41 protein-coding genes and 7 pseudogenes (1 of these 48 running past the window's edge) are annotated in these 57,671 nt (G+C 32.0%); 18 read left to right on the top strand and 30 right to left on the bottom strand.

Features of this window, described 5'->3' with window-relative positions:
- Positions 1–578, top strand: partial view of a hypothetical protein gene (locus AC0NJG_RS26215; protein WP_097864866.1) — the 3' portion only. 97 nt of this gene lie to the left of the window's left edge; the window shows 578 of its 675 coding nt (coding positions 98–675); the start codon falls outside the window, past its left edge; it ends in the stop codon at positions 576–578.
- 220 nt (positions 579–798) lie between these two features.
- Here AC0NJG_RS26215 and AC0NJG_RS26210 read toward each other — a convergent pair.
- From AC0NJG_RS26210 to AC0NJG_RS26170, 9 genes and pseudogenes are all read right to left on the bottom strand, one after another.
- A pseudogene (locus AC0NJG_RS26210) lies at positions 799–987 on the bottom strand (hypothetical protein); the annotation flags it as partial.
- 67 nt (positions 988–1,054) lie between these two features.
- Positions 1,055–1,477: an SMI1/KNR4 family protein gene (locus AC0NJG_RS26205; protein ID WP_474063626.1), complete on the bottom strand. Its 423-nt coding sequence runs from the start codon at positions 1,475–1,477 to the stop codon at positions 1,055–1,057.
- 14 nt (positions 1,478–1,491) lie between these two features.
- The gene (locus tag AC0NJG_RS26200) at positions 1,492–2,058 is read right to left on the bottom strand and encodes an HNH endonuclease (protein ID WP_097952613.1); all 567 of its coding nucleotides are present in this window, start codon (positions 2,056–2,058) and stop codon (positions 1,492–1,494) included.
- A complete protein-coding gene (locus AC0NJG_RS26195) occupies positions 2,058–5,141 on the bottom strand; it encodes an ATP-binding protein (RefSeq protein ID WP_474063625.1) in 3,084 nt (1,027 codons plus the stop codon). Before AC0NJG_RS26195 ends, AC0NJG_RS26200 begins: the two co-directional genes overlap by 1 nt.
- 19 nt (positions 5,142–5,160) lie before the next feature.
- A complete protein-coding gene (locus AC0NJG_RS26190) occupies positions 5,161–5,454 on the bottom strand; it encodes a hypothetical protein (RefSeq protein WP_474063624.1) in 294 nt (97 codons plus the stop codon).
- 71 nt (positions 5,455–5,525) lie between these two features.
- The gene (locus tag AC0NJG_RS26185) at positions 5,526–5,999 is read right to left on the bottom strand and encodes a hypothetical protein (RefSeq protein WP_474063623.1); all 474 of its coding nucleotides are present in this window, start codon (positions 5,997–5,999) and stop codon (positions 5,526–5,528) included.
- Entirely contained in the window at positions 5,996–8,248 is a 2,253-nt protein-coding gene (locus AC0NJG_RS26180; RefSeq protein WP_474063622.1) for a dynamin family protein, read from the bottom strand. The genes AC0NJG_RS26185 and AC0NJG_RS26180 overlap by 4 nt, the downstream gene beginning before the upstream one ends.
- Positions 8,249–8,256: 8 nt before the next feature.
- The gene (locus AC0NJG_RS26175) at positions 8,257–9,135 is read right to left on the bottom strand and encodes a dynamin family protein (RefSeq protein WP_474063621.1); all 879 of its coding nucleotides are present in this window, start codon (positions 9,133–9,135) and stop codon (positions 8,257–8,259) included.
- Between the two features lie 166 nt (positions 9,136–9,301).
- Positions 9,302–10,297, bottom strand: a complete 996-nt coding sequence (locus AC0NJG_RS26170; RefSeq protein WP_474063620.1) for a helix-turn-helix transcriptional regulator — start codon at positions 10,295–10,297, stop codon at positions 9,302–9,304.
- A gap of 981 nt (positions 10,298–11,278) precedes the next feature.
- Here AC0NJG_RS26170 and AC0NJG_RS26165 point away from each other — a divergent pair.
- Positions 11,279–11,905: a hypothetical protein gene (locus AC0NJG_RS26165; RefSeq protein WP_474063619.1), complete on the top strand. Its 627-nt coding sequence runs from the start codon at positions 11,279–11,281 to the stop codon at positions 11,903–11,905.
- A gap of 257 nt (positions 11,906–12,162) precedes the next feature.
- On the opposite strand, the pseudogene AC0NJG_RS26160 reads toward AC0NJG_RS26165, so the two are convergent.
- Positions 12,163–13,072 (bottom strand): annotated as a pseudogene (locus tag AC0NJG_RS26160) (SDR family oxidoreductase); the annotation flags it as partial.
- A gap of 108 nt (positions 13,073–13,180) precedes the next feature.
- On the opposite strand from AC0NJG_RS26160, the gene AC0NJG_RS26155 reads away from it, so the two are divergent.
- Positions 13,181–14,107: an aldo/keto reductase gene (locus AC0NJG_RS26155; protein WP_474063618.1), complete on the top strand. Its 927-nt coding sequence runs from the start codon at positions 13,181–13,183 to the stop codon at positions 14,105–14,107.
- A 489-nt stretch (positions 14,108–14,596) separates the two neighbouring features.
- Here AC0NJG_RS26155 and AC0NJG_RS26150 read toward each other — a convergent pair whose 3' ends face one another.
- Entirely contained in the window at positions 14,597–15,007 is a 411-nt protein-coding gene (locus AC0NJG_RS26150) for a hypothetical protein (RefSeq protein WP_474063617.1), read from the bottom strand.
- A 116-nt stretch (positions 15,008–15,123) separates the two neighbouring features.
- Entirely contained in the window at positions 15,124–15,312 is a 189-nt protein-coding gene (locus AC0NJG_RS26145) for a helix-turn-helix transcriptional regulator (RefSeq protein WP_474063616.1), read from the bottom strand.
- 160 nt (positions 15,313–15,472) lie between these two features.
- Between AC0NJG_RS26145 and AC0NJG_RS26140 the strand changes: the two genes are divergently transcribed.
- Positions 15,473–15,796 (top strand): helix-turn-helix domain-containing protein, encoded by a 324-nt coding sequence (locus AC0NJG_RS26140; protein WP_474063615.1) that lies wholly within the window; start codon positions 15,473–15,475, stop codon positions 15,794–15,796.
- 502 nt (positions 15,797–16,298) lie between these two features.
- Here AC0NJG_RS26140 and AC0NJG_RS26135 read toward each other — a convergent pair.
- The 7 genes and pseudogenes from AC0NJG_RS26135 to AC0NJG_RS26105 form a co-directional block, all read right to left on the bottom strand.
- Positions 16,299–17,591: an MBL fold metallo-hydrolase gene (locus tag AC0NJG_RS26135; RefSeq protein WP_474063614.1), complete on the bottom strand. Its 1,293-nt coding sequence runs from the start codon at positions 17,589–17,591 to the stop codon at positions 16,299–16,301.
- A gap of 263 nt (positions 17,592–17,854) precedes the next feature.
- Positions 17,855–18,335 (bottom strand): annotated as a pseudogene (locus AC0NJG_RS26130) (tyrosine-type recombinase/integrase); the annotation flags it as partial.
- A gap of 183 nt (positions 18,336–18,518) precedes the next feature.
- Positions 18,519–19,025 (bottom strand): DUF4145 domain-containing protein, encoded by a 507-nt coding sequence (locus tag AC0NJG_RS26125; protein WP_474063613.1) that lies wholly within the window; start codon positions 19,023–19,025, stop codon positions 18,519–18,521.
- A gap of 984 nt (positions 19,026–20,009) precedes the next feature.
- Positions 20,010–21,908, bottom strand: a complete 1,899-nt coding sequence (gene drmB, locus AC0NJG_RS26120) for a DrmB family protein (protein WP_474063612.1) — start codon at positions 21,906–21,908, stop codon at positions 20,010–20,012.
- Positions 21,905–25,420: a helicase-related protein gene (locus tag AC0NJG_RS26115; protein WP_474063611.1), complete on the bottom strand. Its 3,516-nt coding sequence runs from the start codon at positions 25,418–25,420 to the stop codon at positions 21,905–21,907. The genes drmB and AC0NJG_RS26115 overlap by 4 nt, the downstream gene beginning before the upstream one ends.
- Positions 25,421–25,439: 19 nt before the next feature.
- A complete protein-coding gene (locus AC0NJG_RS26110) occupies positions 25,440–26,963 on the bottom strand; it encodes a DISARM anti-phage system protein DrmE domain-containing protein (protein ID WP_166689405.1) in 1,524 nt (507 codons plus the stop codon).
- A 5-nt stretch (positions 26,964–26,968) separates the two neighbouring features.
- Entirely contained in the window at positions 26,969–27,949 is a 981-nt protein-coding gene (locus AC0NJG_RS26105) for a hypothetical protein (RefSeq protein WP_474063610.1), read from the bottom strand.
- A 218-nt stretch (positions 27,950–28,167) separates the two neighbouring features.
- Here AC0NJG_RS26105 and AC0NJG_RS26100 point away from each other — a divergent pair.
- From AC0NJG_RS26100 to AC0NJG_RS26090, 3 genes and pseudogenes are all read left to right on the top strand, one after another.
- A pseudogene (locus AC0NJG_RS26100) lies at positions 28,168–28,676 on the top strand (IS6 family transposase); the annotation flags it as partial.
- A 226-nt stretch (positions 28,677–28,902) separates the two neighbouring features.
- Positions 28,903–31,998 carry a UvrD-helicase domain-containing protein gene (locus tag AC0NJG_RS26095; RefSeq protein ID WP_474063609.1) on the top strand — a complete coding sequence of 1,032 codons (3,096 nt, stop codon included), beginning with the start codon at positions 28,903–28,905 and terminating at the stop codon, positions 31,996–31,998.
- Between the two features lie 11 nt (positions 31,999–32,009).
- Positions 32,010–34,676 carry a hypothetical protein gene (locus AC0NJG_RS26090; RefSeq protein WP_474063608.1) on the top strand — a complete coding sequence of 889 codons (2,667 nt, stop codon included), beginning with the start codon at positions 32,010–32,012 and terminating at the stop codon, positions 34,674–34,676.
- Positions 34,677–35,462: 786 nt separating this feature from the next.
- Here AC0NJG_RS26090 and AC0NJG_RS26085 read toward each other — a convergent pair.
- Positions 35,463–36,620, bottom strand: coding sequence for an NgoFVII family restriction endonuclease (locus AC0NJG_RS26085; protein WP_474063607.1), 1,158 nt, complete (start codon positions 36,618–36,620; stop codon positions 35,463–35,465).
- A gap of 19 nt (positions 36,621–36,639) precedes the next feature.
- Positions 36,640–36,855, bottom strand: coding sequence for a helix-turn-helix domain-containing protein (locus AC0NJG_RS26080; RefSeq protein WP_144488483.1), 216 nt, complete (start codon positions 36,853–36,855; stop codon positions 36,640–36,642).
- A 201-nt stretch (positions 36,856–37,056) separates the two neighbouring features.
- Here AC0NJG_RS26080 and AC0NJG_RS26075 point away from each other — a divergent pair, with 201 nt between their 5' ends.
- Both AC0NJG_RS26075 and AC0NJG_RS26070 read left to right on the top strand, forming a co-directional pair.
- Positions 37,057–38,034 (top strand): DNA cytosine methyltransferase, encoded by a 978-nt coding sequence (locus AC0NJG_RS26075; protein ID WP_474063606.1) that lies wholly within the window; start codon positions 37,057–37,059, stop codon positions 38,032–38,034.
- Positions 38,035–38,532: 498 nt separating this feature from the next.
- The gene (locus AC0NJG_RS26070; protein WP_085450962.1) at positions 38,533–38,742 is read left to right on the top strand and encodes a helix-turn-helix domain-containing protein; all 210 of its coding nucleotides are present in this window, start codon (positions 38,533–38,535) and stop codon (positions 38,740–38,742) included.
- Between the two features lie 142 nt (positions 38,743–38,884).
- Here the strand turns inward: AC0NJG_RS26070 and AC0NJG_RS26065 are convergent, their stop codons facing one another.
- Complete coding sequence (locus tag AC0NJG_RS26065) at positions 38,885–39,223, bottom strand: hypothetical protein (protein ID WP_474063605.1); 339 nt, start codon at positions 39,221–39,223, stop codon at positions 38,885–38,887.
- A 489-nt stretch (positions 39,224–39,712) separates the two neighbouring features.
- Here AC0NJG_RS26065 and AC0NJG_RS26060 point away from each other — a divergent pair, with 489 nt between their 5' ends.
- Positions 39,713–39,919: a hypothetical protein gene (locus AC0NJG_RS26060; RefSeq protein WP_474063604.1), complete on the top strand. Its 207-nt coding sequence runs from the start codon at positions 39,713–39,715 to the stop codon at positions 39,917–39,919.
- A gap of 314 nt (positions 39,920–40,233) precedes the next feature.
- Complete coding sequence (locus tag AC0NJG_RS26055; RefSeq protein WP_474063603.1) at positions 40,234–40,830, top strand: hypothetical protein; 597 nt, start codon at positions 40,234–40,236, stop codon at positions 40,828–40,830.
- 120 nt (positions 40,831–40,950) lie between these two features.
- Here AC0NJG_RS26055 and AC0NJG_RS26050 read toward each other — a convergent pair whose 3' ends face one another.
- Positions 40,951–41,583 carry a hypothetical protein gene (locus tag AC0NJG_RS26050; RefSeq protein WP_088058156.1) on the bottom strand — a complete coding sequence of 211 codons (633 nt, stop codon included), beginning with the start codon at positions 41,581–41,583 and terminating at the stop codon, positions 40,951–40,953.
- Positions 41,584–41,787: 204 nt separating this feature from the next.
- On the opposite strand from AC0NJG_RS26050, the pseudogene AC0NJG_RS26045 reads away from it, so the two are divergent.
- A pseudogene (locus AC0NJG_RS26045) lies at positions 41,788–42,288 on the top strand (right-handed parallel beta-helix repeat-containing protein); the annotation flags it as partial.
- Between the two features lie 540 nt (positions 42,289–42,828).
- Here the strand turns inward: AC0NJG_RS26045 and AC0NJG_RS26040 are convergent.
- Positions 42,829–43,248: a hypothetical protein gene (locus AC0NJG_RS26040; RefSeq protein ID WP_474063602.1), complete on the bottom strand. Its 420-nt coding sequence runs from the start codon at positions 43,246–43,248 to the stop codon at positions 42,829–42,831.
- Between the two features lie 19 nt (positions 43,249–43,267).
- The gene (locus tag AC0NJG_RS26035; protein ID WP_474063601.1) at positions 43,268–44,578 is read right to left on the bottom strand and encodes a hypothetical protein; all 1,311 of its coding nucleotides are present in this window, start codon (positions 44,576–44,578) and stop codon (positions 43,268–43,270) included.
- Between the two features lie 105 nt (positions 44,579–44,683).
- Here AC0NJG_RS26035 and AC0NJG_RS26030 point away from each other — a divergent pair, with 105 nt between their 5' ends.
- The gene (locus tag AC0NJG_RS26030; protein ID WP_474063630.1) at positions 44,684–44,884 is read left to right on the top strand and encodes a YolD-like family protein; all 201 of its coding nucleotides are present in this window, start codon (positions 44,684–44,686) and stop codon (positions 44,882–44,884) included.
- Positions 44,885–46,244: 1,360 nt separating this feature from the next.
- Here AC0NJG_RS26030 and AC0NJG_RS26025 read toward each other — a convergent pair.
- Both AC0NJG_RS26025 and AC0NJG_RS26020 read right to left on the bottom strand, forming a co-directional pair.
- Positions 46,245–46,370, bottom strand: a complete 126-nt coding sequence (locus AC0NJG_RS26025; protein WP_072180202.1) for an aspartate phosphatase — start codon at positions 46,368–46,370, stop codon at positions 46,245–46,247.
- A pseudogene (locus AC0NJG_RS26020) lies at positions 46,367–46,594 on the bottom strand (hypothetical protein); the annotation flags it as partial. The pseudogene AC0NJG_RS26020 and the gene AC0NJG_RS26025, both read right to left, overlap by 4 nt.
- Before the next feature lie 252 nt (positions 46,595–46,846).
- Between AC0NJG_RS26020 and AC0NJG_RS26015 the strand changes: the two are divergent.
- From AC0NJG_RS26015 to AC0NJG_RS26000, 4 genes and pseudogenes are all read left to right on the top strand, one after another.
- A complete protein-coding gene (locus AC0NJG_RS26015; RefSeq protein WP_474063600.1) occupies positions 46,847–48,265 on the top strand; it encodes a right-handed parallel beta-helix repeat-containing protein in 1,419 nt (472 codons plus the stop codon).
- 254 nt (positions 48,266–48,519) lie between these two features.
- A complete protein-coding gene (locus AC0NJG_RS26010) occupies positions 48,520–49,767 on the top strand; it encodes a WXG100 family type VII secretion target (RefSeq protein WP_087951346.1) in 1,248 nt (415 codons plus the stop codon).
- Positions 49,768–49,804: 37 nt separating this feature from the next.
- Entirely contained in the window at positions 49,805–50,146 is a 342-nt protein-coding gene (locus AC0NJG_RS26005) for a hypothetical protein (RefSeq protein WP_087951345.1), read from the top strand.
- Positions 50,147–50,209: 63 nt separating this feature from the next.
- A pseudogene (locus AC0NJG_RS26000) lies at positions 50,210–51,457 on the top strand (DNA/RNA helicase domain-containing protein); the annotation flags it as partial.
- Positions 51,458–51,692: 235 nt separating this feature from the next.
- On the opposite strand, the gene AC0NJG_RS25995 reads toward AC0NJG_RS26000, so the two are convergent.
- Genes AC0NJG_RS25995 through AC0NJG_RS25985 form a run of 3 tightly spaced genes read right to left on the bottom strand, consistent with a single transcriptional unit; the run spans position 51,693 to position 54,935 of the window.
- The gene (locus tag AC0NJG_RS25995) at positions 51,693–52,739 is read right to left on the bottom strand and encodes a zinc-dependent alcohol dehydrogenase (RefSeq protein WP_087953781.1); all 1,047 of its coding nucleotides are present in this window, start codon (positions 52,737–52,739) and stop codon (positions 51,693–51,695) included.
- A complete protein-coding gene (locus AC0NJG_RS25990) occupies positions 52,717–53,664 on the bottom strand; it encodes an inositol monophosphatase family protein (protein ID WP_474063599.1) in 948 nt (315 codons plus the stop codon). The genes AC0NJG_RS25995 and AC0NJG_RS25990 overlap by 23 nt, the downstream gene beginning before the upstream one ends.
- Positions 53,661–54,935 (bottom strand): aspartate aminotransferase family protein, encoded by a 1,275-nt coding sequence (locus AC0NJG_RS25985; RefSeq protein WP_087953779.1) that lies wholly within the window; start codon positions 54,933–54,935, stop codon positions 53,661–53,663. Before AC0NJG_RS25985 ends, AC0NJG_RS25990 begins: the two co-directional genes overlap by 4 nt.
- Positions 54,936–55,315: 380 nt before the next feature.
- Between AC0NJG_RS25985 and AC0NJG_RS25980 the strand changes: the two genes are divergently transcribed.
- Positions 55,316–56,524 carry an MFS transporter gene (locus tag AC0NJG_RS25980; protein WP_087953778.1) on the top strand — a complete coding sequence of 403 codons (1,209 nt, stop codon included), beginning with the start codon at positions 55,316–55,318 and terminating at the stop codon, positions 56,522–56,524.
- The last annotated feature ends 1,147 nt before the right edge of the window (positions 56,525–57,671 follow it).

Genomic DNA, 57,671 nt, shown 5'->3' with positions numbered 1-57,671 from the left:
CTACAGAAGGTGCTGTAAAAAGTGTTACAAATAGTACCTATACTGGGATTGCAGCTGATATAAATCTACCAAAATCAGTTGTTGTTAAAGATGGATATGTGAATTGGTATTTAGGTATTGGAGCATCTAAAGTTGAGGGTGGTATTTCCAAAACACCAAGTGGATATAAAGTATTTCTAAATTCAGGATATAATGAATCAGGTCAAAACAGTAAGTATTGGAACACACAGTTTGATGCGTCAATTAAAGATGGTGATCGAGTGAACCTTAAAATTGTTAATAACGGAAATGGTACGGTTACTATGTATGTAAATGGAAATCCTAGATATGCAAATCAGCCTGTATATGGCTCATTTTCTCAATATGAACCAGTAAAAATGGTTCAAGGAGTCGAAGATACTGGACGTAACTCCTTTAGCCAAGCTAGCTTTTCAAATGTACTTCTAAGAGCAGATACATCTGGGTCTACCTACAAAAGTTGGAACAGTTCAATTTCTTCCTCATTTTCAAGGCACGGTACTTATGGTAACAATTTCACAGTTTATTCTCAAGTACCATTAAGCGCAAGTTTACGCTAAAGGTGTTATTTGAATCATAATGTTTTTGTGAAAAAGTAGTTGCACTTGCAGCTACTTTTTATATAAATTACATTGTAATAGATATTCCAGCCAACATAAATAACTTCTTTCAACTTTTTCAAAAAATAAGCTGTTTTTTTAATGTTATGTACAAAAAAACGTAGAAATATTTAATTCCTACGTTTTTTTATAGGTTAATCAATTCATTCATTTACTATTACTATTCTTCAAATTCAGCAATTTCTGCTTTACGCTTTAAAAATAGTTCCATATCTTTATTCTCTCTTTTTATTAAACCAAGAGCATGTCTATGGTTTAATGATAATTCTTTATAACCCCACATGTATTCTATTGTTGTCGCTTTACTGAGTTTATAATCCGCAAAATACCATCCCAAAGGTAGTAAAGGAAAATTTTAAAAAATTTGCTTACAGAGACGCTTTTTTAGAACTTAATAGTTAAGTGTTTCATTCCCCTTAACTATTCAATTCATAAAATAACTTTAAAAACGCTTCAAAAGTTTCAGCTACTTTTTCAACTTTTTGCTTTTCTAATTCAAAATAGATAATTGTAGGTTCCTCAAATAGTGGATCGAAATAAAAACATATATAGTTCCCAAATTGGTCTACCATAAAAGGATAAACATCTGCAGGTAATTGTTTTTTTATTGCACTATATGTTTCCCAGATATTTTCACGATGTTTTTTATCAAAAGACAATAAAACTTTTGCGATTCGCTCTTTTGTTTCTTCTGTATCAAATACATTTGGTCTCGGTCGACCATAATTATTTTCTTCTATAACAGAAATATAACTAGTTGGAAATTGAATTTCATATTTCACTTCAAATTCATTTAATGACTGAATATTTTTCAATGGTTTTGTCAAAACCCAATTCATAGATATCCCCTCCGTTAACGATTTTCATTTCCGCCACCCCAAATACTACGTCCACCTGTATGACCCGTCTGTGCATGAACCGTAGTATCAACCAATTGAAGTGTTCCTGGATTTTCTGAATGATGCCAAACATAGCCTTCTGGCGTATCCCCAGCCTCGATTTGTTCTAATTGTTCTTCTGTAAATTGGCCTCGAATATCTGGATTATTTTCAACCGCATCTTTCAATTGACTATTTGCTTCTTTAAATTGTCTCGCATCAGAATCTTCATATCGTGATTCATCTAATTGAGCATCAAAAAGAGATTCAAATTTTGGAAAAACACCCTCTACTTTTGAACCATCTGGTATCTCTACTACTGCTTTTTCAAATTCAACTCCCGTTATTGGGTGTCGATCGCCTTCAAGTGACTCATTTCTACATATTATATATCTATCGTTTTCTGAATCTTTCTTAGAAAGTTCAATATCAGATTGATAAGTAGTCGGCATATCGTTTTGTTTTTCTAATGGGGAGGTTTCCTTTACCTCATCAATTTTCCCTCCCCTTACTTCTGATACAAGACTAGCGATTAAAGACATTAAACAATCACACCTTTCTGTTTATATTCAAACCATTGTAAATAATACTCTTTAAAAGATGGATCTAACTTGCAATAATATATCATCAATAATTCTTGTATTATCTCTAAATATTCGTTATGTTCAACATACATCGCTAATGCTTTTTTGAACTTGTAATCGTAATCTTCAAATGTATATCCTGTGCGTGCAAATGCTATAATTTCACTGATAGAAACATAGCTATCAATTACCTCGCCTAATAAAGCCTCATTCCCTTTTAATAAAATTGTTAAGGGCTTATTTTCTATTAATTCCTCTATAATTTGTATCTTAATCATTACATTTAAATTCATATTTTTCTTAAATGCTTCAATTAAAGATTTCGCATCATAGTTATTAGAAAGTAATTCTTTCAAAACAAATGACGCTTGCTCCCTGCGTTCTCTTAATTGGGCTTTCAAATCAAACACATAGTTATAAGCTTTAGGTTTATCAAAAGCTTGTACCTTACATAAAACAGGCTCTAGCCAATCATTTTGATATACAACAGATACACCTGTTTCTAATTTAGAAATTTCATTAAGCTGTTGTTCATTAAGAGCTGCTGCTCCTCCTACCAATAAGCGATCTGATGCGTCTGGAAGACGTAATATAATTTTCGTATTTGTATTACGAATAGCAGACGGGTCTAATAAATTTGGTGACTGGTCTACTATAATAAACCCTTCTCCATAGGTACGCATTTCTGCAATACTATTCGTTATCATTTCCACCGATTTTCCTTGTAGATTTGCACCTTCATCTGATTGAACACCTGATGTTCTACGTAATAAATGGTGCGCTTCTTCTAATACTGTCACATGCTTCAACGGTGTATTCGCCGTTTGTGTAAACCTCATTCGATGTTCTTGTAATCTCATAAATAATATTCCCATTACAAGTGATTTTGTTTCTGCGGACCCAATCAAACTCAAGTCGATAATACAGTTTTGATCAAATAAAATAGTATTGTCAATTTCATCTTCAACAAAAACATTACTCAGTAAACCAGTTGTTAAAGATTTTACACGTGTTACCAATGCGCCTACATAATTACTTTTAACTTCCTCTGAGTATCCAGACTTTTCAATGACCTTAGGCAAAACATCAACTAGTTGTTTCATAGTTGGATAATATGCAATTTTATTGAAATTTAAAGATGTCTCTAGTTGCCAACCACAACTCCTATATACTTCTTCTACAGCTTCTCTCAAAACTGCAGGCATAGCAGCATACATTGGCCAACATGCATTAAAAATCTCAATCAATCTTTCAATATGCTCTAATACATGTATTCCATTTGGGAAATAAAATGGGTTAATTTTTAACAACCTTGTGTGATTTTGATTAGTCCCAAATACATTTACATTACTGTAACCACCAAAAACCTGTTTATATTCTCCTTTTGCTGGTTCAATAACAAGGAAACGAATATTTTCTTTTAATAGCTCATCTATCATTTGATAAATCGTATTTGATTTACCTGATCCTGTTGAGCCTGTAACAAACGTATGCATAGCCAAACTGTTAATATCCAGTTTTACAGCCGTTTTCTCTATATCACCCATGTAATAAATTTCACCCAAATCAATCGACCTTTGTTGTTCTTTATTAGAAGGCGACGAAATATTACGACCAAACTCAGCCATTTCTATAACTGGTAATCCGTTAACCGATTTTCTAGGTAAACCACACGCTATTGAAAGCTCTCTCGTGTTTACAAGCGTACTACCTGTGACAATATCTAAACCTGCTTGATTTACTTGGAATTTTGGATGTTGTAATTTTTTTAACGACTCACGCATTGGCAAATTATATGGATGCTCAGCATTCCATATATTAATAGCAGAACCTTCTATCGCTGATTCAGTCCCTCTAATAATAGCTTGATAATTCGTAGCAGCTACCGTTGCAGTTTGCTCATCGTCCGCTAAAAAGTATGCGGCATAATGCCATAAGCCTAAATCGGCTGCACTATTTAAACGTTCCAAATGCAAATCTATTTTTTTTAGAAGCTCCGTAATTCGCTTGTCTTCCATATGAACCTGTAGCGTTTGCGTAGAACCTTCTGTTGTTGTAGATCCACTTGTAACATTTTTAGCAGTAGCTCTTGAGCTTCCTGTCGTCGTTGTAGATCCACTCGTATCAGAAAATGTTTCAGAGTGATTCGTACCTGTAGTTTTACTACTATTTTTACTAGCATTAGCCCCCAGGCCTATAGGCGATATGGAAATGCCGTTTGATTTTCCATCAGTATGTGATTCATTCTTTCCATCTGTTTTCGAATTTGTATAGCTTTGTGTTAAACCAATACTTTCATTGACAGATTCCGTAATTCCTTCACTAATACCTTCTGCTAATGCCAAACTTTCATTTTTTCCAGCGCTATACTCGACTTTTTGAAATTTAGATAAGGTCGAGTACATGTTTTCATAACCTTGCTTAATACTGAATAATTGTTCTGAAGAAACAGTATCTGCTAATAAAATCGCTGAAAACTTTTCACCATACATTGCATTTATTAATTTTTCGAGTCCTTGAACATACGAAGTTTTTTCAGTATCTTTCATAGCTGGAATTCCTGTAACACTAGCCACAGTTCTTCTCAAACGCTCTTTATTCCCAGTAACAACAGTATTTATTAAGCTTGCGTAATCACTATTTTTTACTTTACTTAATTTTGTGCCTGGAAAGTTTCCTTTCATGCCCTTTATTAAACTTTCTTGAGCTGTTGAAACTTGCTCTGAACGAGTTCCTATGAAAAAGTTTACTTCATACCCATCACTATCAATAATTAAAACTAAAGAATTATTTAAATTACCTAAGGTATTGTATACATTTACGAGTTTTTCTGTAATGTCTTCGTTTTTATCATATACAATTTTTTCTATTTGAAATAAACGAATTTGACGATCTGTGCTATTTTCATTTTGAACTAGAGTTTGTCCAATACTAACAATTTTATAATTACCTAACTGATGTAAATAAGCTTTTTCCATTAATTTTGTAGCATTATTTAAAGCTGGTTCTACTTGTTGCTGAAGTGCCACTAAATCATTCATTATGATTTTTCCTCCGATACTAATCGAACTCTACTATTCCACCGATAGTTTTTTTCTCTCTTTTAACAGTATTGTTTTCAAATTTATTTTTTATTTCCTTATAAGAATTGTTCAATGCTGTTGGATCTATTAGTTTACTTTCTGACGCTGTTTTTAAAATAGTTATTTCTTTTTGAAGTGCATTATTTTTTGCACGTTTTCGATCTAATTCATTTTGCAGTTCATTAGATAAAATTCTTTCCTGTTCGATTTCTCGCAATTGTTCATTTGAAATAAATTCTCCATCTGCTAATTTACAAAGTAAACCTATCATCTTTTGGGAAGGTTTTTTCCCTCTCTCCATAAGTTCATCAATATAATAAAATACTTTTCGAACAGCAGAATTTAACTGTTCGTTTTTATCATTTTGATAAGAACTATTCCTAGAATAAACGCCCCCAGTGCTGCGATCCCCCACACTAGGGCTTTGGACTTTTTTTTATTATCCACCTTCATATATTGTTGGTTCGATGTTGAAGTGCGCACTGTTTGTGTTGGAAGAGTTGGTGAAGCAACTACAGAAACTCCATAAACCTTTTTTCCTACTTCTAACATGTGCAAATAACGCTCTTTTGAAAAATTCATACGTAAATCTACTTGTAAATCCACAAAGTAATCTTCACTCCATGTATTTGAAGACATATTTAATTCCTTTCCATCATGTGGTTGCCATACATCAATTCCATTTGCATAGATTTTCTGAAGACTATTTTTTATAGTCGCATCTGAATCTGCTGGGTCACCTGTTATATACGCTTTTAGTAAATTGCGTAAACCTACTATATTTTTTTCTGTAATTGCTTGATTTAATTTATTCATTGCTTTATACCTTCCTTTACTTTAAGTTCTAAGATACTGTCTAAGTCTGCCATGAAGTTGTTTAACCATTGTTGTTTTTCTAGTTTTTCCTCAAGCTGTTCTTCAAGCTGCCCGCTTTGCTCCGCTAAAGAGCTAATCTCAGCGACACGTTCTTTTAATATTTCTTCCAAACGGTCAATTTCAGTAATAAAGAAATTTTGTAATCGCCCTAATTCTTTGTGAGTAAAATCAATTGCATTTTGAATATTAGCTGTGACTTGTTCTTCAATAGGTAGTAAAAATTCTTCAGATAATTTATTCATGCTTATGTACTCAACATCTTCATAAATATTACGTTCAATATATTTCGGTCTCCAGAATGTGTACCATTTACGATCTGGATTAGATACTGTTTTTGTACCGACTACAACTGCTTCTGAATAACTAAAACGTCCCATTAAATCATCTAAATCAACACTATCTGCAGTTAAAGCTTTGTCCCAACTATTTAACTTAATTGTATTTAATTCAAAATTTGTAATACCTTTGATATACTGACGATATTCATTTACATATCCTTCAGCCGTTGAGCGAAGTACATTACTAATATTTACTTCTAAATCTGTAACTAAATCATCTTGTAGTAATAACACATCTTTTTGAGCTTTACTTAGAATACGTTCCGATTCATGCCTTTTAATTTTTTCATGACTACGTATTTTCTTATTTATATCATTTAATAATTTAAATACTTTTTTATTCGTTGGGGCAAAGAAATCGCCAGAATCTAAGTCCATACTTTCAATTTTCTTTTTAAAGTCTTTCGCCTTATTACCACTACTCAATTCTTTTTGGATTGACTTCATTACACGAGCAATTTCCTCACGTTGTTCAGAATCTCCTAATATTTCTTGCTCTAATTTATTTTTCATATCCGCTTGTTCCACAATGCGTTGGAACGTATTAACGGCATTAGTGACTTTCGATGTTACAGCATATTTTTCTAGATATTCATTAATAGCTGCTTCAATACTTGTGATACCAGAATAATGAATCACTTTCTCATCTTCTGATGAATTTGAAATTTGATTATTAATCTGCTGCTTTAAAGAATTACTCAATGGTGCATATTGATTTAATTGCATAGAAGGCTCTTCAATAAATAAATCATTTCGAAAATAATCTGCCTTTTCTGAGCGAGTTAAATTTAAACCATTATTTTTTTTACGATTTACTTTAGCAATTTGCGCAGAAACAGGATAAATATTTGGATTTTCAATACCTTCTTCTTCTAGGTACTCTTTAACTCCCTCAATCGCCCCAGCAATACTTTCGCCTTTTTCCGGATCAAATTCATCTGATTTATTCATAGCAAAAATAAATCGGTCCTTTGATTGTTTTCCGCCTACAGACATTGCTTCAGCAACAGTATGTAACAATGACTTATCATCATCTGTACGTAGCTGTGTTGCATTTAATACATATAAAACCATTGGTTTGTCATCGCTTTTAATTACTGAAAATGTATGTTGACGATGTGTCCCATCCATAGAGTTATTTGGTCCTGGTGTATCAACAAGCACTAAATTCATTTGCCCTACATTAATGGAAGGAATATTACCTTCGATTTCAATTAGGTGAATCGCAGGATCACTATTAAATAATGTAAAATCTTCAGCTGTTGCGTTTGTAATCGTTTTTATCATTTCACCTTGACTGTCATATGCTACAGCTGAATAATTCTCTATGTTGGGATTATTTTTTATGCGTGTAACCTTTGCTGTACATGCTTCATTCTTTGAAGGCATTAGTTCTTGACCTAAAATTGCATTTATTAAAGTTGATTTTCCTGAACTCATTGTTGCGATTACAGCAATTTCAAACTCGCTATTTAAAGCTTTTTGGAAGTTTTTTTCAATTTTTTCATCTTTTAATTGTTCAAATGGTCCATCTTTCATCATTTGAACAAGCTTTTCAAGTTGTGTAAATTTATCCTCAACTTCTTCGACTGGAATATGTGTTAAATTAACAAATGGATATAAAGATTTTGCTTCTTCTATATCTTCAAAATCTGGTAAAGTACCGATAAACTCAAGATTAAATGCATCTTCATTTAACTCTTCGACTAACATTGGAAAAAGTTTTTCTACCCAAACTTGTAGTCGGTCATGTTTAAATGCCCCAAATTTAGTTGTTTCCATTAAATTTTCACTATCAATCCAAAGCTGTGTTTCTACTTTATATGGATTGTATTTCATTGAAATATTCATTTCACACCTCATAGTTTATTTAAGATTTCTGAAATACCTGAATTTACCCATAAAGGGTCATTACTATTTATAACATTAGATTTTTCAGATGATTCATTACTTATATTTAAGTTATAATCGGAAAGTTTCCGATCAAGTAACATTTGCAAACGTCGATAATCACTAGATTCTTTTCTAGTTAACTCAATTTTGTTTTTCACCTTCATCGCTAGTAAACCAGCAAGAGATGAAACAAAGAAAACCTTAGGCTTTTTAAAGCCATTTTTCATTAAATAATTCTGAACATTATTCGAAAAGTTCGTTAAACTTTCAGCTTCTGTATCATCAATAACATCAGATTTATTTACAACAAAATGAATATTTTCATTACTACAATTTTCTTTAATAAAATGTAATAAATTTTGATCGTCTTCAGTTCCTAATTGACTAGCATTAAGTAAATACAATATGTTGCTATACTTAAATTTATTGATAGCCTTTTTCATAACTTCTTTATGCTCTTTATCCATAGAATTATTAGGACCAGGCGTATCTATAATTCCAAAACAGTTTCCAAAACTATTTTTTAGTGGCCCTTCGATTTTTATTTCCCGTATTTTGTCATCTTTATTCCATTTTTCAAGTTGGACTGCATCTAGACTCTTTCTGAAGTATGGTCTCTTTGAATTATTTTTTAAATACAAGAACTTCTCAATCGCTGGGTTAGCATAATAGGATATAACTTTTGCAGTACAAGCTTCGTTCTTCGAAGGAAACATTTCAAATCCAATTAAACTATTCAAGAATGTAGACTTACCTGCGCTCATCGTACCTACGACTAAATAGTTATTAACACTTAATTTATTTAGGATAATAGACTCAGTTTCTAATGACATTTGTTTAAGCAAGTTATCACACCTTTATTTCACAGGAAAATTACACCTTTTTTATTCAAAAGCTTTTCCTTATATTTTTATTCATGTATTACTTTATGATAGTATTTTTGTTTTAGCCTTTCGGTTTTCTGTTTAGATAACTTATCCTACACGTAAAATATACAAGTTCAACAAAATATTATGATTTCTCTTCATTCTCTCCATTCTCTCCATAAAGACTCAGCATCTCCCTCAAGCTTTTCATAACTTCGTTACGAAACTCCAACGGCTCTAGCACTTCAATATGTTCACCTTGACTTAAGATCCACATTTTTATCCCTTGTCCAAAAACCTCTGCTTCAAAAAGAATACCACTTTCATCTTTTGAAATAATTGTCGCAGTAGGCAGTCGATCTAATACAGCTTGTTGGGATGGGCCTTTGAATTTAAATTTCACTTTTATTAGCTCACCCGTATACATAAACTGCACTCGTTTACGAAATTCTCCTTCTTGAAATCGATCGCTATAGGGAATTGAAAAATGTTGCTCTTTAATATAGAGTTCATTCATCCTATCAATACGATAAATTGTTGGGAAATCAAATTCATATTTCGTTTGATAAGCTACTAAGTAAAAATAATACTCCGAAAAAATAACACCAACTGGCTTTACAATCCGTTCATCAGGAAATTGGTCAAACTCCCGTTGATATTGAAAATGAATAACTTTTTTAAACTGAATCGCCTGTGCGAGTTGCCATAATAGACCTGACACATCTTTTTGATGTTGTAGCTCTCCATATAAAATTTTTTCGTTTGCCGTCATTTTCTTAATTATGCCTTGGCTTTCCGTTTGAGCTAAGCCTGTTAAGCTATCAATTATTTGGTACATTTCATTTTTAGGAAAAGCTCTTGACTCTAGTAGAACCTTTAGGATGGCAAAGATTTTTTCGTTAGTTAGTGAGTTTTTATTTTCACTGTTCAAATTGTAGGCGTTAGTCTTACGGTCGTATTCGACATATCCGTTTACCATATTTGTTTCAATATATCCACGTAAATGATCAATATCCCGTTGAATGGTTTTTTCGCTTACATGAAAGTTAACTGCTTCAATCTGTTTATTAATGCTTTTTTCATTTCTTAGCCGATCGTACATCGATAATATACGATACATTTGCCCTTGCTTATCACTCATTTATTTATCTCCCATTTGAATACTTATACCATTTATTTTACAAGTTCACATGGACAGATAATGCCCATGTGAATGATATAAATTATTTTCATCATAAAAAATTAAATTATTTCATTATACTAATAAGGAAGTATTAAACATTCAATAATCGTATTATATCATTTTCGATACGTTTTTTTACCAAAAATATTACAAATTAATAGAGTTAGTATAATCCTATGAACACAACTTAATTAAGTCCTTTCAACAGATTTCAAGGAGGACGTGTCCGTATGTCAAATAAGAAAATTAATAAAGAATTTAATAAATGGTGCTTTAATTACATCGTCTAGGGCAAGCAGTCAAACAATTAAGCAGCGAGTTTAGCATATCAGAAGTAACCGTTTATCATTTTAGCCTAGAAGACTTCTTCCTCAAGGAACGCGAAGTAAGTAGATGGGAGATAAATGAGCTGACCTAACAAAAGTGCTTGTTAATGGTTAAGTGTCGTAAAATTTATTTATAATAGAATTATCAGTACGAACATTCGAATAAGCTTCTACTTTGTGTATAAATCTCATAAAAACAAAAAACCACCCAATTGGATGGCCTCTAAATTTACTAGTCTTAATATTTTTCTGCTACTAAAATATAATCAAAGTTATTATCTTCATTCCCTCTTACCGATGAACTTACTTCAATTATTTAATTAGGAAATTCATATGTTGACCATTTACGCCTATGATTTTTCTTTCCACATTTCGCACGACGGTTCCTTTTTGCTCTACGGTAACAATTTCATACATACACATCTTCCTTTCCATTTGAATGATAAATTATTAAATCAAGATTTATTATTATGCAAAATTACATTCCGATTGTAGTTGATAATCATTCTTATTGTAACTATAATGATTACATGTTAGGCGATATACGAAAGTTATTTACGAATTAAGCCTAACTGCGCATTTAACTACAACCGGAATGGAGATGTTATAAGGTATGAAAAAAATCATTTTAGCTGGTGCATTAGGAATTGCAGTTCTTGCAGGCACAGATCTACCAGGATTAGAAGTTACAAAAGCAAGTGCAGCTTCTATCGAGTCAAATTTATCAACAATTGAAGGACGTGTAGTTGAGGTTACTGATAATGTTATCACTGTCGAATCAACAAAGTATTCAGAGCCTATCAGTATTTATTTAAACTCTACACCAAATGTAAAAGTTGGTGATCAAATAAAAGCTACTGGTGCAATGATGCGTAATTTTACGGACTATATGATTGCAGAGTCAATTGAAAAGGTTCAAGGTACTGATATATTACACCAGGGAAGTTATTTAAAACATGTTTTTGCATACGAATATGAAATAGGACATGTTACAAAAGTAGATAAGTTTAAATCTGGAATAGAAGAATATAATTATGTAATTGTTCAATATACTGGAAATGATGGAAGTAAACGTAATGTTACAGTTTATTTGACACACGGGCAGAAATTTAATGTAGGTGAAAAGGTGAAAGTTCATATGGCGAACGCTGAAAGAAGTAATGAGTGGTCGATAACAGATGAGATTGAAAAAGTTAATGATTCTCAAACATTAACTGATGATCGATGGATTTGGTCTTAATATAAAATAGGATTTTTTCTCTTATTGAAAAGAAGTATTTGTCTTGGTTAGTTTCTTCTGTTAGTAATATGAAGAATTGAAATATTATCCAACCAACTAAATGTATAAACCTTTTAATTGAAAAGAACTTGTAGATAAATATACAAGTTCTTTTCAATTTTCCAAATAATATGCGAAAGCAAACAAATATTCAAAACTTCATATTTGTAAACCAATCTGTTCAAAATCATTAGTATATTCTATAGCAATATTGGTTCTTAAATGGCTGGTAAAAACTCGATACTCATAGCGTAATGTAAAAACAAATTGATATATCCTTGATTTGGTTCTAAACAATGTACATTCTTCAGATATCCTTGCGTATACGAACAAGATGGTATAGCTACTGATAGTTCTTCTACAGATTCTAATAAAGGTATTATGAGCTCTAAAGCTTTCTGTTCATGAGTAGTTAGATTAGTATTAAAAATCTTCTCTATATACTTTTCTTGTTTCATTAACAGGATATCGTATCCAAAAGCTTGTAAACTATGAATAAATTGGTCCCATTTTAGCTGAGTTGGATTACAAATATGCATAGTTTTATTTACTGTATTAGACTTATAAGCTATTTCGGTAATAGCTAAACTTCCATAGTCCACAAGCATTAAATCTACAAACGTATTGATTTCAGATGCTATGCTAAAAAGGCATATCGCTTTTAATAATCTCTAAAATACGTTTTCATTAATATTATATTGAAATTTACCCGTTTTAGAGTTAACCACTAAATTCCCCACACGGTATATCGTGGCACGAACCCTTTTTTCCATTGCTTCTCTGACCATTTTCTCACCTTGAAATTTACTTTCTAAGTACAAATGATCTGAATTTTATCCTCTGTCAAAATTAGATTCAAAGAATATACATTCTTTTGGACTGCTTTCAACCTGCCCTACCACACTTAAAGACGATATTTAATGAAGACGTGCATTTGCATTCTTAGCTAATTCTAATAAGAATTTTATAGACTGAACATTTCCCTTTTGAAAATGCTCACGTTTCTCCGTAGTGTCTAACTTCTCCACCACAATGTATGATTGACTCTCCGTTATTCTTTAAATAATTCACTTTCTTTGAATCCAGACCTACATTTATCAAAGATAAAACTCCCTCAATTATATATATTAAAATGTATACTCTAATTTATATCCTGAAAACAAATTCAAGAATATTCCAAATGGTCACTATATATATTTCTAATAACATAATCTGAATAGGAGGAGTTCGTACATAATGGAATATAGATTATTAGGTAACACAGGATTAATAGTTTCTGAGATAGGATTCGGCTCTTGGGCAATTGGTGGTGATGAATGGGGCACAGTAAAAGATAATGAATCCATTGATGCAATCAATAAAGCGATTGACCTAGGGATTAATTTTATTGACACTGCTGACGTTTATGGATTAGGTCATAGTGAAACACTCGTTGCAAAAGCTATACATAAACGTAGGCAGGATATCATTCTTTCTACAAAAGGTGGATTAATTGGTCATCATTATGACCCAAATCAACCAGCGGTTTATGGAGACCCTCAAAAGATCATTGATGCGTTTGATGCTAGTTTACTACGGCTTAAAACGGATTATATAGATGTGTACTTTTGTCATATTTGGTGGGATAAACCTGAAGAAACAGAAGCCTTTCTACAAGCTTTCCAAACATTAAAAAAATCTGGGAAAGTGAGAGCAGTTGGGGTTTCTACTAATGATTTAGATTATATTAAACATTTTAATCAAAATCACGATTTAGATGTTGTACAACTCGATTATAGTATTCTGAATAAAGAACCTGAAAAAGACATCCTTCCTTATATTGAACAACATAATTTAGGTGCTGTGATAAGAGGTCCACTTAAGATGGGAATTTTAACTGGGAAATTTAATCATGAAACTCAATTTCCAGACGATGATTTAAGAAAAGATTGGCCCCAAGAAAAGTGGTTTAAAGAAAACTTAAATAAGGTAGAGAAATTAGATTCACTTGTACGATCAAATCGAAGTCTAGCGCAAATTGCCTTACGTTATGTTTTAAGCCACCCAGCCGTTTCAGTTGCGATTCCTGGTGCAAAAAATTCTACTCAGGTTGAAGAAAATTCTTCACACTTAACTCGTCCATTATTATTAGATAATGAAATTGAATTCATTAAAAAACTTTAACTATACTATTATTCTTCCATAAAAATCATACTAATTTAACTGCTAATTCATCCTCTATTCCATATGTCTATCTACTCTTCATCAAAGAATCTAATTTAAAATTTATAATAAAAGTAAATAACCATTTCATATGAAGATTACTTAGGGAAAGGATTTTAATTTACTGGATTCTCCTTTCTTCTCATTATCTTTAAGGAATTTTTAAAGTCTATTTCTACTACATTCCTACTTGATAAGACATCCACTAACCATTAACAATTTGTATAACTGTATATAGACTCTACCAAATTACTAAAGGAATCTCCTTTCCCCTATCGAATTATTTGTAGAGGAAAGGAGAGGAATACATGGAAATTCTAGGATTAGACCCTCGCGCATTAGCGACTTTAGGTGCACTTGAATACACCAACCGTCGCAATAAATTAATCGAAGACTCGGAGAATAACATATACGAGTGTAAAGAAATTAAAGAAATACTTCAATCACTCCCTAAAGAGAAGCAGATTGAGGTTCTTGAGAATCAAGCTTACTTTGAAGCTGTGGCAAAGATGATTGAACAAAACAATTTAATTCTTTTAGAACAGATGAAAGCTCTACAGCTAATTCAGAAATAACAAACTTATGATTAATTAATTCTACATATGCTTCCATAAATAATGTATCTTTATTTATACCATCAGCCTCTGTTTGTACAGGGGCTTTTGTTATGCGTTGATTCATATTTTGAATTTGAATGGTTTCTTTCACATGTATGAATAAATCTTCTAATAAACCTGGTGTAGACTCTAATTCCTGCTTTTCAATTTCCTCTGTTACAGCACTTATAAACTCCCATAGTACTTTTGCGCCCAACAGTTCCGCTAAGCGTTTTTCACGCATTTCAAATGTTTTCATGTTCATATTTAAAACACTTCCCTTATCTAATATTTTCTCAAAAATAATTAATAAATTATTTCGTTTTAGGAAAACAATATAGAAATGATATTCCCACTCTCTAAATTACACGTATCGTGACATTAATCTTCAAAAAAAAGAGTCCATTCAAAATTTAGTACCTTTGCTATATTCTTTGCGACAGGAACACTTGGATTTCTTTCACCACTTTCAATCATTGCATACATACTTCTAGATATTCTTGCCTTATATGCAACATAATCTTGTGTTTTCTCTTTATTTTTACGTTTTTCCAATAACCAAAACCTCATTATTCTCCCTCTTTCTTCGTCACAAAATGTGTAACTAATGATTATATTACATAATAATAAGTATGAAATCAATGTTTTTTACACATTTCGTGTACTTTGTTAAATGTTACAAATTGTGACGTTATAATTGATATAGAAAACACCTAAAAGGAGGTAGCATATGTTTGGCACTAGACTACACACTCTTCGAAAAGAACGCAAACTGCGTCAAGAAGACATGGCAAAGCAACTAGGGATTGCTCGTACTACATATGCAATGTATGAACAAGGAAATCGAGAACCTGATTATAATACATTGATAAAATTAGCCACTTTCTTTGAAGTATCAATTGATTACCTCCTCGGTACAACTGAAATAAGACGAGTTACAGACATACAAGATCCTGAGCTTTATCAATGGTTTAAAGATATAAAAAATGCAACTCCTCAAAAACGTGAGGAGTTAAAAAAATTTTGGGAATTTATAATACAAAGAGAAGACTAGATTATTAAAAAAACCTCCACCTTGACAGGGTGGAGGTCGATGTTTCAAGGCCAGTCGGGATCATAGTTGTAGAAACCGTGTCAAATTAACGTTTGATGCGGTTTTTATTTGTCTACTTTATATTCTATAAAGTCAGGGGTAACAGAATTGGTCACATTACCTACAAAATCTCTTCTATGTACATTATGAAGAGGGGGTTTCATTATTTTTTTGATTGTGAGATTTAGCTTTTTCATCTATAGCTATATTAGCCTTAGTTTCATTAATATCTACCTAAGGCTCCTCTTTATTGCTTGGTTTCTCCCAAATATCCTTTCAATAAATTCCACAAAAATTCTTTACAAAAGATAATATATTTCGTGCTACCTTCATTTTTTCAACTAACATGCTATGACCAAAAATATTTATAAATTCTTCATCTGTATACTCTTTTCCCTCAATCTTTGCTCAAACAGCAGGAAATCAAGTAATTGTGGCATTGTTAAATACACAGGCATACTTATTATACTTTATCTAAAAAACCAAACTGACAAATACAATTTTCTTTATTAATTACCCAGGTTCTTTTATATACAGCTTGAATATATTGATTATCAGATGTTATTTTCATCCGTCTTTTTCGATCGCTATCCCATTGATAGCAGTTCACACAATACCTATTATCTAATAAAATTTTTGGGAAATCATCCCCCATGGAAATATGGGCACTATCCGTCCTGATCCAAATCCCCTGTATGCCACAGCTACTTAAGTATTTTTTTATTTTTTGATATGCCGTTGCATTATTACGAGATCCATGATGTGGAGATGTAATTAACATTTCATTACCCTTTACAAACTTAGGTATGTACTTACAAGCTTCCAAATCAGAATCTGAAGAAAATAAAATTCTGTCATTCTTGTCAAGTAAGACTATACTTTCTTTATTAACCTTACTCAATGTATATTGATACAATTTTGAATAATTCTTTATAACTCCTTTTAATTCCTTATGACATAAAGGCGTAAGTATTTCATTACAATTATTAATTTTAGACTTCATAATTTCATTATTCTCTACATACTCCCACCATCTTATTCTCTTAACTCCTCTAAGTATAGCGTAAAGTACAATCGTTACGATTTTACTATAATACTTAATTATATTACCTGTTAACTCAGAATATTTCCATAACAATGGTTTATCATAAAAATTAAATACATCATTAAAATCAAAAAAACTCAATAGCCTTCCAACATTTTCATATTCTCCAAAAGTATAATAACTTGGATAACGCAAAATCTTATTATAATTAAAAAAACTTAGTAATTTTTCCTTGTCACTACGAAACTCATCAATAATTTCTTCTAAATCTATTATATTTCTTATATTCCCTTTTTCATTTGCTATGTTGACTTCTTCTCTAATCTTCTCCTTTGTTTGCTCCGTGTATTTCCTTAAGCTAAAATCATCCTTTTTTATCGCCTCTTTAAGCTCTAGAGCTAATTCTTGAAGAAATTTATTATCACCGTTTAGAATTTCAGTAAGGTTAGCAGTCCATAATGCAGGTAACCAAATCTCCTCACATGTAAAACCCTTCTTAAAAAAACTTATAATACCATTTACATGATCGGCATCAGTATGTGTACAAACTACTAAATTTATACTCTTTCCTTTCAATTCTTTATAATATTGCTCTGCAAATTGTTCGTCTTGCCCTCCATCCACCAGTATATAATTATTTGACTTTCCCTTGACTTCCTTCTCTAAAAGAAATGCGTCACCTTGTACATTAAAAGCGATTAAACTTACCAATATTTCTCCCCCTTTTACAGTTTATGAACTTAAAGTATATACAATAATCTTATAAAAAATAAACTAAGAAATACTCTATTTTCTACTCTTTCCAACTACAATAAAATTAAAATACATTATACTTATGCACCATACCAATCTTTCAACCGACATAGAGCTCATAAGTTCAAGCCCCCTTAGGTTCATAAATAAAAAAACCTCGTCAAATTAACGATTCGTTTTGTATTTGCATACCCACATCTCTAAAAGAGTGAGTAATCCCCCTACAAAATCCCTTTTATTTTGTTGACTGCATCTTCTTTCACGTTGACAATATATATGAATTTAATGTTACTATGCCCGAACCTATTAGGAATCATCTTTACATTCAAGCCCTTAGCCAATAACATATTGCATATGCATAACACAAATCTTCAAAGTAAATCTCCAAAACAGCCATTTTCTGGATCAAAACGTTTAAATTTCGTCTAATATTAGCAGGATTAATTGATGTTTCGGAAGGAGTACTACACATTACTAAGTCCTTATCTTGGTATTTCTCACCATGACTCAACTTCTCTTTTAATACTACTGCTCTATGTTTCTTTAGCCTTTCTACAGTCGATGCAGGTAATAATATCTTTCTTAAACTTGACTTCTTCTTTCCTCCAAGCAAGAACGTCTTCCCATCATGACTTAACGTTTGGCTAATGTTCAAATGCCCCTTTCTAAATCAACATCTTTCCACCGTAACCCTAATTTTTCCTTTTCTAATCTTTTACGACCAAAAGTTTTAATAGTACACAGAGGTCTCGAAAAAGGAAATTTTTTGGAATCAAGTTAATTTTGAGTAAGGTAAATAACTGTTCCACGGATACTTTCCTAGTCCTTTTGCTTTTTTTTCGTTCCTCACAAGACGAAGATAAAATACAGAGTCTTGTTAAAACATTAATTATGCTTCGAAAACATTTTAACTGAAAATAATATTTTCAAAATAAATATAAATATATTAATTAATTTTTCCTTCCTTCCCTTAATATCTTTAAACATATTTTTAACCTCTTTTTGATTGCTAGAAGATAACTTTTTATAAATACTGTTTATATCATCGGTGCTTATATCACGGTCGAATTCATGTGCCAAACTGTTTCTTACTTTTTTTATTTCAAATAGAACATTAATGATATCTGTAGGTAGTTTTTCCAATTTTTTTAGAGCTTTTAATTTATTATGAAAATCCATCTTTTTTTTATATTTATCAAATTTGTTTAATATACCACTAATCATCTGCTCTATATACATTTGACCTTTTAAAAATATTACAAAAAGGTTATCATTCGCTAAATATTCCTGTAATTTCCGTTCTAATTTATATGTTTCTTTTGTAATTCCATGTTTTTCTTCCCTTTTATTATCATCAAATAAACTTAAATATTTAACTTCTACTTTTCTCATATACTATCCCCCACATCAACATCACAACGAAATAAATTATCACTTTATACGAATTTATGATAGTTTACAACACAGCTAAAATAAACTTTATTCAAATTATATTTTATATAGTTAGCTAGAATACTCTTTTCTTTTCTTTTCTTATTTTATCCGAAAATCTAATCTATTTTAGTAGATTTAATGTAACATACAGCATAGTAAATAAAATAATTACTCATACACAAACAATCCCCACTATTAGGAGATGGAGAATAAATGCAAAATGGTATAATCGTTCAACAATCTATTTCAACCACACCAAAGATAATAATTTTATTTTCATAGTTCCACTCTGCATTAGTTCAAACTATTATTCATCATGTTTCGACAATTCTAATTTAATGAGGATATCAGCATATACTTCTTTACATGTATAACAACATCAATAAATTTTCAATTTATCTTCCCCAAGAACTCAAATTTATATTAAAACTAAATTCCTTTTCCATATATACATCATTTAGGGAGAAAGAGCCACCTACTGAATTCCCCTTTCTTCCCACCCTTTTTATGAAGTTCTTTTAAGACTAATTCTATTACATTCCTGCTAAATAACATGTCCACTAATCATAAACAATCTGTATAACTGTATAAAGATTCTACCAAATTCCTAAAGGAACCCCCTTTCCACATACAGAATTGATACTAAGCAGATTGATGAATAAATAATAATGTTGATTTGAAATAAAGTTTAATCAAAAAAGCTCCACAAACCCATAATATATGGTAAATAAGAAGACTCCATTTTGAAAAAAGTTTAATCAAAATGGAGTCTTTTGTTAAAAATCCGCATTTAGTTTTATAAAAGATTTTGTTCAAAACTCATTTAGGAGTACCGTTAGAAACATAGAAATTTAGCAAACTCTTCTTCTCGCATAATGGATTCCCCTTTTCAATAAAATATGAGCCAGCATATATTTCTGGCCCAATATTTAGATACAAAAGTTAATTATTGAAGAACCCTAATTTCGGATCAATGAGTAATGTTCTATCTAAAAAGAAATTTCCTAATTCACATGAGGTTTCAGGCAGATACGAACAACTATGGCATGCAGCACCATTAAGATTATTAACACCTTGACCTGAAGATTTTCCTATTTCCGAACAAACAGGGTCAGAACTGCACCAGCGTGCTTTATCAATTGCTTTATAGACCACCGGGAAGAAATTCTCTTGTCTCCCCATTCTTACAAGACCTCCAAACGTACCATCTATATCACCCGAAGACGTATAGATTAATATCCCGCATTGCTCTTTATTTAGATATAGCCGTTCACGAATAGAAGCGGAATTATAGCCACATGTTAGAGCCAACTCATCAATAATAATGTGTGACAGTGTATGAAGAAGAACATTTCTTGGCTTTAAAATATCCTCATCAATATTTGTTCCTCTTTTCTCAGCACGAGTAAGCAACTTATTGAAATATTGTTGGACATCGCCTCTTTGTTCCCATAACTGCAATTTTTCAAAATTAATAGTAAAGAAAATACCTTCTCCATATACCTTATAAGCCGGTAACCAATTATTTTCCGGTAAACTTGGGTCTTTAAATAATAAATGTTTACCTTTATTAATTTGGTTCTTTGCAGCCTCTTCATCATTGGTTGATAGTCTATTAAATCCGGTTAGAGCAATTGTCTCTTTTAATTTAGTTACTCTATTTATCATGCTAAAGAAAGTAGTGGTATCTTCTTCATCTACTTCATCGCAAATCCATTCTTTTCTTACCTTTAGGTTTTCTGTAACAATTTCTTGTGTTAGTGTTTCAAATTCCTTTTTCCTTAATTCCTTTTCTGCATTCCTAGTACTCACTCTTTCAGGAGTTTGCTCTTCCTCTATCCCTCCTTCGATGTACAAAATAGCAAGTTCAATATTTGATTGATTATATTCTTGTATTTCAGGCGGGCATAATTTTTTCACTGTCTTAATTTTCCCATCCATATTATCAGCCATTTCTAGCCAAGATGAGGTAACCCCATTTTTTTCAAACATATCTATAAGTTTTTCTACTTCAGGATTTTCCCCCGGTAAATGAATTGCACTTATCGTATTAGGATAATACACATTTATAGAATTTTTTAATACTGCTATTGGATAAGAAGAGCAACTTTCCTTATCATTTTCAGAACCATACCATGGTTTATGACCATGACATTGGTATAACTTTTTTTCATTTTTATTTAGCATTTTACTTAATTCACTTACTCGATCCTCATCCGAATTGGAAGTAGTTTTTCTGGACATTATTCCTCTAAGTGGTCTTTCTTTATTACAAGTACACTTAACTTTGAGAGAATCGAGAGTTGCCCCTCCTGTTGAAAGAAGTTTCATTTTCCCGTCACAAGCGGTATTTTCGTCACCATGAACCCATTCTCTCCATGGAAAATCAGATATGTGACCTTGACTACAGACCATTACAAATGGGACTTGAATCATCTTCATTTGCTTTTTACATTCTTTACAATCTAACCAACTTGTTCTTGATGACATGGAAGTTTGATGTAATGTTTTGCATTTTGGACAATAGTGCCAAGTAGGGAAACGTAACAACGGGATATATAAATCCGTATTTGTTTGAGTTATCGCACCTCCTGCATTTTTGTATTGATAACTCGGTCTAAAATCTGGAGGCATCAGTAATTGTTTTACCTTTAATAATGATCTTAATCTAGGTTCTTGTATTTCATATTCATCAAATGTTTCAATACGATATTCATTTTTGTCATGATACCATTTATCAAGGGCACCAATCATTGCTGATTCCCCTTCAGGACTAATAACAAGAGCACCGGGACCAAATGTTGTAACAAGTTGTCCTCTTCTTAAAGGTAAATCTTTCATGAAAACAAAGCCTCCCAACCATTTTCACTTTCATTATTACTAGAGTTATATATTGTAGCAATAAGTCCTCTACATTCTGAATCTACATTTCTCATTGAATTAATCATCGACTCGGCATTTACTTTTAATGTATGGGGAATCGTAGTACCTGCCGAATACATATAACCATTTACCTTAGGGTCTACTCTCCATGCAGTATAATTTCCTTTTTCTAGTCGTTTCAATATCTCCATAAATCTGCTTTTCAATTCTTCAACTTGTTCTGGATCAACTAGTTCCGCCCTTTCTATTAAGCGATTATAAAAAGGGACTATTTTTTTATTTAGATTCTTCTGGATTTCTTTCCAATCCGGAGTTCTAGCAATATCATCATTTAATGCTTGGCGTAAAAAACCAACAACAACTGCATGCAAACCTCTATCTAAACATGAATCAGAAAAAGGCGTAACACTTGTAGGTTCTACCTGAGCATATAATTTTTGATGGTATTCTCTAAAATGTTCAAAATGGGATTTGTCTCTTGATTTTGTGTTTGAATATAAGGTGAATATTAGTCCCGGTCTTTCCCACCAGCGACGTCCAACACGACCACTGACCTGAATATATTGCGCTGTCATTTTTGGTTGCCCTACTATGGCCATTACCGATAAACGATCAATATCTACTCCAACCTCAATAATGTTAGATGCCAAACATAAATCAATTGTTGAATTTAAATCTTTTTTATCTTTATTAGGTCTATATTCTAGTTTCAGATCATCAATAGTTTTTGAGATTTCATGGCTTTGCTTTCTTGATGTTAATTCAAGAACATTATTTATATACCTTATATCCTTTTGAAGTCCCTTTCTCATCGCCATTGAACTTGAATATTGAGGTATGTCTGTTTGAGTTAATGTCAGACCACCACCTAATTCCCGTAATGTATTATAGAACGTAAGTAAGGTCCAGTAAGGATCTTTTTCCTGCTCATTAATTTCAGCAGTAGATTGAAGAATAGATGAAAACGCCATAACTTGTGACATCATAATACGAACAGTTGTAGTATAAACTCCCAAATATTTCCGTCCCGGCATCGGCTTGCCAGTTTCCTTATTTATTGCTGGAGTTGCAAAAAAGGAATCTTCATTTTCAAGTCCCGGACTTGGAAATAATCTTGAATTTTTTCTTCCGAATAAAGCAAGGGCTTGTTCTTCAAATTGTTTAATTGTTGCAGTTGCTGCAATAATTTTTGGTTTGATAACTTTTCCGTCTACATTTTTTAAACATAATTCTTCAATTAAGGTCTCAAATAGCCCTGTTAATGTTCCTAATGGCCCAGAAATTAAATGTAACTCATCTTGCACTATTAATGATGGAGGACTAATAAACCTTTCTCCGTTTGAGTCGATACCAAATAGCGCTCTTGCCTTGGGCTGCCATACTAATTGTACAAACTTGTCAACTGTTCCAATTAAGAAAGTCGGGCGTTTCTCATATATAGTTTCATCAACAATATAAATAGGCAATTCATCGTGGAAATGACAATTTTTATCTGGACAATGGACAACTAACTTATCATTGTTAATTTTGTACCCGAAGTAGTACTTTTTCTTGCTACCTTTTTCATCGTAGTAACCTAAATGTGCTCCACACCATGAACAACTATTAACAATAAATTGCTGTGCATTTTTTTCGTTTTTCTGAAGTTTATTTAGAGAAGTCTTTGCAGACTTGTTACTATTAGGCGTCGTGTTTGAGCCCACCCAAATTCCTATAGAAAACGATGTATCACCTAATTTTTTACTGTTTCTGCTTCTTAGATACTCTATAGCACAAATAAGCCTTGAAGATCGTTGAAATTGGTCAGCAGTTAAAAGTCTTAGTGTGTATCTCATCATAACGTCAACACCAGCATCCAATGGATTTTTTAGGCGTCTTAGTATCATTTGAAAGGCTGCAACACCTAAATATGCCTCCGTTTTACCTCCCCCTGTAGGGAACCAAATTAAATCAACAATTTCTCTTAAATCGCACTTTTCGTAAACTAATGACTCAATAGACATTAATATAAAAGCAATTTGGAATGCCCTCCAAGTATTACTAGCATTCTTAAGTTTAGTTTCATCATTAACACTTTCTTTAAAAGTTTTATTAAAAATAATTTGTTTATCCTCGATACGCCCAAAACGTCTATCTTTACCATTAACTTGTTGAAGGAGTATTGCCGTATTCGCTAAACGAAATGCTTCCAAAATTTGTGGATCCTTAAGCAATTTAAGACCCTTTTCCATTCTATCTAGACTTTCTTTACAAAGTTCTAAATGCTTTCCTGCAACCGGTTGCAACAATACTGGGACATTATCAACCTCTGTTGATTTATTTTCTATCCATTCCCTATAGCCTTCAATTAAGGGCTTTAGTATTTTTTCAGGGGATTCATTACTAGAAAGACCAGCAAGATCACTCATTTTAATTTCTAGTTCAACCTTTTTCCCATCTTGATTAACAAAGACGTTTGGAGTCATACTTAGCGCTTCATACTCCGGCATAAAAGTTGTAGATAATTGCTGGACGTTCTTTGAATTTTGCTCCCAGTCTGCAGCGCATCCATGACCAAATGCATATACTCCTTCGTTTCGATAAAGAAGTTCAGTTGAAGCCTCTTCATCACTCATCAACTTTTTCATTTCATACTGTTTTGGATAAACAGAAAAAGAGTACTTAACTGGTGTACTTATAGTCATGATTGCTTGAAACAATATTAATTGTTGTCTATTAAACTTCGGAACCGAAGAACGGTTTGTTACACTTATGGTGATAATATACTTATCCTTTACTTCACGAAGACGAGCCTGAAATTGAATATGATAATGGGAGATTTTCTCGCCTTTTTTATTTTTCATTTCAACTTGTTTTTCCATTTGTCCTTGGCTAATAAGTTCGCTTAAAGGTAAATTCCATATTCCTTCTACAGTTTCCCTCAGCCACCATTGAACACTGTTACTTTCCCCCTTAACTTTTACATTGTGCGGAGTATATGTTCCGCCTTCTATTCTAACTTTTAATTCAGGAAGATCTTTATTAACGCAAAATGTTAACCCCATAGTTGAAGGCATAAAGTCATTTTTTTGCGGAAATAATTCTACTTCACCATCGTCCTCAGTCGTTTCTATACCTTCTTTACGCTCAAACAATTTATCTATTTTATCGTCTTCAAGTACTTCATTAGGTTCTTCACCAATTGGGGTTTCAAGGGAAACTTCGTCATTTTCACATGTACCTAATGGAAACAAATGGCCACTTACATATCTTTGAGTCGGTGTTTCTCTTTGAAGTATCTCCTCTTGAATTCCACCAACTTCCCAATAATAAGGTTTGTACAATTCATCTCTTGATTCAAATGTCGTAGTACCGATATGATTAAATTTTATATAGTGTTCCCTAATTTGACCGGGTCCAATTATTTCTTCTTTGACATTATCCATTACTTTTTGACGATTATTTAGTGATTTATCTAATGAGATATCCATAGCTATTACCCCTTCCCTACTAATCTATATTCATTGGCTTCATAAGGTTGTATGGTGCTATTAAATGTCTTGAACGATCTATTGATACAATTCTTTCAATATTAAAAGAAGCCCCATTAAACTCTTTTGACATAAACGTGTAGTAGCCTTTTTCTTGTAATTCTTTTAAGATATCATTTGAAAGTTCGCTCATTAATTTTTCAGAAATAATTCTTCCTGCTTTTCTATGGGCAAGTTGGATAATCTTCATAGTATTATATATTTCTTTTAATATTTCATCATCATACTTTAATGCCTTCAGTATTTTCGGAAGTTCAGTTGGGCAAATTGAATCTTCATTACACCATGACCTTAATGATGCCATAGAAGCAGTGTTAATATTATATTTGTTAATCAATATTGCACTTACTTTCCTAATTCCTTTTTTCTTTACATTAAAGCGTAATTTTTCCTTCCATTTATTTTGAAGAAGGCGATATTTCTCAGCATTTTTCTTTAGAACATCATGGTCAGCAACTTCCGCAATTAATTTGGTATCTCTATCATTTCTAATTACAATAAAGTCATCTTCTTCTATATCCTTAAAATTAAGTTGTTTGATAAAATTACTTTTTTCATTAGGGGAAAAAACTCGGATTTTTGAATCTTTTGGTACAAATAAGAAACGATCATTCTCCAGATAAACTACGCTCGCTTCAACAGCATCCTGAGAGTTCACCTCTAATGTACTTTTCTGTTCCTCTAGGAACTTACTTACTGCTGTATTTAACAACTCTGCTTGTTCTAAAGTAATATTACTTTTCTTTTGTATTGGCTCTCCAAAGGAAATATTATCAAATATTGTGCTATACACACCTTTCTTGTCTATATCCTCAAATATCTTGTTGGGGCTTATGGAATTGGTAAAAACATCATAGGATATAAAAGCAACAGTCTTACCTTTAAAAGTATTTTTAACATACTCGCCAAAATAGGTGGCATTACCTACAAAAACAACTTCATCAAAGGTCTCAATATCTTTCCTAAAACTGTTCTCAGTAAAAAAACTTTCCTTTAAGAATGATTTCAACCCATCTTTGATTAAAAATCTTTCCTCAATTGTTATTGCCCTTTTTGTAACAATTGCTATTTTTAAACCTGTTTTCGCCCTGCTATTAATATAATTGCATAGGTAATCATACAAATTATTATTTGTACTTTCTATCACTTGCTTAAATGATTTTGCTATTTGTAATACAACATTTGTGAATAATTCAGGATAACCCTTTTTAATCTGAATAAAGTTTGAAACGATCTGGTCTTCAATATCCTTGTTAATTACTGTATTATACGGAAGTAAACTACTTGATAACCTAAAAAACACTTTCTTTAGCAGGTTCAGAACTTCTAACAGATGATCGTCATTCTCATATTTATTTTGAATCTCTAATCTAAACTTTTCAATGCTGTTAGCAAATGGCAATAATTCATTACTTTCCACATGCTTAAATAAAATAGTCTTTTCACCCAAACTATATAAGTCTAATAAATTATTAAAGTTCATCACCATTACCTCCAAGCAAGGAACTCAATTCCAATTGGTATTTGAACCTCATTGGAATTTAAATAGTAGACAACTTCTTCAGTAACTATTTTTTGGTCACCCTGCAATAATTCTCTTCTTAATTCTTCCTTCACCTCATGCAGTCGATTTTCGTTGTCAGTTCTGCTTGATAAAATAATTTTAGGGTTTTTAGTGAATTGCTTGTCTTGTTTAATAAAACTAAATAGATCCGAATAAATAACTGGAACTTCATCATTAATTTCTACGTCAATTCTTTTCATCTGAGCTGAAAAGAATTTCCCGTTTGTATAACTATTACTGTTATCAAAATAAAGAAAATCTTTTATTGTTCCCTTTACACCCTCATAAATAAAAATTTCATTATCCATAAATTCATTGATTTGACCCGTATTTCCAACCAAATAAAATGATTCTCCCGGATAAAACTCAACTTTATTTAATTGGTCTGATGTATACAAAACCCTCAACAATCGACTATTATCTAGACCTACCTGTTGCTTTTTACTTACCTTTCGTGTTCTTTTAATTTCATCAAATTCTTCATTTAAAAGAATAACTCTATCAATCCAATATCTTTCAGGAATTCCTCTTTCAATCTTTCCGTCTTTTATCTTAAGTATCATTTCGTTTTCAAAAACAGGGCTAGGTTCTACAGAGATAACTGATGCTTTTCTCGCAGATTGTTCATCCTGATAAATAATTCGGCTACCCTTTTCTAAATTAATTACTGCTTTTCTTATAGACCGCATTTGTTTATTTTTAGAAAACGTTTTGTCTACTATTCCCATTGCAATTAATAATGAAAAGAACTGTTCACTGGGAAGAGATAGTATGAGGTTAATAGACTTTTTATACTTAATTCCATGGTCATTTATATAAGCACCTAATTCGAATGCAAAATTGATCCAATCAGGTATATCTATGGGGCCCCTTCTACTAAGAACTTTTAAATTCTTAATGGTCATTCGATTCACCACTTTCATAACCCAAAATAGTTCATTATCTTATACGAGTAATTTTATCACATCATTTGACAAAAAATTTATCATTTTCCATATTTATTCCTTTCCCAACAATATATATAGTACGTTTGACACATTGAAAATAGATTATCCTTGGATAATAACTTTCCGATCAACTTTTTTACAAGATGGTATGGGTTCTGTTGCAAATTTTTCTAAGTGAAATTTGGAAGAAGAAAAATAAATCAGCACATTTCGTATGACATTTAGATGAGACCTACATCAAGTTCAACGGAGAGTGGTGTTATCAGTATCGTGCGATTGATTGAGAAGGGTACACCTTGGATATTCAACTCCGTAAAACCAGAGGTCATCAAGCCGCCTATATGTTTATGAAAAGATTAGTGAAAGCTTTTGGAGCACCAACGGTTCTCATAACAGACAAGGCTCCTGCCCTACTTTATACGCTCACAAAACTGAAACATAAAGATTTTTATGTGCGTACGAAACATTGCACCGTTAATCGTTTCAATAATCTCATCCAACAGGAAGACATGTGAAACGTCGCTTTGCCAAATCCGCAGGATTTCAAAATCTTCGTCATTCTTCACGTACAATTAAAGGCATCGAAACGATTCATGCCATATATAAACGAAAAAGAAGTTCGCAACAGGCAAACTTCTTTTTTTCAACATACAATAAATTACAGAAATTACTCGCAAGCGCATGAATTCTATATCCCAAAGGGGGCTTGTTTTGTCTATTTAAAAACCTTGCAAAAGAACCAAATACATCCCCCTCAAGAAATCCTCACCTTGTTTACTAATTTGATAAAATACGGATGTATTAGTATGTTTTAATTCAAATCAATAAATAGTATAATTTTAATATTCGGTTTTAATTCTTTGGTTACATATAAATCTTTTTTGAATTTACATTAATAAGGTGGCATATTTATGTTTTTTAATTTTCAGGATGTTTTTACACATTTACAATCATCAAAAAAAATTGAACTTATACTTACCCATTCCTATCGTCAAGTCGAATATCCTTTTAATAAGCGTGGAGTGTATGCGCGTAATTTACCTCTTTTCAATAAAGAATTGTATGAATTAATTGTAAAAATTAAACGCTTGCCGACGGTCGAGGAATTTGAGGAACACTACGTAAAAAAATATTTAACACGCTCGGCTAATAGAGTCGCACTGCAATATCACTCGAATACGGCCTATAAAGCGTTAGTTTCTGAACTACATTTTTATTTTATATTAAAAGAGTCTGGCTTGTTCGATGATGTGAAAATGAGCTACACATATGACTTAGAAGCAAAAACAGATTTATTAATTCGTAAAAATGGCAAAATGCTCGGCATTCAATTGTTTAGTGGTGATGAAAATTATCGTTTATCAAAAGAAAAATCAATTGAGAAATTACAACTTGGTTATGAGTTAAAACTATATAATCTACGTGATCATCCAGAACGTAAAAGTATTATTACAGGTGTCGATGGCTCAAGATTTAATTTATATGGAAAGCAAGATGGGCAATTTTTTGCAGAGTATTTAAGTGATACTCCGAACATTCCTCCTGAGGAATTAATGAAAGACGAACCAACTGATGTTTTTACATTATTACCAGATGTAACAATACAAAATGACACTACAATTGACGCTATAGATGTGCAATATTCATATGTTTATATCGGATTACGCTTTGATCATATCGAACAATATATTAACATGCTACGCAAACAAGGAAAAAAAGTATTCGCTCTTTATCGAAAAAAATCTGGTGACACATTTACTGCGATCGATGGAAAAAACTTCACACTAAATGGAAAACGCTTAAAAAGAGCAGACGGCTTATGTTATTTAAAGAAATATAGTAATCATTTTAAACGCTTTAATTTCTATCAATACAAAATTGAACATGCTAATCCAACCTTCAATATTGCTGTAAATGCAGGGGCAGGTAGCGGGAAAACGACAACGCTCGTATCGCGCATTTTATATCTACTATTCACTAAGCAAATTAACAGCTTGCATGAAATCGTAATGATTACCTTCACAAACGAAGCAGCAAGCAATATGAAAGAGGCTTTAGAAGAACGATTAGAAAAACTGTATCGTACAACTGGTAGTGAGGCGCATTATGAATACTTGCAGCAAATTAACTTTATGAAAATTGTAACAATCCCAACGTTTGCAAAAGATATTTTAAAGCAATTCTCGCATTATATCGGTTTATCAGCCACAATCGATATTACCGAAATGGTTGTTAAACGTCGAGAAATTTTAGAGCATTCTCTTGACGCGACGCTTTCAGGACATTCAATTAATCCATTTGGTCGTTTAGATTATCATAAAATTATTCGTTTCCTTGAAAATATCTGGGATAAATTCAATCAAAAGGGCATTGTCGAGCAAGAATTAACGCAATATTTAGGGCTTAATCCTCAAGACGATACGTTAAAGATTGCTATAACGAACATTTTAAAAGCGGCTGAAGAGCAGTTTACAGCATTAAAATTCGACGAGGATTTTCTAACAGTTGCCGATTTAACCCGCTTTTTAAAGTTACTTATTGATCGAAATGTACCATTACATGAATTAAATCAACATTATAAATACTTACTTGTGGATGAATTTCAGGACACTGATATCGCGCAAATTCAATTTATCGCAACGGTTGCTGCAAAGGCGAATTTGCACTTAACTGTAGTTGGTGACACAAAGCAAAGTGTTTACCGCTTTCGCGGAGCTGACTCTACAGCATTCTCAGTATTAGATGATTATTTAGAAGAACTCCAGTGCCAAAAGCTTCATACCTATCATTTAATCGAAAACTTCCGTTCATCAAAAAAATTAATAGAAGAAATGGAAAATATTTTTGGGCGTTGGCGTGAAAAGGAATTATTACCACGAAATGAACAACCGATGTATTCGCGTCAAGACAACTTTATGGATGAGGATCAGATATTCAAATTATATACAGACGAATTTAAAATTGAATATTTACTTGAAGATTATGCGCTCATGCCCTCTAAAAAGGAAACACCGCATGTCTTAGCTGTATTAGTACGCAACAATCATGAAGCACTTGCAATTGGTAAAATGCTAAGTGATTTGGATAACGCTCCACAATATGAAGTGCGCACAGAAGGAACGTTATATATCTCAAAATCAGCACGTGATTTAGGCATTTTACTACATTCATGGCTTTATGCAAAAAGTGACCACATTATGCGTAACCAAGCATTATTTTCATTGAGTGAAACAGCTTTTTGTGTAAAAGAAGAACCAATTCATTTTACAGTAGAAGAGCGCTATCAAAATTCCCGTCAAAAAAAACCAAGTAGCTTTATTAGCGCTGATAATTTTTCTTTTAAATTACCTGAAGCGTGGCATATAGCACTTGAATTAATGAAGGAAAAGCCAATTTTACCAATTGTACAGGAATTTTTAGAACAAAGTGATTACATAACTAATTTAGATGAGATTGGTTTTAATGAGATTGAAATTTTAAAATATGAACTGAATCTGGAAAAAATCATTACCGACATTTATGCAAAGTTCAGTAATAATGCAACCTTAATTCAAGTATATGATTGGTTGAAGCTACAAATTTTAACGAACCGTGAAAGTGATGAAGCAGAAATTGAAGAATCAGCCTTTGACGATAATTTTGTACGGGTCATGACCGTCCATAAATCAAAGGGTCTTCAGTTTCACACTGTGCTGATTACCTATCCGAACAATGCCTTCATTCTCAAAAATGATGCCATAAAAAAAGATATTATCGTCCAAATTGGAGAAAAAGATGAGTTGAAATTTGGTTGGAAATATTATGATGAGCCTAGCGAATTTGAAGATATCTCATCTAATTATCACGCGTTACGTAGCCAAGAAAATGAAGAACAGCGCCGTGAAGAAGCTCGCATATTATATGTAGCGATGACACGTGCAGAGCAATCATTAAAAATTTACGAATTGGAAGATGCGCAAGAGAGTGCGAACAACCCAAATACTTGGGGAGAACTATTACTTATGTAAGGAGAATACATGTGTCTGGATATAAAAATTTAATTTATACAAATGCTGAAGAGCTTTTTCATCAAAATAGTGCATTTTCTGCTTATAAAGATGCTATTCACATTACAGCCACTAACTCGCTAAAAGCAGGAATGATGAAAAGTAATAGTGGGCTGAATCGTTGGTTTACAGGACCTATTATATCCTTTGCTGAGTTAATGAAATACATTGGTGGTGACTGGTCTAAAGGAAAAACAAACTTAAAACAATATACATTACTCTCAAAAGAATTACGCCGTTTTAATGAGCAAAATCCATCCTTTGATGCTGACTTATTTGCAGCCATCGATAAAAACCAAGAACTTTTATTGAAAACAATTAGACTATTAAGCGAAAGCGGCTACACAAGTACGACAGTACGTGACATGTTACAAACTGTAACTGAACAGGAACGTGTCTTTTTAGAGTTATGGCGAGCAGTGGAGCAAAATTCTTCTTACTCTAATATTCATGTATGGTTTGAAAGCTTAAGCAAATCACCAAAACGCGAATTTCGAGCTACACTCAAAAAATTATTTGAAGACATTATTGTAGACGATCAAAAACGCATAAATACCAATATTCCGTATGGACATTCTGTACATGACATCGTCCATACACGCATTACACAGGGGGGAAAAAGCCAACTTGTATTACATGGCTTCTACTTCCTTGTACCAATTCAGAAGCGCTTATTCGACTTGTTAAGCGAGAAATTCGATATTATTCATGTCGTTAACTATCAACCCATTTATAAGCATGGCTTCCGAACGATTGAACAATTTTTAAACATTCAGCAACTCGGGTTCAAACGTGCAATGCCTTATCCGTATACAGTTAACTATCATGCAAAGGAATTCCTATGTGCCATTAATGGTTCCTTCACAGCAACAAAAATGATAACCGACGAACAAGACATAAGAAAAATAAACTATTTCGAATTTAACACGCTTCAGCAATTTAGGCGTTATACTCAAAATAATGATGAACGCTATGTTTCACCACGCACTATGGAAGTTCGTGACTTTTTATCGCCAATTGAACAAGCTAATTATAAAAGGTTATCTGAACATCCATTAGGTGCCTTTTTAGTTAATATCCATCTTATTAACAAGCGTAAATTTAACGTTAAAACCGCACAATACAATGACATCGAAAATGTCACACATATATTGCTACGTGAAATTTTCAATTCAGGCTATTTATTCGTAGATGGGATTAATGCACAAACAGCAATGCGTACGTTAGATTTTCTACAGGAAATTACAAAAAGTTTTACGACCTTTAACGAGTGGATAACATGCATTGACACTCTCATTGCGACAAAGCAACAAGCCGAGGAGCAATTTGCACACCGACGCTCATATGATAACGATGAGCATCGCTTGTATTCATTTTATCATGAAGTAATAGGCTATTTTTATAGCTCAGAAGAGGACTTGAATTTTATAAAAAAAGGTATATTCAAAATCGAGCAATTATTCAACTTGCTCTTTAACGGTACAGAAATTAATATTTCACATTACGTTGATATGCTAGAAGCTCACGTGACAAAAGATATTGTACCATCTCTATCAGACAATCTCGATAAAGAAATTGCAAAAAATATTTTATCAGCACTAGAAGAATTAAAAGACGATACGCTAGATCGATTAGACCGCAAGGACTTAATGCGGGGGTTACGCTATTTTTTAGCGCAAGGTGCAGACTTAGAAGATGAGTATGAAGCTGAACTATACGGTCATGTAGAACCTAGCACGATTGAAACGATTAACTCCCTATTAAATAGTGACGGCTTACAATTTGATGACAACCGTGTAATTCATTTTAGCTTGATGGATAACGAAGCATTCCCAACATCGCAACCGCTTAATATTTGGCCACTGTCAAGGGATTCCTTCGATTTACTTTGCCAAGACAATGTGTATTTACATCAGTTACAGATGCGAAAAGAGCTCGAAGTTGAAATCGCTTGCTATCAATTTTATCTTATTATGTCGAATGCGGTTAAATTGAATTTCTCTATCGTTCGCCGTCTTAATGAACGAAAGCATTTAAAGCGCTGCTTCTACTTAAACTTTTTAACACTCATTAAAGGCTCTCAACAACAGGTAAATAGACTTATACAAAAAGAAAAAAAACCGACATACGTAGAAGAGACGATTGGATTTAATGAGAGACAATACGAAATGCTACCAGCACAAGTATTTAATCGTTGCCCAAAACGCTTTGTATACTCCTTTTTAATTGATCGTCGCCCAACTTTTTATGATGGATTCCATGAGCCCTTTTTATTCCAGCAACTTATTGGGTATAATCAAGTCTATGCAAAGGAGCAAAACCGCCAAGATATGTTTGAGCAGTACCGGAGTTGGTTCCCCCACTGGTCGGAAACAAAAAAAATTGTATATCAAACAGCGGCAATTGAATATGCAACAAAGAATCCTGATAAAATTACTCAACAATTCACATGGATTAACAGATGGAAATATCATGATATCCGCATGAGATTGAATTTATTTGGTTCTGCTTCTAAGGGGGAATTAACGAATAAGCGAGAATATAATGTAAAAGATGTCTCATTTGCACGTCCTGGTGATAATTGTAAATACTGTTCATTCCAACTTGTATGTGAAGAATCACAACTACATATGCCCTAAAAATAAACTTTTTATGACGTAATTTAGGTTGATATCCTGTACTGGATGAGTGACCAATAAAACTTGAGACCCTTTGACCTGGATTACGTGAACACTCATTACCTGACATATATAGGTCTAAAAATAGAAATTTTGATTTCATGTGGAATGACATTAATTTTACAAACGGTAATATTAAGTTTTCCAGAATATTAATAAACTATTATAAAAAAGAATTCCACATTTGAGTGCAAAAACGAGGAAGTTCTATTTTGATACAAACTAGTCTAATTTTCACTATATATTGAATACAAAAAAGGCCTACTTCTCTTTGAAGTAGAAGCCAGTATAAAAAGTACTTTATGCTATAAAACAACATATGTTTTCGATTAGCTGTGGCTTTAAGGATCCCAATCTTAACATCTGATACCTTTCCTGTAACACCTTTAATTTCCCATCCATTTCCACGACACCCACTCGTGGAAATAATTTTTTTATTAAGATTTCAAAGCAAGATAACTTGCAATAGTTTTGTCAATCTTATTAATTAAATATTCTATTTTTATAACCAAATCATTAGCAACCTTCCTAGACACCACATCCCTATATACTTACATATACAATACTTTCCAGTCATTTGCGCACGGTAAACTCTTAATGTCACTATGTTTTTCCCATCTATCTGTTTTTATTAGTGGACCTGTTTTATTCAAACAAAAATTTAGCTTTCAAATGTTACCATCATTGTCATTATATCAATATAATACACATTGTTAAAAAACAAGCAAAAAAAGACCCCAATAGAGGTCATTTTCTTAATTGAGTTTCCGATTGAAATTCATCATAACTTCCTATTTCACAAAAATCAATAGAGAAATGTTTTTGTGAATGCTTGTATACTATAACTGAATCAATTCCAAGCACCTGAAGTTGTTCATAGGTCAATAATTCTTTTTCTTTTAAGTTAAGTACTTTCCGTAACATCCATTCACCTAAATCACGATTAGGATTTGACATAAGAGCTTTATTATTATCTTGACATACTTTTGCAGATAAAAGTACTTTGTCAGGTAGTCTTAATTGAAATTTCTCGTCTCGTTCAGGAAAGAAATTAGGAAAAATATCATGAATCCATTTTGGAATAGGAATATAAACTTCATCATGATGACGCTTTCTACCACTCGCATTCCATTGATTTAATCCACTTTTCTCAGGTACATGTCGCTTGTTTCCTCGATCAGAATACAGTGGCAAAATGACAAAATTATCAGATATGTGTTTTTGTTTTGATTCAGATTTTTTTTCTTCCTTTACATCTATCACTTCATTCAGTTTAGCTAATACTAAATATGGTTGTTCAAGAATGTTTACTTTAATTTTTGCTAATGGAGTTTCAGTAATAAAACGTTTATAAAGAGTACTTTTTGCTAAATTAAAACTATATTCGTTAATACCGTCTTCAAAAGTAATAGTGTTTTTATTATTTATATTAATGTTTCTGATATTCGGAATATCAACCTTATCCATTGGCGATTCAAAAATAAGAATTTCCCCAGGTTTTCTTGTTACGCAATGATAAATCATAGAATGTAATCCGTATGTACGCATTGTAAATTCAATACGTTCATTACGTAAAGTTGCAACTGTATAGATAAGTTCCTTTGGTTGTTTATTGCGATATAGCACTGCGTCCTTATTAAATTCAGCTATTTTTTGTAGTGTTTTTCCATTACCATGTATGAAAGTCTTTAAACCCACTCCTATACCATCTAAAGAAGCATCTGCAGAACAATCTGATCTACCTAAATTATCCGCACCAAACGCTTCACAATATGCGTTTTCTACATTTCTTGAAACAATATATGGTGAAGAATTATCTGAAAAAAGATTAGACAATGCACCAGCAGACTTTAGCATTTGTTTATACAAATTTTGATTTTCTATAGCTTGTTTATTAAATAGCATTTTTATTTCCCCCATTATTTTATTTCATTTCATCCTTTAAACCTAATAAGTAGTCAGCTGAAACTTCTAATTTTTCCGCAATATGCTTTAATACTTCTGCAGAGGGCATTCTCTTGTTACTTTCATAAAGTGACCACATACTAGGAGAAACATTACATAAGGTAGATGCTTGTTTTGAATTTAACCCTTTTTTCTCTCGAGCATTTTGTATCCTATCCCCTAAAAATATAACCAAAATAAACCAACTCCTTTTGAAATCATAGTATCACCCAAGAAACAAAAAACAGTCCCAAGTTTGCTAAGAGTCAACACAAAAAATTAACTTTCAGCAAAAACATTACATTTGAAAATTTGATTCTTTTGTTTGATTCCGAAGTATTCTGTGATAAAATATCAATACATTAGGGCAACTAATGTTCGTAGGAGGTAATTGAAAATGACATATAGAGTAGGAAGTATGTTTGCTGGCATTGGAGGAACATGCTTAGGTTTTAAAGAAGCAGGAGCAAAAATTATTTGGGCAAGTGAAATCGATAAGAATGCTTGTATAACATATAGAGAAAACTTTGGAGATAGCTACTTATTAGAGGGAGATATTACAAAAGTAGACAAGACCACTATCCCTCAATTGGATATCTTAATAGCTGGTTTCCCCTGCCAAGCTTTTTCAGTAGCTGGATATCGAAAAGGGTTTGAGGATGATAGAGGAAACCTTTTCTTCCAAGTAATCGAAGTAATAGAGGCGCAAAAAGAAAAGCCTAAAGCAATAATGTTAGAGAATGTAAAGAATTTAGTTGGTCATGATAAAGGAAATACTTTTAAAATAATAAAGAAAAATTTAGAAGATAAAGGGTATACAATTAAATATAAAGTATTAAATTCAATGGAGTATGGTAATGTTCCCCAAAACAGAGAAAGAATTTATGTAGTAGGATTTTTAGACAAGAAACAAGCAGATGCTTTTGAATTCCCTGGACCAATTCCTTTAACTAATAAACTTAATACTATAATCGATCGCGAAAACAAACTAGATGATAAATTCTATTACAATGAATCTTCACAGTATTATGAAATGTTGAGCGATGCCATGATTAGTCATGATACGACTTATCAATTAAGAAGGGTATATGTCCGAGAAAACAAAAGTAATGTTTGTCCTACATTAACAGCAAACATGGGTACTGGTGGTCATAATGTCCCCCTTATCCTTGATTACAATGGAGGCATCAGAAAACTAACACCTAGGGAATGTTTACTGTTACAAGGTTTTCCAAATGATTATCGTATCCCTGAAAAAATGGCGAATAGTCATTTATACAAACAAGCAGGAAATTCTGTTTCTGTGCCTGTAATCAAGCGAATTGCCAATAACATAATTAAGGTTCTCAATGGTCAAGCCGTTTCTAATGAGTAAAAAACACCTATTATCTTCTTAAGATGAATAAGTAATTTTGGAATAAAAGAACCCCCCAGCACTTTTTATAAAGTCTAATCTGATAAACATTTGCAATTATAATATTGAATTAGACATAACTTATTTTAGTACGAATTCTTGGTTTGATTTGTTTAAACAATATTATTTTAAACAAATCAAACCAAAAATAAAATCGAGTTCAAAACTCATGGCTTAATATTTTAAATACTATTTTCCCCGGAATACTATTTAAAAATTCGTCAATCATTTAGTAATTAAATGCAAAATATATAAAATTTAATTATAATATTATTTTTAGCTATAATGTTCTTTAAATGGGTATACAAAACTAAAAATTACTCCTAACTAAGTATTTCAAACCCAGGCATAGAAAATAATTTAGCTCTTGAATATTACGCAACTCTGTATTTGTTATACATAATAATAAAATTTTTCAACAAATCTCTTAAATAATATTAATTATAGTGTGGTGAAAATATGGAAATCACAAAAAAATTGGGGAAACGCATTCGATTACTAAGAAAAGATAAAAAATTAAGTCAAGAGCGCCTAGGAGAACTATCGAATATGCACACAAACCACATAGGCGCTATTGAGCGTGGAGAAAAAAACGTTTCAATAAAAAGCTTACATAAAATAACAAATGGATTAGAAGTCACTTTAGAAGAACTATTTCGAAATCTTTAATCAATAAATTAATAGAAATCACGCATTTTAAATACAGATTAAAATTAGATAAAAACTATGATATGTGAAATTATTAAAATAAAAAAGGTGTAGCAAATAAATGCCACAACCTCTTTTAGTACTATTTGTTCTTCTCTAAAATTTAGTGATCTCTCCACATAACATTTACAAATTCATCTGCTTCGACCTCTACCATTCTAAAGCCAGCAACACCAAAATAATATTTTTCATTTCTAATAGTGATTCCTTTTAACTGATGAAACTCCCCATCACTTTGTAAAAGAACACTATCAGTCTCTGTCACTTCACTAGGAGTTAACCTTACTAAATCCCCATTATTTTTACCTATATCGATCAATACTTTTCTACCGCAATCATCACATTCCCAAGTTTCTCTGTTAACGTCCCCCCCTCCAATTTCTTTTCTGCATTCATGACATTCATAAGTTTCATTCTTAAAACGCTTTGTAGTTATTTGCACGAACAATTCCCCCTATTAATAATTTTTTCCTTTAATCGTTGAATATACATATTAAAATGTATCTATTTTTAGTATACAAATAAAATAAAAAATATGGAATAAAATTAAGTTTCATTCTCCTACTTCTAAAAACAAATAAGGTATGTGAAAATATAACTTATTCGAAAACATTATAATTTATCATTAAAATCATATTATATTGTTATAACAATTAAAAGAATATTTAAAGAAGTTTATATGAGGTATAGGAAATATAAAGAAAGTCGTTTTGCTAAATTCAAACCTAAATTTTCAATTATTCTAGATTATTCAACATTAAGTTTAATTCGTATAATTAAAGAGCTTTTTTATCCATACTACAAAATAATTTTTTACAAGAAAGAGCTTGATATTATTCACTATATTTATTTGTATGACACCAATTTTAATTGAAGGGTATAAAAGCTAAAAAGAGTATTCGATTGAATATGATAAAGATAGGCTCGAGAAATGATTAGTAATCATAACAATCCGTTTGCTTTTTGGCAAGGTATTAACGGGAAGTCATGTGATGATGCCAGAAAAGTACATTATGGTGAAGAAGTTTTTTTAAAGATGAAACGTCAATTGGTTAGGACTGGTGAAGTAACAGAAGAAGATTTTTTATACAGTCAATATAAAAGAGAAATGGAAGAAGAATACGAGAAATTAAAATAAAAAACTACTCCTATTACTGCTATAGTATATAGCAAATTACTTTTCTCTTTAATATAATTTACAATAACAGAAATCATATTGTATCCTCCTTAATTCATTTTTTATTGAAAACATTATTCCTTTATAATTAAAACTCCTTACCCTAGTTCATTATTCATACTACACTTTTTGCTTCCCTATGTTCTTTTTCATTTTGATAATTATTATGTTTATCAAAAAGCTTCCCTATTAAATTTAAACATACAAATATTCAACTTCAATAGTAAATTTGTTAAACTTAATAATACATTATTAAAAATACGGAGGTTGTTTAATTGGATTTATCTCAAATATTTGAAGCCTTAAAACTTTCATTTGTAGTTGGAGCTGTCTCACTCTTTTTAAAAACATGCGTCATGATGAAAGCAACTGGATTTGAAAAAATTTTCTTTTCACAAGAAAAGAATCTTATGATTAATATAGTGCGTTTAATTTTTTTCGCAATTGTTACTACCCCCCTCTCAATTTGGTATTTAAGTTTCGGTTCGAACATTTCAATTACCCATGGAAAATCTGAAGAGATTGTAGCATTACTTCTTATGTCTCTATTATTAAGCATATTTGTTGTTTTTCAAGTAGGATACCCCTTCTTTTCTGACCCTCTTGGGAAGGATGCATATTATATTATACTCCCTGATCAAACTAAAGCGTATCTAATTAAAAGCCTGAACCGAAGCGAGATTTTAGCTTATACTTACCCTCGTTTTGAGGAAATCAATATAGATAGAAACTCTTCAGAAAATCAAATAATTGTTTTAAAAAAGGAAGAAATAAAAACTAGACGTATATATAGGATTCGCCATAAACATGGATTCTTATTAGCAATAAAAACAAAAATAACTAAACTAAAAAACAAAAGACGTGCTCAATAAATAATTAAAATTTTAACATGAAAAAGGCGTATCTTATTTATTAGATACGCCTTTCCACTGTTTTTCTATACAACTACCAAATAATATTTTTATCTACTTTGAAAGATTTACAATTACATATTATCTATTTTTTATAAGGTTTATTAAACCAATAGTATTTCCTTCATCTATTTTATGATTAGTAACTCTTTGTAATTCCTGAATCGTTCTTAATTCATCTATTTTTCTTTCATTATGTCTTTCTTGCTCAAATATATTCACGCAATCTTTATAGTTATCTGCTCTATAATTAGAAAGATAATTCTCAAACCTACTAATTGCATATGGATAACGATAATCTACTGGTATCTTTAATATATCTAATTGTTCTACTAATTGTTTCTCAGCTAGTATTAGATTCGTCAATGTATGATTATTTTTTTCAACTCTTTTATTTATTTGTATCCTATTTAATCTATAAATTACCTCGGTATACAATCTTGCCCCTAAATATATTGAACCACCAAAACTGATCCATACAAATATAAATCGTATTATTGCAAAATACTCTGGAATTATACTAAAAACTAATGCAAAGGGAATAAACACTATAAATATAAATACTATACTTAAGATAATATTTAAAAAATTTGGAAGTTGTTCTAGATCAAAATATGGACTACTTAATCTATAGTATTCTTTCCTAACATTATACAATTTTCCTACTAAAGGTTTCCCCTCACAAATATTATTGAAACATATTTCTCTTTCCATAGATGCACCTCTTATGCAATTAATAATTATATATATTAATATATTATTTTAATAATATCAATGTTTTATTACTATTACACACTAAATAGAATTCGCTGGGTATCTCCTCTTACATATTAACTGTTTTTATTGATACAAGATATAAATCGTGAATTTTGACTATATGGTTGAGAAGGAATGCTAATAATAAGGAGGAAGAAAATGATGAACTATCAAGAAATATTCCCCTCATTAAAAAAATCTCTTTTTATCTTCATACTTTCTTTCAGTATGTTAATTTTCACACTTCCAGTACCAGCCTTTGCACAATCCAAAAACAATACAAATTCTGTTATAAATTACTATGTATCTCCTACAGGTAACGGCCCCAATCCCGGCACATTAAATCGGCCTTTTGCTACCATTCAAAAAGCTGCTAACGTCACTAAAGAAGGAAGTACAATCTACATAAGAGGCGGAGTTTATAACCAAAAAGTTCGTGTCGCTCATTCTGGTGCCTCAGGAGCACCCATTACTTTTCAAAATTACCAAGATGAAAAAGTCATTCTCGATGGTTCTAAAGTCAAGTTAGAAGATGATGGGTTATTTACAATAGAAAACAAAAACTATATTCAAGTAAATGGATTAGAATTTCGCAATTTAAAATCTACGAAAGTTAACGAAACTCCTATATATTTCGGGATTTTAAAGGTTTTAATGTATATTAAGACAATATAAAGCAGCTCTTATCAAAAGAGCTGCTTTATATATCTTTCACATTTCTATCAATTGAAGTTCACTTCAAATTAAGAATCTGATATTTTTCCCAAGATACAATACTTCCATTTTCCCCTTATACAATGATGAAATATTCGAAGTGTTTTTCATAAAAGATTTTTAAGTACTTTTAATTCTGGATTTAAAACAAAGTTAAACCGTTTATATGTGGATTTTTGATAATGTAGGATTTTTTTCTTATTAAGCAAACGGGCCAGATTATTGAACACGTACTTTTAAAAGTTACTAAACAAAGCTTTGATTGATATAAAAATAAAAAACACAGAATTACATTGCCGATGTTTGGCTGTGTAACTACTGTGTTTTTCGCTTCATGTTATATTATTTAGTTTAGCACTGGCTGAAGCGAACAAAGACTGGTAAATGTACATTTATTCTTTAAATCATCTGTAACTGTCTCGATAATAACAGAGACAGACTTTTTTATCCCACCCTGAGGGGTTCCATATTTTTTAAATACAGGTTCTTCTACGCTATTAACTTTGTTAATTTACGTTCCATGCTAATGATTTGTGAAAGGTTATCTTTTTCTTCATTAGTTAGATGTTCTTTTGCATTCATTTCTTCAATATATCTTTCGTATTCATCAAGAAGTTGTTCATATTCTTGCTTTTGACTTTCGAATATTTCCTTTTGGTTGAGGAAGGCATTTGCTTGAGCGATCAATTTTTTCTCATATTCACTAGAGGCTTTTTTATAACCATCTTTCTTGCCTTCATGTTTGCCAGCATTGTAGATATGGCTACTTATTGGTGTGTCTTCTAAAAAGTCTTCACGCATTTTTTCTTTAATACCGTCAACGAAACCATATGTCTGAACCTTCTTAATCATGTCTCTTGTATTATAAAACGGAATAAGGTTTTTCTTCATAAATCGTTTAAAACCCACTGTTACTCACTCCTATAAGTTATATGTCCCCTTGAATAAGGTCGTTGAAGCCGCCAAATACAAACTCATCTTTCACTTGTTGGATAAATTCAATATCAGAGATTAAGCGGTATAATGCGACAGCAAGACCACCAATATCTAGTTTTTTAACATCTCTACTTATCCCTACATAGATGAGATTGCTACTTGAAGCAATTAGATTTGAATAGCTTAGTATTTTTCTTGTTTTCACTTCGTATTGTGACCACGACGAATACTTGGTTGGGTCATAATACAAGCCATGTATAGTTGCAATCAAAGTGTTAATTAAAATCGACAGAGAGGCTTGTTTCCCTACTGTTGCAACGTTTCCCATATCTATCCCATATTCAGCTAGCTTTTGTGATAACTGAGGGGAAAAAGTACTAATAGCTGGTATTGGTAAGCCTGCAGTCGAATACTGATCGGATTTTAAGTGGATAGCATGTTTAAATACCGCGATTCCTAAAGCTTTTTTCCCTTCTATCCCATCATCAAGAAAGCGATCTTTGGTATATGATAGGACTTTCATGGTATCTGCTCTATTGCTAATTTTATCCCGTCGATGTTCATTAGCTGTCAGACCAGTTTTAACATGAAAGGATTGAAAATCCCATGTAGTAAGTGTGCTGGTTACAATATTGGCAAGACCAAAAACCCATCCAAACAAAGGATCATGCCCCAGTGTTTTATGGCGATGATTACTCCCGCTGAAGCCCAAATCAAAATCTTTTGAACCATAGATAGCATCATATGGGACAGGACTTGTTTGAATTTCTTCAATAGATGGCCAGTACCATTGATGCATCCGATTACTCGTTTCTTTCGGATGATTGTTCTTCACTTTTTTTGCTGCCTCTTTGTCATTTAAGCGTTCTTGAAATGGAGTCAGTAAATACTGTCTGGCACATTGAAGGGCAGTAGCAAAGAAGAGAAATTTCAAGTCCAAACCATTAAGCCCAGTTTGACGCTCAAATTCTAACGTTAACTCTCGCAAATGTTTATCTGCTTGATTCGCCACTAATGCCACCCGATTAGATTCTTCCGCAATTGTAGTGATGTTATTTAATGTGATATCGGTGCTCTTACTTAACGCCGCCCTCTTTTTTCTTAGCTCTTCTAAACTCATAGTTCTTCCCCCAGCCACACTATATATTAGGTTCTGTATATTCAGTTCTATATTACCATGTTTTTTGATTCTTTGGAGATATTCCCCTATTTTTTTACAAAAGAATGATTCCATTAAATAAATTAAGAGCGTGTTTTGAATTTTTTTTTCAAAATACGCTCTTTCTTTCTGCTCTTTTATCAAGATTATTTGTATTAATCTTACCAAACATTATTCCAAAGCTACATCAATAAAACACACAGCAAGTTTATGCTTCCAACCGTGGTAAACTTATGAGTAAAGTGACAAATTTTCAGGGAGAAAAACAAAGTAACTCGGCCGACCTTAACCACTGAAGAAAAAGAATTGATTGAGAACATATTGTTATGTTCCCTATTATCTGAGGAAAACATATTAATTACATATTATGAAGATAGGTATTTACTCTCTAGCTATATGACCGTTGTTGGATGTTTATTATACCAATGTCTTATTACTATTACATGCTAAATAGAATAAGCTGGGTATCTCCTCTTACATATAAACTATTTTTATTGATACAAGATATACATCTTGAATTTTAACTTTATAGTTGAGAAGGAATGCTATAAAATGAAAAAAGATGATGATGAAATATCAAGTAATATTTTTACTTAATTTCCCCATTTCTATTTCCTACATAATCCAAGAACAGTGCTATACTTGCTCCAATAAATATTGCAACTAACCCTATAATAATCAAACCAATAATGTTGAAAATAAAAAATATGTATATTAATTTATTTGCATATACTTATTCTTTGTGTTATGATTTAATGGTTGTTAAATTAAGTAAAATTATTGCGTTTTGCTTACTTAATGATTTATAATAAAAAACCAATAAAGATAAAATTCAGCGGAGTTCTTTTCTGTTTCACCTCCGTAATTATACAAATTAAAAGAACAGGGACATATTTAGCGAAGTTCTTACCCATTCACCTTCGTAATGATATAAATGAAAAGAATGGCGATTAAATTTTTTATGGCTCTACTGTAAATGAGCCATAAAAAAGAACTCTCAATTCTTAGAAAATCAATACAAGACGAGGGTTCGTTTTTTGGTTACACTTGGCTAAATAAACAGCTGTTAAAAATAAAATTCAGCGGAGTTCTTTTCTGTTTTACCTCCGTAATTACACAAATTAAAAGAACAGACACATATTCAGCGAAGTTCTTTTCCCATTTACCTTCGTAATGATATAAATGAAAAGAATGGTGATTAAATTTTTTATGCTCTTCTATAGTGAGCACAAAAAAACTGCCTCCCAACTGTTAGACATGTCTAACGATTGGGAGGCAGTTTTTTCTATAAAGAAATATAAATACTCTTTGTACAAAAAAATCAATGACTAAGAAAATCTTTATGATTCAAGGGTAGTTCATTCTAGAGATGTATTTTCAATTCTTTTATATTGAAACCCACCATGTAATGTCATTCTTGAGTCAATAATGAATCCTACAAATTGAGGTATCATTATAGATAATAAATACTAAGGTACACCCGAAGCAGAAAATTACACTGATATTATAAATAATGATATCCAAACGATTCATCTATTCATAATACTACGTATAACGAATATTCAACTAATAGTATTTACTTATATCAGGGAAGGAAGAATTTAAATCAAGAATACTTTTACATTTAGTTCGTATACAACGAATTAATACGCTTTAAAATTACTATCAATATCCCTCATTCCCTCGTCCACCGATAGTAATACCCATATTTCTTTAAGTACACGTATATATGGCTAGTTATGTTATTTCTAAATTAATATGGTCATAATTAAAAAAGAGGGTGCTCGCAGCTCCCTCTTTCTTTAGATAATTAAATATGCTCTCCATGATCCATAAACACTTGAATAGTTTCATTTTGTGATACGTCTTTTACATTAGTAAGACCAAAAGTAAAAACAGCGGATAACATCATCATTAATAAGATTGCTTTTTTCATTTTAGCGCCCTTCTTTCTATACTCTTTTTGTCTGCATCTAAAGCGATGTGTAAATACTTGCTGGATTTGTCGTGATTTTCTGAACAATAGAATATATTACCTAAAAGATAAGCATATTCTTTTACCCAATCATATAATTCTTCTCTTTCAAAATACGAAATACCTTCCATGACCACCTTTTCTAATTCTTCTTGTGGTGCATAGTTATGTACTGCTTTTAAAATTAGTATCTCTCATTCCCTCGTCTACCGATTTTAATATCCATATTTCTTTAAATACACGTATATATAATTTGATTTTATACGAAAAACCATGAATTATTAAAAATTTAGTTTCAGATAGAAGACGTAGACCATAGGAGTTGGTGTTTCTTAATCCAGAATTCATTACTCGGTCTTTTTTATTAGTACAAGATATAAATCGTCAGTTTGAATTATATAGTTGAGAAGGAATGCTAAAAAAGAAGGAGGATCATGATGAAATATCAAACCTTATTTCCCTTATTAAAAAAATCGTTTTTTATCTTTCTACTTTCTTTCAGTATGTTAATTTTCACACTCCCCGCCCCTACCTTTGCACAATCCAATGACAATTTAATTTCTGGTGCAAATTACTATGTATCTTCAACAGGAAGCGACCTCAATCCCGGCACATTAGATCGACCTTTTGCTACCATTCAAAAAGCTTCTAACGTTGCTAAAGAAGGAAGTACAATCTACATAAGAGGCGGGATTTATAACCAAAAGGTTCGTGTCACTCATTCTGGAGTCTCGGGAGCACCTATTACTTTTCAAAATTACCAGGATGAAAAAGTAATTCTTGATGGTTCCACAGTCAAGTTAGAGGATGATGGGTTATTTACAATAGAGGACAAAAATTATATCCAAGTAAAAGGATTAGAGTTTCGCAATTTAAAATCAACAAAAGTTAATGAAACCCCTATTGGTATTTATATTACTGGAACAGGAAGTAATATCGAGATTAGAAATAATTATATTCATCACATTGAAGCAAATGTAAAGAATGGAAATGCACACGGGATTGCTGTATACGGTACCTCATCAAGTGCACAAAATAATCTAAATCATATTGTCATCGATAATAACGAAGTAACAAATTTAAAATTAGGGCTTAGTGAAGCGATTGCTGTGAATGGGAATGTAGATTCTTTTGAAGTTACCAATAACAGAGTACATGATAACAACAACATCGGAATTGTTCTGATTGGACATGAAGAAGTATCTCCAGTAGCTACTTTAGATCAAGCACGGAATGGAGTCGTTCGTAATAACATTGTTCATCACAATTCATCAATTAATAATACTAGTTATAATGAATATTCAGCTGATGGTATTTACGTGGATGGCGGAAAAGAAATTATCATTGAGCAAAATCAAAGCTATGAAAACGACCTCGGTATTGAAGTAGCTAGCGAACATGCAGGAAAAAGCGCAAGCCGTATTACTGTTAGGGACAATACGATATCCAATAATATCATGAGTGGCATTGCAATTGGTGGTTATGACAGTCAGCAAGGATATGCGGAAAATAACACAATTACGAACAATGTTATATATAAAAATGATACAAAAGATCAAGAGAGTGGCCAAATCGAATTAAATTACGATACCCGTAACAATGTAATTACCAATAACCAAATCTATGCTAGTAACAGCCGTATTTTTATCAGCAATAATTTTAATAAAAACACTGGGAACAAATTGGATTACAATCATTACTATGGTGAATTCAATCAAAGTAATGGCTTATGGCAATGGAAAAGAAAAACGTATAAAGGATTTTCAACTTATCAAGCAAATATGATTCAAGAAGGAAATGAACAACATAGTATATTTAGCAAATTATCCCCTTCGTTCAAACATATTTTAGAATAAAACAAATCTACTAAAGCAACTTTATCTTAGCTCATTCCCCTCCCCTCTCCTATAAAAGTGAAAGAAAAATGAAAAGTTGTAGTTTTAATTGAAACTGCAACTTTTCATGCTCATAAAAACTCTATATCCACTTCACATTTACATTGGATTCATCCATAAGTATTTCATATAATATAGCTGTTTTTTCTTAATATTAAGTATTTACATTCCCTCTTCCTTACCTCATAATTTTAATCGGGAAAGGGAGGAAAAAAATGGTTCAAATAAAAGTAACGCCCGAAGAATTGGAACGAGTTGCACAACGGGCAAACGATACAAAGCATGCATTAGAATCTATACATAATAACTTATGCAATCAAATTGATTACATGTGTTTTCAATGGACAGGCGCATCAAATCAAAATTTCGTTCAAATGTTTAACAATGCAAGACCAAGCGCATTCACAGCTATTAATGCGCTTGTGCATGTTGAAGAAGAATTAAAGAGAATTGCTGAGAAATTCCGCGTTGCAGATAGTGAAGATGTAACATCCCAAAAAACGACTAAGTCTAGTAAAGCACCTGAAAAATCTTTCTTAGGAAAAGTATGGGATGGTATAGTAGATGGTGCGGGAGATGCTGTTGGAGATACAATCGACGGTATAAAAGCATTAGGTGACTGGGAAACTTGGAAAGGCATGGGCTACACTGTCACCCATTTAGATGAAGCTTTACCTGCTATGTGGAATGCATTATCCGACTCTTTTAATAAAGATGTGATAAATGGTGATGCAGAGACCCGTGCAAGATGGGGATCTTATGCTTTAACACAAATTGGATTAGGTCTTCTTGGAGATAAAGGGGTCAGTAAGGCTGCAAAACTAGCACAAGGGGTTAAATTCTCTCAAGGTATCTCAAAAGCTGGACAATTATTTAATAAAGGCGATAATTTGGCTTTCGCAGGTGGTAATGGTGGTAGATCTGTATTTGATAGTGCTACTTTTAAACAAGCCGAAGAAAAACTTTCAACCTACCAGTTTTCTAAAGGTGACGGAAGTTCTGAAAAAATTGCTTCAATTGAAGATATTCAGACTCCCCCACTTTCTAACCAGGAAGTCATATCTAGTTTACAAGGAACAGAAAACTTCAAACAAAATGGTCTCAAGCATATCTTAGAAGGTGAAATAAATAGAAGTGGTAATGCGGTTGGTTATCATTCTGAGGCATTGGAGAACACACCGGGAAAAATAATTAGAGGAACTGAAGAAACAGTAAATAATCAAGGCATTTATAAAGCTAAAATAGAAGTAAATGGAACTATTAAGACTGCAAATGGGGGATTTTCTACATTTTTCCCTAAAGATTGGACCCCACAAACCATTGTAGATAATGTAAATGAAGCATACAATAATAAAAGACATGTAATCGGTAATACATACAAAGGGGTAGGTCCTGATGGTGTAGAGATAACTATGTATCTAGATAGTAATGGAAAAATTATCTCTGCCTTTCCAAAAGAATAAACTCAAATTTTAATTAGGTTAAGGGAGTATAGCAAAAATGAAATATGAATATAGTTTTGAAGTACTTGATGATGAGATTCTAATCATGAAATTACCAAAGGAAATTGAACTAGTTGCAACATTTTTATATGTCGAAGTTTCCGCTTTTGGAGATTGGATTTTAGATGAAATAAATAGTGTTTTAAACAATGAAAAAAACTATGGGGTAGTAAATGGTAACATTTGCGGTTTAGAAATTCGGAGAAGTACAACCACCGTCTTAGACAATTTAGCAGAAGATGGTAAAGGCGAATTTTGTGAGATAGAAACAGATGAATTATTAAATTTAATTCACATTTGGATTGAAAAACAAAAAGAATTTAAAAAAGAAAAAAAATAAAGAAATGCATTAAAATAAAAAGCTTATCTTTAAGTGCTAAAGGATAAGCTTTTTTGTCTATATTTATTAAATAAAACAGCAGCACCAACTTTAACGCTAGAGGATATAATCAATAGTGTCTATGTTAGAAGCCGCTCGATCCATTTTAAATAATGAACCGCTTCCTGACATTAAAGCTGTATCAAGCAGTAACTTTTCAGAAATACAACAAACTGTACGTTCAATTATTGAAGAGGCCCAACATACAAATACCCATCATCTCATTTTAGTATCTAGCGAGCCAGGAGCAGGTAAAACATACCTGGGTCTGACCATTGCACATGAGATGAAAAATGCAGTTTATTTATCTGGCAACGGACCATTAGTAGATGTATTACAAGATACGATAAAATGGACTTTCTCGAAAAGAGAATGATTCCCAAAGAACAGATTATCATTTTTGATGAAGCTCAACGGACATGGGATACAAAAAGGATCGATCAATCGCTCACTAAAAGAAATCGAAAAGCCCAAAACTTAAGTGAACCTGATATTATAATGAATATTACAACAAACAATAAACCGTGGATTGTAACAATTGGCTTAATTGGTGAAGGACAAGAGATCTATTCTAGTGAAGAAGGCGGCCTTGCTTTATGGAATACTGCGATCGCTGGAAAAAACGTGACTGTTCACTCTAAACATCCTAATTCTATATTCACAAATACAGCACATTATAGAACACATTCTCAGTTACATTTAAACTCATCTTTCCGTGCTCATGCAGCTTTAAAATACTATGAAATTATTAATACCTTATTAGATACTAATTTTGAACAAACAAAACAGCTTATTCATAGTCTACCAAAAGAACATTATCAACTTTTTATTACGCGTGATTTAGCCAAAGCCCCACTTACTTTACATCAGCTTTATCAGGATGATACAAAAACCGTTGGCGTTGTCTGTGCTGGTGGCGCTGATCGTCAAAAGGAAGCCCCTGTTTTACCAAGGGATGAACGGGATGAACGGCCTAGTAAGATCGCTCAATACTTTAACTATCCCGAATCCCAGTACTATTGTAGGGCGCTCAACTATAGCTCAACTGAATTTCAAACACAGGGACTTGAACTAGATATGACGCTTGTTCATTGCGATGATAATCTATATCTACAGAATAGGACTTGGAAGGGACAGCACTATCAATGGGGTGTTGAAGATCCGTTCCAAATTAAGCTCTATGCATATAGAGTTATTTTAACAAGAGGTCGTGATGGAACAATTATTTACATCCCACCAAAACCGATTCTAGATGAGACTTGGAACTTATAAAAAAACCATTTGCACATTCCTGAATTGATGTTTTAGAGATTCTGAATAAAAGAAGTGTAAAAAACGTTATTCTTTCTAAAAAGATACTAGAAAGAATAACGTTTTTATGAATTTTTCAATTCAACATGAATTACAACTTTTTAGAGAAAAATTACAGCAATATTTGACAATTTCATACATAGACAATTATTCAATGGGATTATCTGTTCCTAAAAAAACTTGTACAGAACCTTTCTTAGATACTAGTAGGTTCAGAGACTAATATTGTTTTAATGGAATTAATCTCTTTTCTTTCATTAGTAGTTGGGTCAAATCCCATTAAGTTACCAATAGCTGTATCAAAATTTTCAAGAGCTACCTTTTCCGTAATTAAATTCGATAATTCTGGAAGATCTATAGCACAGGATAAAGCCTTTTCCATCATATGATGCGCTTCTCCAGTTCCAATAATTGTAATCCCTTTTGATAGTAATTCAAACGGTTTAATCTTAAACTCATAGGTATCATCAAACCCCATCGGAATAAGCCTTCCACCTTTTTCAATTAACGGATATGCCCAGTCTAGTTGATTACCTATGGCATCAAAAATTACATCGAACTTTCTTCCTTGATTAATCCGGTAGATTTCTTCTAAAGTAAGTTTTTGCGGATGATATACATATTTAGTTATTTTTCGTGCAGCTTCTGTTCTAAAGGGACCAATTTCCGTGGCAACTGTAATTCTAGAAAGTTTTCTAGCAATCATCTGAACTAATAGTCCAATCGGCCCAGACCCTAAAACTAGAACAGAGTCATCTGGTTTTATATTAGCTTTTTCTATAACGCTAAGAACACATGAAAGAGGTTCAATTAATGTTGCTCTCTCCCATTCCATTGATTCAGGTAATTTGTAAATAAATCTATCTTCTCCAACGTAATATTCTCCAAAAGTCCCATGAGCACCAATTCCTAGCTGCCATTCATCAAACTCTTCGCAATAGCATGTTAAACCTTTTCTACAGTAATAACATTTCCCACAAAACTGGGTAGGATCAATTACAACACGATCTCCCACGGTTACATTTCTAACCTCTTCTCCTACCTCCACTACGACTCCAACCGATTCATGTCCCATAACCATATTTGGAGCGGCATACATCTTCCCTTTTAATACATTTAGATCGGTCCCACAAATCCCAGTACCATAAATCTTGACTTTTACATCATTATTTTTTTGTATTTGAGGTTCTTCCACTTCTTTATATTCTAACGCTTTATTTTCAGTCCATACCAATGCCTTCATACTTTTTCACGCTCCGTTTCCAATTAATTTTCTCCAATAAATTTTGGTGTAATTCTTTGGTAGAAGCTGCTATACATGACTGCTGGTTAGTATAACTGAGATCTGTTAAAAGAGTTTCATCTAAAGAATTACCATATGCGTCAGTAATAATTACTCCTGCTTTTTTCGCTAGAAATACACTAGCAGCTATATCATATGGAAAGAGGTGTAAGACTTGACCATTTCCTACCCTTTGAAAATCTGGTAACAAATCTGGATAATCTTTAAGAAGTCTATTCCCGATATCTACATATGCATCCATTTGACCTGTAATAATTCGTGAAATAGAATAAGATGCACTATTAAATATAAATACGCCACCATTATTCGCTGACTCATCAATTAGATGTCCATAAGCTTCAATCATTAAATTAGTAGGATGACCGTTAAATTCAAAACTCCAAAACATATTCTTAATATCTTTACCCTGACTTAAGTTTGGTAATTGGCTATTATAGCCTTCAAATTCAATGGAATTTGAAAAAATATCACTATACATGTAGTTACCTGTTTTCAGTTCCATTAAAAACGCATATTCAATATCTTTAATTTTAGAATTGTCCTTGTATTTTGCTAAAGCAATAGAAATACAAGACATTTCAAGTCCTGCAGCTGCAGGACGTGTACCATCAATTGGATCTACAATTATAATATATTGTGGATTTTCTCCAAAAATCTTAAGTCCACCATCTTCAGTATAGAATGCAACCGGTTCTTTCTTATCTGCTATATAATCTAGAACCGCATTTTCTGCTGCAGCATCAATATTAAACTGTGCGTCTCCACCTGGGGAATATCCATTAACCAAACGATTTTTCAAAGTTCCCTTTTGACTTTTCACCTTATCATATACGTATTTTCCTAACTCAATAATATAGGTTTTCATTTGATCTCCTCCAATAGATGAGTTAATTTATAACACAATTCTTCTGCTTCACTTAGAGTAATAGTAAGAGGTGGACGAATTTTAAAAACATTTCCGTAGCCATATCTAGACGTTCTGATAATTATGCCATGATCCATAGCACGTTTTGCAATATGATTTGTAAGCTCAACATCGGGTTCATTATTATCTTTTACTATTTCAACCCCAATCATTAAACCTACACCCCTTACATCTCCAATAAACTTAAATCTATCTTTCATTTTTTCTAAACGTTCCATTATATAATTTCCAACGACAGTCACGTTGTCCAAAAATCCAGGTCTTTGTAATATATCAATTGTGGTACATGCTGCAGCAGACGCCATTACATTGGATCCATAAGTAAAAGAGTGATGATGACCAGGCATTCCCACATACTTCTCTTCGGTAAGAATAGCTGCAACTTGGAATCCAGTTCCACCTAAACCTTTAGCTACAGTCATCATATTCGGTTGTACATCAAAGTAATCAGCAGCAAACATCTTACCTGTTCTACCAAATCCAGTTTGTATCTCATCAAAAATTAATGCAATATCGTGTTCTTCACATAATTTTTTTAACGCTTTGAAATATCCTTTTGGTGGAACAATATTTCCTCCATTTCCTGAGATCGGCTCGACCATAATAGCTGCAACATTCCCAGTACTTGCATATTCAATAAAATCATTAATCCTCTCCACACATAGCATTCCACAAGAATCGGATTTTTGATTATAAAAACAACGCATGCAATAAGGGTCTGGGACTTGCAATCCAAAGGAAAATTGAGGTGGGAATGGTTCTCTTCGAAAAGCATTTCCTGAAAGAGCTGACATCATATATGTTTGTCCCAAATGGCTGCGAAACAAAGAAATAACATCACGTTTCCCAGTATTGTATTGTGCCATTTTAATAGCACCTTCATTCGCTGCTGAACCACTGCTAACTTTTGGGTGTGCTCTTGTGAGATTGCTAGGAGCAATTTCAACAAGTTTCTCTGCTAATTTATTTACGGGGTCTGTTTGATAGGATGAAGTAACATGAATAAGATTATCCATTTGATTTTTTACTACGTCGATCACTTCTTTATTACTGTACCCTAAATTCAAATTGAATGTAGCTGATGCGCAGTCAAAATATTTATTTCCATTTTGATCGTAAAGGTAGATGCCTTCCCCTCTCTCCATTACAACATCGTCTACTTTGTAATACAGACTGTCAGGGTTTGTTAAACTTTTAACTTTACCATTCATTTTTACAACACTCCTATTATTTTAGTAATGTTAAAATTTGTTTGTTAGGGGCCCCACCTAACAAATAATGGATTATGACTGTATTTACTTATGCACCAAAATTTGAAAATTGTTATTAAATAACAGTCTCATAATATAATGTGAAATATCCATACTACAAGTTAATTTAAAGTAAATTATGTTGAGAAAGTAAAAAATAATGAATTTTTAGAAAAAATAAAATAAAAGGTAGTATAATTAAAAATTATTAACATTTAAAAATTTAATTTTAAAATTAAAATTTTTTCTACATAAAAATATTGGTAATATCTAGATATTAAATATTTAGTATATGCAATTGATTTAAACAATAATAAATTATTTATAAGGGGGAGAAATAGTTGTTAAAACGTTTACTTTGGATAAGCTTCTTTTCTTATATGTTAATCGCTTTTACCTTAGTCATCATTGGTGCAATGCTACCTGAGATTCTACTTCACTATAACCAAAATTATAGTAATGGTGGTTTACTCATCTTTGGTCAATTTGTTGGTTTTTTATTTGGTGTACTTAGCATGCCTATCCTAGTTAGAAAACTAGGACGTAAAAATGTTGTTCTCCTGGGTTTAATTATGATTAGTTTTGAACTTTTTTCATTTTTCCTACCAACTTGGTATTTTCTTTTTCCATTAGTTGGATTAGCAGGATTCGGGGCTGGATTAGCAGAATCTTGTATTGGCACAATCATCTTAGTTACATTTCAAGAAAAACAAGCCTCAGCAATGGGTAAACTAGAGGTTGCATTTGGATTAGGTGCACTATTCATGCCACTTTTCTCGAGCATACTTATAAGTAAGGGTATTTGGGAGTATGCATTTTTAATATTGGGGTTGAGCTCATGTTTAGTTATGATTGGATGGAAGGTATTGTCTTTTGGTGAAATAGATGATTTTCTTATAAAGAATACCAATCCCAATACACCTATTAATAGAACAACTGGTTCTTATACTAAAAAGACGTTTTTAATCATTACATTTTCTGCGATATATTTCTTCTGTTATGGTGGGAGCGAAGTATCTATTGTTCATTTTTTACCTTCACTTTTCATGGAAGAGTGGGAAGTCCCTAATTCTCTTGCAACACTGACTGTAACTGTTTACTGGACGGCAATGGTAATAGGGCGCGCGTTAACAGGTGTTATCTCTGAAAAGCTTACCTATAACAAGTTTTTACTTTCAATTAATATCGGCGGCTTAGTTGTACTTATTTTGCTAGCCATTAGCGGTAATGTCTGGTTAGGTTTCTTTCTGTGCTTCTTTCTGGGTTTATTTATGGCAGCAATGTTCGCGATTGCCTTAATTATCACAAACCTATATTTTCCTGGTCAAACAGAAAAGACAACTAGTATATTATTAGCTACAAACGGCCTAGGTGGATCATTGATTCCAATTATTATAGGACAAAGTATGGATAAGTACCCTGTCCAAATTACTTTCTGGCTATTTGCCTGTATAATGTTACTAATGCTCATATTGATAATTGGAATTCAAGTTTTAGGAAATACTCATTTATCAGTTATACGAGAACATGAAAACAATCATGAAATTTAGATTCTAGAGTTTTGATGCAAGTATATAAAGAAGAGCAAGCATAATCGTAGATTTCCGATAAACCATATTTTATATCACCTCCGGGTTAAAAATTACGTGGATTTTTAATAAAAAACGGCTTAGTTTTTCATTTTGAGGATATTTGCTTTTCTTAACTTGATAATGATGTCGTACCCTCAGCATTTCGGAGAAAACACATGCTAAGAAAAAAAATGAGCCGTCCATATGGACAGCTCATTTACATAATTTTAGTTTGTTAACTTTAGTCATTCACTAGTTAAATAATCAGAATACGTTCTTTGTCTAGTAACTCTAAAAATTCTTCTAGATATTCTAAGTTCAATTTGAATATCTTTTTCTGATTCATTAATAAGCTCCCCAATTTTACTTTGTTTAAAAGTGAGGGATTCTTATGTAAAAAATTCTATTAAACTTTAATTGATCAAGCCATCCTTCCTGTATATTTCTACAAAAAGAATAGTGATTTTTTTGAGCTATATGAATAAAAATTTATTTTAATTTAAATTACGCCTTTTTCCTTTAAAAATATTTACTATATTAATAAGGAAAATTAGTCCGCAGACAAGAAATAAAAAAGAGTGCACCCATGTTCTAAAATTAACAAAGCTTATAATAAACATTATAATACAAAGGATACAACCTATAATATCAATGCTAAGAAATAACTTCCCCTTTATTGTTTTCATTTATAACTATTCCCTTCCAGATGCCACCTTAAATTTATCATTCTCAATATAATAATATGCATTTTGTCTTTCAACTATTTTTTACATTCAATTACTGTTGTTGGTTCTGGCGCAACAAATACTGTTACTGTGTGCACCCGGGTAGCAAAATAACAATTACCGATGAAATTAAAAGTACATCTCAACAGATTGAAGAATTCACTACAAAAAAGCTAACGAAGCAAAAGTAAACAACATATAGATTTGAATTATATTTCTCAACAACCAAAATTATTTAACGTGGTAAAATGATAATTGGATTGGCATCCAATACCATATGACGATGGTTCAAGTCGCAGGAAGGCACCTTAGGGTGTCTTTTCTTTTGTTTGAAACACATTCTGCCAAAATACCTGTATCTTTGTTGAATTACGACTCATATAATCCAACAAACTTCGTAT

This window comes from Bacillus sp. SSR7, assembly GCF_055902415.1.
This window is presented reverse-complemented; position numbering and strand designations above follow the sequence as displayed.

Bases quoted from the DNA above. Each gene is read 5' to 3' on its own strand.
- AC0NJG_RS26205 (WP_474063626.1), bottom strand. From the start codon at position 1,477: ATGAATTGGGTTTTGACAAAACCATTGAAAAATATTCAGTCATTAAAT.
- AC0NJG_RS26200 (WP_097952613.1), bottom strand. From the start codon at position 2,058: ATGTCTTTAATCGCTAGTCTTGTATCAGAAGTAAGGGGAGGGAAAATT.
- AC0NJG_RS26195 (WP_474063625.1), bottom strand. From the start codon at position 5,141: ATGAATGATTTAGTGGCACTTCAGCAACAAGTAGAACCAGCTTTAAAT.
- AC0NJG_RS26190 (WP_474063624.1), bottom strand. From the start codon at position 5,454: ATGATAGGTTTACTTTGTAAATTAGCAGATGGAGAATTTATTTCAAAT.
- AC0NJG_RS26185 (WP_474063623.1), bottom strand. From the start codon at position 5,999: ATGAATAAATTAAATCAAGCAATTACAGAAAAAAATATAGTAGGTTTA.
- AC0NJG_RS26180 (WP_474063622.1), bottom strand. From the start codon at position 8,248: ATGAATATTTCAATGAAATACAATCCATATAAAGTAGAAACACAGCTT.
- AC0NJG_RS26170 (WP_474063620.1), bottom strand. From the start codon at position 10,297: ATGAGTGATAAGCAAGGGCAAATGTATCGTATATTATCGATGTACGAT.
- AC0NJG_RS26165 (WP_474063619.1), top strand. From the start codon at position 11,279: ATGAAAAAAATCATTTTAGCTGGTGCATTAGGAATTGCAGTTCTTGCA.
- AC0NJG_RS26155 (WP_474063618.1), top strand. From the start codon at position 13,181: ATGGAATATAGATTATTAGGTAACACAGGATTAATAGTTTCTGAGATA.
- AC0NJG_RS26150 (WP_474063617.1), bottom strand. From the start codon at position 15,007: ATGAACATGAAAACATTTGAAATGCGTGAAAAACGCTTAGCGGAACTG.
- AC0NJG_RS26145 (WP_474063616.1), bottom strand. From the start codon at position 15,312: ATGAGGTTTTGGTTATTGGAAAAACGTAAAAATAAAGAGAAAACACAA.
- AC0NJG_RS26140 (WP_474063615.1), top strand. From the start codon at position 15,473: ATGTTTGGCACTAGACTACACACTCTTCGAAAAGAACGCAAACTGCGT.
- AC0NJG_RS26125 (WP_474063613.1), bottom strand. From the start codon at position 19,025: ATGAGAAAAGTAGAAGTTAAATATTTAAGTTTATTTGATGATAATAAA.
- drmB (WP_474063612.1), bottom strand. From the start codon at position 21,908: ATGAAAGATTTACCTTTAAGAAGAGGACAACTTGTTACAACATTTGGT.
- AC0NJG_RS26115 (WP_474063611.1), bottom strand. From the start codon at position 25,420: ATGGATATCTCATTAGATAAATCACTAAATAATCGTCAAAAAGTAATG.
- AC0NJG_RS26110 (WP_166689405.1), bottom strand. From the start codon at position 26,963: ATGAACTTTAATAATTTATTAGACTTATATAGTTTGGGTGAAAAGACT.
- AC0NJG_RS26105 (WP_474063610.1), bottom strand. From the start codon at position 27,949: ATGACCATTAAGAATTTAAAAGTTCTTAGTAGAAGGGGCCCCATAGAT.
- AC0NJG_RS26095 (WP_474063609.1), top strand. From the start codon at position 28,903: ATGTTTTTTAATTTTCAGGATGTTTTTACACATTTACAATCATCAAAA.
- AC0NJG_RS26085 (WP_474063607.1), bottom strand. From the start codon at position 36,620: ATGCTATTTAATAAACAAGCTATAGAAAATCAAAATTTGTATAAACAA.
- AC0NJG_RS26075 (WP_474063606.1), top strand. From the start codon at position 37,057: ATGACATATAGAGTAGGAAGTATGTTTGCTGGCATTGGAGGAACATGC.
- AC0NJG_RS26070 (WP_085450962.1), top strand. From the start codon at position 38,533: ATGGAAATCACAAAAAAATTGGGGAAACGCATTCGATTACTAAGAAAA.
- AC0NJG_RS26060 (WP_474063604.1), top strand. From the start codon at position 39,713: ATGATTAGTAATCATAACAATCCGTTTGCTTTTTGGCAAGGTATTAAC.
- AC0NJG_RS26050 (WP_088058156.1), bottom strand. From the start codon at position 41,583: ATGGAAAGAGAAATATGTTTCAATAATATTTGTGAGGGGAAACCTTTA.
- AC0NJG_RS26025 (WP_072180202.1), bottom strand. From the start codon at position 46,370: ATGAAAAAAGCAATCTTATTAATGATGATGTTATCCGCTGTTTTTACT.
- AC0NJG_RS26015 (WP_474063600.1), top strand. From the start codon at position 46,847: ATGAAATATCAAACCTTATTTCCCTTATTAAAAAAATCGTTTTTTATC.
- AC0NJG_RS26010 (WP_087951346.1), top strand. From the start codon at position 48,520: ATGGTTCAAATAAAAGTAACGCCCGAAGAATTGGAACGAGTTGCACAA.
- AC0NJG_RS26005 (WP_087951345.1), top strand. From the start codon at position 49,805: ATGAAATATGAATATAGTTTTGAAGTACTTGATGATGAGATTCTAATC.
- AC0NJG_RS25995 (WP_087953781.1), bottom strand. From the start codon at position 52,739: ATGAAGGCATTGGTATGGACTGAAAATAAAGCGTTAGAATATAAAGAA.
- AC0NJG_RS25990 (WP_474063599.1), bottom strand. From the start codon at position 53,664: ATGAAAACCTATATTATTGAGTTAGGAAAATACGTATATGATAAGGTG.
- AC0NJG_RS25985 (WP_087953779.1), bottom strand. From the start codon at position 54,935: ATGAATGGTAAAGTTAAAAGTTTAACAAACCCTGACAGTCTGTATTAC.